The organism is Frankia nepalensis (assembly GCF_016786325.1).
In the GTDB taxonomy this organism is placed as follows: Bacteria; Actinomycetota; Actinomycetes; order Frankiales; family Frankiaceae; genus Pseudofrankia; species Pseudofrankia nepalensis.
Map to the genome: position 1 here is coordinate 1 of NZ_JADWYU010000226.1, position 47408 is coordinate 47408.

At 75.7% G+C, this 47408-nt stretch carries 20 protein-coding genes and 1 pseudogene; 10 read left to right on the forward strand and 11 right to left on the reverse strand.

The window, feature by feature from the left end; genetic code table 11:
* Positions 1–133: 133 nt before the first annotated feature.
* Positions 134–427 (reverse strand): DUF1540 domain-containing protein, encoded by a 294-nt coding sequence (locus I6A81_RS35745; RefSeq protein ID WP_203008371.1) that lies wholly within the window; start codon positions 425–427, stop codon positions 134–136.
* 449 nt (positions 428–876) lie between these two features.
* On the opposite strand from I6A81_RS35745, the gene I6A81_RS35750 reads away from it, so the two are divergent.
* The 5 genes from I6A81_RS35750 to I6A81_RS35770 all read left to right on the forward strand — a co-directional run bounded on the left by I6A81_RS35750 (position 877) and on the right by I6A81_RS35770 (position 7539).
* The gene (locus I6A81_RS35750) at positions 877–3762 is read left to right on the forward strand and encodes an ATP-binding protein (protein ID WP_203010435.1); all 2886 of its coding nucleotides are present in this window, start codon (positions 877–879) and stop codon (positions 3760–3762) included.
* Positions 3763–3996: 234 nt separating this feature from the next.
* Positions 3997–4455 (forward strand): carboxymuconolactone decarboxylase family protein, encoded by a 459-nt coding sequence (locus tag I6A81_RS35755; RefSeq protein ID WP_203006956.1) that lies wholly within the window; start codon positions 3997–3999, stop codon positions 4453–4455.
* A 59-nt stretch (positions 4456–4514) separates the two neighbouring features.
* Positions 4515–5033, forward strand: a complete 519-nt coding sequence (locus I6A81_RS35760) for a carboxymuconolactone decarboxylase family protein (protein ID WP_203006957.1) — start codon at positions 4515–4517, stop codon at positions 5031–5033.
* A 126-nt stretch (positions 5034–5159) separates the two neighbouring features.
* On the forward strand, positions 5160–6332 hold the full coding sequence (locus tag I6A81_RS35765; RefSeq protein ID WP_307875143.1) for an MGH1-like glycoside hydrolase domain-containing protein: 1173 nt from the start codon (positions 5160–5162) through the stop codon (positions 6330–6332).
* A 130-nt stretch (positions 6333–6462) separates the two neighbouring features.
* Positions 6463–7539 carry a sigma-70 family RNA polymerase sigma factor gene (locus tag I6A81_RS35770; RefSeq protein WP_203006958.1) on the forward strand — a complete coding sequence of 359 codons (1077 nt, stop codon included), beginning with the start codon at positions 6463–6465 and terminating at the stop codon, positions 7537–7539.
* Here I6A81_RS35770 and I6A81_RS35775 read toward each other — a convergent pair.
* The gene (locus I6A81_RS35775) at positions 7450–7983 is read right to left on the reverse strand and encodes an STAS domain-containing protein (RefSeq protein WP_203006959.1); all 534 of its coding nucleotides are present in this window, start codon (positions 7981–7983) and stop codon (positions 7450–7452) included. The genes I6A81_RS35770 and I6A81_RS35775 overlap by 90 nt on opposite strands.
* Before the next feature lie 219 nt (positions 7984–8202).
* Between I6A81_RS35775 and I6A81_RS35780 the strand changes: the two genes are divergently transcribed.
* Positions 8203–8520: a dsRBD fold-containing protein gene (locus tag I6A81_RS35780; RefSeq protein ID WP_203006960.1), complete on the forward strand. Its 318-nt coding sequence runs from the start codon at positions 8203–8205 to the stop codon at positions 8518–8520.
* A gap of 78 nt (positions 8521–8598) precedes the next feature.
* Here the strand turns inward: I6A81_RS35780 and I6A81_RS35785 are convergent, their stop codons facing one another.
* The 9 genes from I6A81_RS35785 to I6A81_RS35825 form a co-directional block, all read right to left on the reverse strand.
* Complete coding sequence (locus I6A81_RS35785; RefSeq protein ID WP_203006961.1) at positions 8599–9276, reverse strand: potassium channel family protein; 678 nt, start codon at positions 9274–9276, stop codon at positions 8599–8601.
* Positions 9277–9365: 89 nt separating this feature from the next.
* Complete coding sequence (locus I6A81_RS35790; RefSeq protein ID WP_407661434.1) at positions 9366–10691, reverse strand: TrkH family potassium uptake protein; 1326 nt, start codon at positions 10689–10691, stop codon at positions 9366–9368.
* Positions 10692–11129: 438 nt separating this feature from the next.
* Positions 11130–13976, reverse strand: a complete 2847-nt coding sequence (locus I6A81_RS35795; protein ID WP_203010436.1) for an acyltransferase domain-containing protein — start codon at positions 13974–13976, stop codon at positions 11130–11132.
* Entirely contained in the window at positions 13969–22287 is an 8319-nt protein-coding gene (locus I6A81_RS35800) for a type I polyketide synthase (protein WP_203004699.1), read from the reverse strand. Before I6A81_RS35800 ends, I6A81_RS35795 begins: the two co-directional genes overlap by 8 nt.
* A gap of 331 nt (positions 22288–22618) precedes the next feature.
* A complete protein-coding gene (locus tag I6A81_RS35805; protein ID WP_285222824.1) occupies positions 22619–23617 on the reverse strand; it encodes a type IV toxin-antitoxin system AbiEi family antitoxin domain-containing protein in 999 nt (332 codons plus the stop codon).
* 483 nt (positions 23618–24100) lie between these two features.
* A complete protein-coding gene (locus tag I6A81_RS45890; protein WP_203004700.1) occupies positions 24101–25210 on the reverse strand; it encodes a Shedu anti-phage system protein SduA domain-containing protein in 1110 nt (369 codons plus the stop codon).
* Positions 25211–25614: 404 nt separating this feature from the next.
* On the reverse strand, positions 25615–26460 hold the full coding sequence (locus I6A81_RS35815; protein ID WP_203004705.1) for an ABC transporter ATP-binding protein: 846 nt from the start codon (positions 26458–26460) through the stop codon (positions 25615–25617).
* 123 nt (positions 26461–26583) lie between these two features.
* Positions 26584–27708 (reverse strand): FecCD family ABC transporter permease, encoded by a 1125-nt coding sequence (locus I6A81_RS35820; RefSeq protein WP_203004701.1) that lies wholly within the window; start codon positions 27706–27708, stop codon positions 26584–26586.
* A gap of 43 nt (positions 27709–27751) precedes the next feature.
* A complete protein-coding gene (locus I6A81_RS35825; protein WP_407661435.1) occupies positions 27752–28738 on the reverse strand; it encodes a FecCD family ABC transporter permease in 987 nt (328 codons plus the stop codon).
* A gap of 407 nt (positions 28739–29145) precedes the next feature.
* On the opposite strand from I6A81_RS35825, the gene I6A81_RS35830 reads away from it, so the two are divergent.
* From I6A81_RS35830 to I6A81_RS35840, 4 genes and pseudogenes are all read left to right on the forward strand, one after another.
* Complete coding sequence (locus I6A81_RS35830) at positions 29146–30141, forward strand: iron-siderophore ABC transporter substrate-binding protein (RefSeq protein WP_203004702.1); 996 nt, start codon at positions 29146–29148, stop codon at positions 30139–30141.
* Positions 30142–30311: 170 nt separating this feature from the next.
* Positions 30312–35030 (forward strand): annotated as a pseudogene (locus I6A81_RS46535) (condensation domain-containing protein); the annotation flags it as partial.
* A 3-nt stretch (positions 35031–35033) separates the two neighbouring features.
* Positions 35034–47111: an amino acid adenylation domain-containing protein gene (locus I6A81_RS35835; protein WP_456319696.1), complete on the forward strand. Its 12078-nt coding sequence runs from the start codon at positions 35034–35036 to the stop codon at positions 47109–47111.
* 6 nt (positions 47112–47117) lie between these two features.
* Positions 47118–47336: an MbtH family protein gene (locus I6A81_RS35840; RefSeq protein ID WP_203007720.1), complete on the forward strand. Its 219-nt coding sequence runs from the start codon at positions 47118–47120 to the stop codon at positions 47334–47336.
* Positions 47337–47408 lie beyond the last annotated feature (72 nt).

Sequence of the window (47408 nt, forward strand, 5' to 3'; positions counted from 1 at the left end):
CCCGAACTCGACCCCGAACGCCGAGCCCTCCTCGACGCCCTCACAGGCAAGGCACTAACGAAATGACCGAACTCGGGCCTGACGGCGCCACCGGCGTGCCCGGTGACCGGGCGCCGGTGGCGCCGGCCGCGGGCTAACGCCGGGACTGGTAGGTGAGGCAGTCGACGCCGTTCATCTGGAATCCGACCGTGATGCCCTTTGCCTGGCAGGTCAGATTTTCGTTGTGCGTACAGTCGGAAACCTTACAGGCGCCGACTCGCCCCGTTTCCGACGGGTCGCCGCCCTTCGTCGGGGCGACGTGGAAGGTGTCACAGTGCGCCACCATGGCGCCGGTGTCGCCGACGGTGATCGCCGGGGCGTGGCACGCCTTGTCGCGGTTGTAGGCGCACGCGTCGACAACGCACTTCGTGACGAGCGGGAGCTGCATTTTCCCTCCGGTTTTCGCCGCATGTCTTCACCATCGCGGAGGCATTCCGCTAGCTCTTCCTAGAAGTAGCCGACGGCGGCGTCAAGGCGAGCGCGTAATATTCGGGAAAATGCGGGTCGACGTAAATGGCGGTGGATTTCCCGGGTATCACCGCCGGCCAATCGCCAATGAGGTGAGGCTACCTTTACCGTGCCCGGCCCGCCAAGGCGCGGCCGGCCGGCGCGCCGGCCCGACCGCCTCGCCGGGTGGACGGTGATCCGGACGGGCCTGCCTGGCCCGGAGGTGTCGTGAAGCCGTCCGGGGCGGAGGTGTCGTGAAGCCGTCAACGAAGCGGCCGGCGCGAAGCGCCACGGTCACTAGATTCATCGACGAACGCGGACCAGATCGGCCTTGGCGGGGCGGCGCCCGCCCGCCGCGGGCGGGCGGCGACCACGGGCGCTGGTGGTGACATGGCCGCGGGCGGACCGTATGGCGCATTTGTCGGCCGGGGGGAGCCGCTGGCCTCGCTGCGCGCCGCGCTGGGAAGCGCGCGGGCCGGCGTCGCGGTGCCGGCGCTGGTCGAGGGCCCCGCGGGAATCGGCAAGACGGCGCTCGTCGCCCGGTTCCTCGCCGAGGCCACGGCCGATCCGGCGGCGGGCGGGGAAACACCGACGGTGGTGCGGGCCAGCGGCGACCCGGATGAGGCCTCGCTGGCCTTCGGAGTGCTCGACCAGATCCTCGTCGCCCTGCGTGAGCTGGGACCGGCCACGGACACGGACCCGCCGGCCCCGCGGCCGGGCGACGCCGGTGAGGCCCGGGAGGCGGATCCGCTGGCGGCCGGGGCGGAGCTGGTCGACCTGCTGGGCGAGGCGCAGAACGCCGGCGCGCGGCGCGGCGCCGGGCCTCCCGCCGGGGCTGGGCCCCGGGGCACCGGCCTGCTGGTCCTCGTCGTCGAGGACGCGCACTGGGCGGACCGGCCGTCGCTGCGCGCGCTGACCTTCGCGCTGCGCCGCCTGCGCCACGACCGGGTGCTCACCGTCGTGACGGTCCGCGACGCCGAGAGCGCCCAGCTGCCCGACGGGCTGCGCCGGCTGCTGACCGGGGACGACGCCGTCCGGCTCCGACTCGGCGGGCTCGGCACCGACGAGGTGCGCGAGCTGGCCGCGCGCCTCGGCGTGGGCCGCCTTTCCCGGCGGGCGGCGGACCGGCTGCGGGCGCACACCGAGGGCAGCCCGCTGCACGTCCGCGCGCTGCTCGGCCAGGTGCCCGCGGCGGCTCTCGACGACCTCGACGCCCCGCTGCCCGCGCCCAGGACCTACGCGACGCTGATCGCCGCCCGGCTGGCCGGCTGCCCACCGCCGACCGCCGACCTGACGAGCGCCGCGGCCGTGCTGGGCGGGCACTGCTCGCTGTACCAGGCGGGCCTGCTCGCCGGCCTCGAAAACCCGCTGCCCGCGCTCGAACCCGCCGTCCACGCCGGCCTGCTCATGGAGCTGCCGGGCGGCCGGTCGATCGGTTTCCCGCACCCGCTGACGCACGCCGCCGTCTACCAGCAGCTTGGCGCGGCCCGCCGCGCCGCGCTGCACCACCGCGCCGCGGCGCTCGCCGACGACGCGAGCGGGCGGCTGCGGCACCTGGCCCGGGCGGCGAGCGGGCCGGACCCGGCGCTCGCCGCCGAGTTGGCCAGCGCCGGCCGGCGGGCGGCCGCGGCCGGCGCCTACACGGCGGCCGCTGGCCAGCTGACGGCCGCCGCGCGGCTCGCGGCGAGCGCCGCCGAGCGCGAGCGGCTGACGCTGGAGGCCATCGAGTGCCAGCACACGGTGGGCGACAGCCCCGACCCGGGCGCGCTGGCCGCGACGCTGAGCTCGTTCGGCCCGAGCGGCTGGCGCAGCTACCTGCTCGCCCGGCTGGCGCTCGTCGCCGGCCGCCCCACCGAGGCCGAGGAACTGCTGGAGGACGCCTGGGCACGGTGCCAGGCGCCGCCCGAGGCCGGTGCCAACGGCACTGAAGACGGCGCGACGGGAGACGGCGCGACGAACCTGGGCGTCCGGGTGGCGGCGCTGTTCGCCATGCTCCACTCGACGCGGCTCGACCCCGTCCCGTCCGTGCGGTGGGCGCGGCTCGCGCAGCGGCTCGCCCCGGGCTGGACCGGCCAGGACATGCTCCGTTTCTTCCCCGCCACCGCGAAGGGCACCGAGGAAAGCACGCGCGACGGCCCTGACGAGCCGGCCGCGGCGCGCGGCTCCATCGCGGAGCTGGACCTGCTGCTCGCCCGCGCGGAACGGCGAATGCGCACCGACGACCTGGCCGGCGTCCACGCCGACCTCGTCGGCCTGCTCCCGGCCGCGTCCGACCGGTCCGCGCAGTTCCGGATCTACACGACGCTGATGCGGGCCCTGGTGGACTTCAGGACCGGCCGCTGGGACGAGGCGATCGTGCACGGCGATCTCGGGATCGCGTTGGCCGTGGATGCCGACCACGCGGTTCTGACGGCCTACGGGCACGCGATCGTGGCGCGGGTGTATGCCATGCGCGGCGACTGGGACGCCGCCGAGCGGCACGTGCGCGCCGTCGCCGCGGGGGAGGCCCTCACCGTCGTGGTGCACCGCGCGTGGGCGAACATCGGGTTCGCGCACGCGCGCGCCGACCCCGCGGCGGTCGCCGACGCGCTCGCGCCGGTTCCCGCGTGGGTCGAGCGCCTGGGTGACCCGGGCGCGTTCTACTGGGCCTACCAGGCCCTCGACGGCCTGGGCGGCCTCGACGACCTCGACCGCGCGGCGGCGATCGTCGAGCCGCTCGCGGCTCTCGCGGCCAGGCACGGCCCGCGGTCCGCGGTCGCCGGCGCCATGCGTGCCCGGGCGGCCCTGGCCGCCGCCGGCAACGACCGGTCCGGCGCCGAGGCGGCGTTCCGGGAGTCGCTGACCCACCTGGACGGCCTGGGCCTGCCCTTCGACGAGGCGCTGACCCGGCTCGGCCTTGGCGCGTTCCTGCGCCGGGCCGGCCGGCGGACCGCGGCAGCCGAGCAACTGCGCGCGGCGCACCGCGTGTTCGACCGCCTCGGCGCCATGCCCTACGTCGAGCGCTGCGACCGGGAGCTGGCCGCCTGCGGCCTGGCGCCGCGCGCCAGGGAGACGCCGGCGGCGACCCGGCTGACCCCGCAGGAGATGGCGGTCGCCCGGCGCGCCGTCGAACTGACCAACCGGGACATCGCCAAGGAACTGTTCATCAGCGTCAAGACCGTCGAGTTCCATCTTCGCAACGTCTACGCCAAGCTCCAGGTGACCACCCGCGCCCAGCTCCGCGTCCACCTCGCCCAACGTCGGGAATTCGAGGAACCGACGGCCGCCCACGAATAGCGTCCTCGCGCGATCCTCGCGGGCCCGTGCGGACGCCGGACCGCGCGTTTCCGCCGTCGGAGCCGCCCCTGGCCCTGTTCCGAGCCGGCCGGGCGGCACCCGAGGTCCCGTGGTGCCCGGATTCCGGGGCGGAAGGACCTCTTGCGTTCCAGGGCCCGCATCCATAGAACGGGTTCTAGGGGCGGATGGCGGGAGGGGCGGGATGGCAGGGGGCTCGACGGCCGCGAGGGCCGCATGACCTGGCTGGCGTGGACGGCCCGCGGCCGGACGCCACTGGACTCCGTCTACGGGCTGCTTCCCGAGGCCTACGCGCGGCACCGGGAACTGGCCGAGCAACTCTGGCGGCCAGGGCTGGTCGATCCCGTCGTCCTCGAGCTGTGCCGCCTGCGGATAGCGCGGCTGCTCCGCTGTGAACCGGAGCTCGCGGCCAGGACACCGGCGGCGCGGGCCGCGGGGCTGACCGAAAGCAAGATCAGTCGGCTCGCGGACTGGCCGACGGCGCCCGGCTACAGCGCCGCCGAGCGGGCCGCGCTCGCCTACGCCGAACTGTTCGTCATCGATCCCGGCGCGGTCACCGACGAGCTCGCGGCCGACGTCACCGCGTACTTCACGCCACCGCGGGCGGCGGCGCTCACCCTCGCGATCGCCGTGTTCGACGCGATCGCCCGTTTCCAGGTCGCGCTCGAGGTCTGACCGCGCCTCGTTTGAATCCAGCTGCCCCAGTCGACGTAGAGGATTTCAAGGAGCCGGCCATGCGCCTCGCGCCGCCCGCGGGCGGGACCACGCTGTTCGACCACCAGCCCGAGCTGTTCCGGTCCTTCAACCAGCTGTACGGCACGCTGTGGAGCCACGGCGTGCTCGATCAGGGCGTCAAGGAGGCCGGTCGGCTACGCAACGCCCGGTACGTCGACTGCAAGATCTGCCGGAACCTGCGCTTCGAAGGCGCGACCGCGGCCGGCCTCACCGAGGACCTCATCGAGCTGATCGAGGATGGCTACGAGGACAGCGACCTGCCCCACCGCTACAAGCTCGCGATCCGCTACACGGACGTCCTCATCACCGATCCGGCGGCGTTGTCCGACGAGCTCAAGGCGGAGCTGGCCGCGGCCTTCACCCCGGCGGAGATCGTCGAGCTCACCGCCACGGTCACCCTCGCCGCCGCGTTCTCCAAGGTCGCCGTCGCGTGGGGGCCGCCCCCGGAGATCCCCGTCCTCGCGATCCCGACCCCCGCGCCCGACGGCGCGGTCACCGAGGTCGCCGCTCGCCGTTGAGAACCGGGCGGGCGGACCGGCTGGGCGGGCTGAGGGCGATGGACGGGAGCAAGAGCCCAGGATGACGGTCGCCGGAATTATGGGTAACTATCCGGCCAGGCCGGTGGGAGCGGTTAGCGTGGCCCCGTGGTGTTCGGTGACGCGGCGCGTGACGGGGCGGCAGAGGTACTGGCGGAATGCTGGCGGGACGGCTACTGCGTGCCGAACCCGACCGTGTACCCGCACCTGTGGCTGTGGGACTCCTGCTTCCACGCGATCTCGTGGGCGGCGCTCGGTGACCCGCGGGCACCGGTCGAGCTGGCCTCCTGCCTGGACGCCCAGCTGCCGCACGGCTTCGTCCCGCACATGCGCTACGCCGCGCCGTCGGAGGGCCGGGGCCCGCTGACCGACCGGTCGTCGTTCACCCAGCCGCCGATCTACGCCCACGCCGCGCGGGCGCTGGCCGAGCGCGGGCTGCCGGTCGCCCCCGAGACCCTCGAGCGGATCGAACGCGGCCTCGACTACCTGTGGACCCACCGGATGACGGCCGAGGGTCTGCTGTTCATCGTCCACCCGTGGGAGTCGGGTTCGGACGACTCGCCGCGGTTCGACGACTGGATCGGCCGGTCCAACTGGTCGCGGCTCGCGTTCACGATCTTCGACCACCAGTTGGTCGACGAGACAGAGTTCGACGCCGAGGGCGCGGCCATCTGGTCACGGGAGTTCGTCGTCGCCCCTGCCGCGATCAACGCGTTCGCCGCGCACGCGGCGGCGGAGCTCGCCGCGCTCACCGGCACGCTGCGCTGGCGGCGCCGCGCCGACGACCTCGCCGCCGCCATCGACGACGTCCTGTGGGATCCGGAGCAGAACCACTGGGTGGACCTGCCGATCATCGGCGGCGGCCCCAGCTCGGCCCTGCCGACGCTCGACGGGCTGATGCCCGCGCTCGTCACCCCCGACCCGGAGCGGGCCCGGCTCGCGTTGGCCCAGGCGGAGGACCCCGCCGGCTACGCGGCCGCGTACGGCCCGCGGTTCGTGCCCGCGGGGCATCCCCGCTATCAGCCGGAGCAGTACTGGCGCGGGCCGGCCTGGCCGCAGCTCAACTACATGCTGTACCAGGCCGCGCTGCGCTGGGACGCGACCGCGCTCGCCGACGCGCTCGCGGCCGCCGGCCGCCGCGCCGCCCTGGTCTCCGGCTTCGCCGAGTACTGGAACCCGGAGACCGGCGCGGGTCTCGGCGCCAGCCCGCAGGGCTGGGCCGCCCTCGCCGCCGCCTACCCCTACGACCCGGCCGTGACGGAGCCGGCGGTGGCCAGTTGAGTGGTCGACGAAGGATTGTCGGATCCGGGTCGCCGGCGGCCCGTTCGCAGGACGCAGAGTCATGGCGGGGTGTTCGGCGGGTCTGGGCGGGCGTGGGTTTTCTGTCGGACCCGTGTTGCATCATCGGGCTATGACGCAGGGCACGTCGGTCGTAACTCGGGCCGATCTCGAGGATCAGCTGGCCGGCTACCGGTCGGAGCTGACCGGTTACTGTTATCGCATGCTCGGCTCTCCGTTCGAGGCGGAGGACGCCGTGCAGGAGACGATGATCCGCGCCTGGCGCAACCTCGAGAAGTTCGAGGGCCGCGCCTCGTTGCGTACCTGGCTGTACCGGATCGCGACCAACGTCTGCTCCGACCTGGCCGCCGGCCGGGCGCGGCGGGCTCGGCCGATCGACCTCACCGGTCCGTCCGAGCCGGCGGAGACGCTGCGCCCGCCGCTCCCGGAGGCGACCTGGGTCGTCCCGTCGCCGGACGGGTCCGCGCCGCCGGGTGGCGCGGTGGGCGGTGGTGGGGCGGCGGACCCGGCGGACGTGGTGGCCGCCCGCGACTCGGTGCGCCTGGCACTGATCGTCGCGCTGCAGCGGCTCGCGCCCCGCCAGCGCGCCGTGCTGATCCTGCGCGAGGTGCTGGGCTGGTCGGCGGCGGAGACCGCGGAACTGCTCGACACGACCGTCGCCTCGGTCAACAGCGCCCTGCAACGCGCCCGGGCCACCCTCGCCGCCGCCCAGGTCGCGGAGACCGATCCGGTGCGGCCCGGCGACGACGAGCAGCGGGAGCTCCTCGCCCGGTATGTCGCCGCGTTCGAGAGCTACGACATGACCGCGCTCACGGCGCTGCTGCACGAGGACGCGACGATGACCATGCCGCCGCTGGACCTCTGGCTGCGCGGCCCGGAGGACATCGTCGCCTTCATGCTCGGCACCGGCGGCGTCTGCCGGAACTCGAAGCTGGTCCCGACCATCGCGAACGGCGGGCCGGCCTTCGGCCATTACCACGTCGTCCAGCCAGGCGAGGCCGAGCTGCACGCGGCCGTCACGGGCGGCGAGGTGCACCCGCTGCCCGAGGAGGTGGCCGAGGGCGGCTATGTCCCGTGGTCGCTGATCGTCCTGGAGACCTCAGACGGGAAGATCACCGGGGTCAACCACTTCCTGGACACCGACCGCCTGTTCCCGCTGTTCGGCCTCCCGCCCTTCCTCGAGGCCTGACGCCAGGGCGCCGGCCGGCCGGCCGGGAAGGATCTCGGTCAGGCCGGCCAGCTGGAAGATGACCAGAAGGTTGGGCCGGGCGCCGGCCAGCCGGAACCCATGGCCGAGCCGGCGGGCGGTCAGCAGCAGCCGGGCGAGCGCCTCCACCGTGACCAGGGTGGGCTCCTCGACCGCGCTGACGTCGCAGACCACCGTCGTCGCGTCCGGCGCGGTCGCGAGCGCGCCGCCCAGCCGGGCGCACAGCGCCGGGATCGCGGCCCGGTCCACCGTCGCGTCCAGCCTCCACCTGAGCTCGGCCGGGCCGCCCGGCCGGGCGTCGTCCGCCCGCGCGCCCGATCCGGCGCGCGCCCGGCCTTCGGCCGGCGGCGTCCCCGCCGGTGACCTAGCCGCCGGCGAGCTGGCCGCCGGCGGCCTGCCGCTCACCTGTTCCTCGCCATCACCCACGCGTTCGGCCTCCGGGATCACGAGAGCCGCGCCTGCCGCGTCCCCGGGGATACAGACCCCTCGACCCGCCATGACTCATCGGGCCGGCCTGAACGCTCCGGGTCGCGCGCGGGCCGGCGCCGGATCCGCGTCCGGCGGACGGGCGGATTGGGCTGGTCGGCGGGCCGCGGACGGGGAACGCTTCGGTGAGAGGCGACGAAGCGACGAGGCGGTGGTGAGATGACCACGACCAGGACGTGGACCGTGGACGTGCTGCTGACCGAGCACGAGGGCAGGACCCGGGCCGAGGCGCTGCTGCGCGGCGGCGGGACCGGCCGCCTGGGTACCGGCGCGGACGGCGGCCCTCGCGGCGGGACCAGCGAGCGGCCGCGGGCGGTCGGGCACGCCAGGTGCCACCCGGACGACACCGACATTCCGGCGATCGGCGACGAGGTGGCGGCCTCCCGAGCCCTGTCCGCCCTGGCCCACCAGCTGCTGGACATCGCGGCCCGCAACATCGAGTCCCAGACCGGCGAGAAGGCCCGCGTCCGCGGGTAGCCCCTTCCGGAACTCCGTAACCCGTCCAGGAACCCTGTGGCCTGTCCGGAAACTCCGGAAACGTCGCCGGATGGGGCGTCAGGCGGGGCGGGCGGTGGCGGCGGCGAAGCGTTCGACCTCCGGGGTCGGGCCGGTGACGATGATCAGGTCGTCCTGGTTGACCACGGTGTCGGACCCGACGGCGCCGAACTCGCCGTCCGGGCGCTTCACCCCGACGACGGTGACGCCGAACCGGCGGCGCGGCAGCGCCTCGGCCATCGTCTGGCCGCAGACCGACCGCGGGGCTCGCAGCTTGGCGATCGCGAACCCCTTGTCGAACTCGATGAAGTCGAGGAGCCGGCCGGACAGCAGGTGCGCGACCCGCTCCCCGGCGTCGCGCTCGGGGTAGACGACGTGCGACACGCCCAGGCGCTCCAGGATCCGCCCGTGCTGGCGAGTGATCGCCTTCGCCCAGACCTCCGGCACCCCGAGGTCGAGCAGCGTGCCGGCGGCGAGCAGGCTCGCCTCGATGCCGGTGCCGATCGCGACGACCGCCCGGTCGAAGCCCTCGGCGCCGAGCTGGCGCAGCGCCGCCTCGCTGGTCGCGTCCGCCTCGACCACGTGCGTCAGCGTTCCCGACCACTCCTGGACGATGACGCGGTTCGCGTCGACGGCGACGACGTCGTGGCCCATCCGCTGCAGCGTCTCGGCGAGCGTGCCGCCGAAGCGGCCCAGCCCGATGAGCAGCACCGCGTTGGGGTGTCTGTCCCTGCCCACCGCCGCCCGCCTTCCTGGTTGTCTCGCGGCTCGAGCCCCGCGTCGGGGCCGGCCGCCTGGCTGGTCTGCCGGCGCGGTTCGCTCGTGCGTCAGCCGACGATCGGGCGTTCCTCGGGCAGCCGGTACAGCCGGCGCCGTTCCCGCAGCGCGAGGGCCGACGCCAGCGTAATGGGACCTATCCGGCCGACGAGCATCAGCACGATCAGTACGTACTGGGCGAAGGCCGGCAGCTGGGCGGTGATCCCGGTGGTCAGCCCGACGGTGCCGAACGCCGACGTCACCTCGAAGAGCACCTGGTCGAGGGTGAACTCGGTGGTGGCCAGGAGGCACAGGGTGCCGGCCACGACGATCGCGACGCCGAGCAGCGCGACCGCCAGCGCCTGACGCAGCGCGGCGGGGGAGACCTGCCGGCCGAACGCGTCGACGGTGTCGTCGCCCCGGGCCTCCGCCAGGATCGCGAAGAACAGCACCATGAAAGTGGTGACCTTGATTCCACCGGTGGTGCTCGCGCTGCCGCCGCCGACGAACATCAGCACGTTGGTGACGAGCCGGGTCGCCGGGTCGGCCAGGCCGTAGTCGAACGTGTTGAAGCCCGCGGTGCGGGCGGTGACGCCGCCGAAGAAGCCACCGAGCAGCTTGTCGGCCGCGGACAGCGGGCCGAGTGTCGCCGGGTTGCGCCACTCGAACGCGGTGACCGCGGCCGCCCCGCCGACCAGCAGGATCGCGTAGCCGAGCAGCGTCACCTTGGTGTGCATCGACCAGAGCGCGGGGCTGCGCAGCTCGCGGCGCAGCTCGAACAGCACCGGGAACCCGATGCCGCCGAGGATGCTCGCGGCCGCGATCGGCAGGATGACCAGCGGGTCGTGGTCGAACGACATCAGGTTGTCGCTGTAGAGCGCGAACCCGGCGTTGTTGAACGCGGTGATCGAGTGGAACACCCCGTAGTAGGCGGCCCGGCCGGGTGACATCTCATAGTCGAGCCACAGCGCTCCGAACAGCACCACCGCCACGATGGCCTCGATGGTGAAGGTCACCGCGGCGACCCGCAGCACCACCCGCTTGGCGTCGCCGAGGCCGACCGAGGCGGTCTCGTTGGCGGCCAGCAGCCGCAGCCGCAGACCGAGACGGCGCGACATCATCATCCCGAGCAGCGACGCCGACGTCATGAAACCGAGCCCGCCGAGCTGGGCGGTGGTCATGACGACGACCTCGCCGAACGTCGTCCAGTGGGTCTCCATGTCGACGAGGAGCAGCCCGCCGGTGGCGGCGCCGGTCGCGGTGAACAGCGCCTCGCGGAAGGTGGTGCGCAGCCCCGGCGCGGTGGCGGCCGGCAGGAGCAGCAGCCCGGCCACGGCGGTGACGGTGGCCACCGAGGCCAGCGCGGTCAACTGCACCGGATGGCTGAGCCGGGCCAGAACCGCGCGGGCAAGACCACGCGCCCGCCGCCGTCGCTGCTCGTCGTCCCCCAGCAGCGACGACGTCTCGTCCTCATCGGCCTCGGCGGGTTCACCGCCCGAGCCGCGGCGCGGCGGCGCGCTTCCTACCACCAGCCAGCTCCTCACGCCCCGCGCCCGTGCCCGCCCTCCTCGCATCCTGCCAGCCCCGTCGCGCCCGGCGTCGGGCAGCCCGACGGGCGCCGCCCGTGGATGCCCCGGGCCCCCCCGCTCCGTCCCCAGGAGCCCGCCCATGCCCGCTCCGCCCCGTGCCCTGACGATAGGCCGGCGGGCCAGTGCCGCGACCGCCAACGTCCGCCCGCTCCGCATGATCGCCGATAGTGCCCCGACGGGGTTGTGATGAGGCCCTGTTCACGACCCCCGGAGGGCCGAAACGGCGATCATGTCCGAGGTGGGGCTCTAGCCGCTCGTGGACAGGGCTCGAGGCGCGGCGCGCACCAGGCCGGCGAGCATCCGGCGGTCGTGGCCGGCCTGGCCCAGGCCGGCGGCGACGATCGTCGCCGCCGCGAGGGCCGGGGTCGCGGCGTAGGCGACCGTCGGGGCCGCCAGATGGGCGAAGCGCTCCGGGAGGCGCACGACGGCCGTCCCGGACTCGCGGACCTCGGACTCGCGGACCTCGGACTCGCGGACCTCGGGCCCGCGGGGCTCGGCGTCGACGGCAGCCCGGGCCGCGTCGCCCGTGCCCGTCCAACCCGTGGTGGTCCAATCCGTGTCCGTCCCGCCCGCGTTCGTACCGCCCGCGTTCAGGCCCAGCGCGATCTCGATGCCCCAGACGTCGCCGGCGCCGTTGCGCCACAGCCAGTGCCGGACGGCGTCCTTGGCGGCCATCCTGGCGAGCAGGAACGCCTGGCCGTCGCGCGGGGTGCGGGCGGCCATGGCGGCCCGGTCGGCGGCGTCCAGATAGTGGCGGACGGCGAGCTCGCGCGACGCCGGATCCGTCCAGCGGTCGTGGACCGTCACCACGCCGCGCGGGCCGGGCGCGCCGAGCGCCTTGCGCTCCGGCTGCAGCATCAGCGCGAGCAGGTCGGCGTCGCCGCCGAAGCGGCGGTCCGCCCAGCCCTCGATCGTGATCCGTGGCGTGCCGTCCGGGTCGCGCACGGTGATGTCGGCGGTGACGGTGCGCCGGGCGACGTCGACGACCCGCACGAGGCAGGACACCCGTTCCCCTGGTGCCGGCGCCGGCCCGTGGAAGGCGATCCGGCCCACGGCGAGCGGGAGCAGCAGGCCGTCGTCGGGCAGGTACTCCATCGCCCAGTAGCCGAACAGCTGGCCGACGCTGTCGAGCAGGCCGCCGCGCGCCGGCGGGCAGACCAGCTCGCCGCGCGCCCCTCGCGGCGAGATCGCCCACAGCGCCGCCAGCCCCTGGTAGCCGGGCCCGTGGAACAGCCAGCCGCCTCCGTAGAGGTCGGCGGGCCGGACCGTGACCAGCTCCTCGTCCGGCAGCCGCTCGACGGCCGCGCCCGGGCGAGCCCTGGCGGCCGGCCCAGGCTCGTCGGCCAGACCGGCCGGGGCCGGCTCGAGATGGACCGTGCAGCGGGCGTGGCCGCGCAGCTCGACGCGCACCTCCGTGGGGCCGAGGAGCCGGCCGGTGAGCGTCACCTCGACCGGCGGCTCGACCACCAGCCAGCGGTACATCCGGACGTCGGTGACCGCGCGCACGACCTGGCCGGGCACGAGCTCGCGGGCCTGGTCGAGCATGAGCTCGAGGACGGCCGTCATCGGCACCACCGGGAACCGGTCCGACAGGTCCGGCCAGCCCGGCGGCTGCCGGTAGAAGCAGTGGTCGAGCACCTCCGGCAGCTCCCGCGCCGACAGCGTCCGCCGCGTGACGTGCTCCGCCCTCGCGGGCGCCGGGGCGGGCGGCGGCGGGTCGACTGACGACACGGTGATCGCCGGCCGTCCGGTGCCGGCCTCGGCCTCGGGCCGCGACGGCGTGGAACGCGGCCCGGGCGCGGGCGGGGCGGTGAGCGGGCTGGCGGGCTGGGGAAGCAGGTCGGTGCGCGGGGCCGCCCCCTCCGCCCAGAGGGCGGCACAGACCCGGCGGAGCTGGTCGAGCCCGGGGCGGACGGTGGCGTTCGAGACGACCACCGCGTGGTCGCGCTCCGCCAGCGTCTCGGTCACGAACCGGGCGACGCTGCCGACGCCGACCTGGACGAACACCCGCGCGCCCGCGTCGTGCAGCGCCTCGACGAGCGGGCGGAAGCGCACCGGCTCGACGAGGTGGCGCAGGACGAGCCCGCGAACGGCGTCCGCGTCGGCCGGGTAGGGCGCCACGGTCGTCGCCGACCACACGGGGACGCTCGGCGGGTGCAGCGGCAGTCCGTCGACCGCGCCGCGAAACGGGGCGAGATGCGGCGCCAGATGCGGGGAGTGGAACCCCGACCGGAACGAGAGCTCGGTGGCGGGCCGCCCGACGGCCCGCGCGCGGCGTACGGCCGTCTCGACCTGTTCGCGCGGGCCGCAGACCACCGACTGCCCCGGCGAGTTGTCGTGCGAGACGACGACGTCGCCAAGCCCCGCCAGCAGCGGGCCGACGTCGGCCGCGGCGGCGCCGAGGGCGGCGAAGACAACGCCGGGGACCTCGACGACGTCCGGGCGAAACAGCGGCAGCAGCCCGCCGAACGCCTCGGCCCGGACCATGCCGGTCGACAGCATCGCGTTCCACTCGCCGATGCTGTGCCCGGCGACCACGTCCGGGACGACGCCGAGGCGGCGCAGCGCCTCGTCGAGCAGCCAGTTCACCGCGAGACCGGCCAGCCCGAAGCCGCCGAGCGCGTCGGTGCCGCCCAGCTCGGGGCTGGGCAGCCCGAAGTGGTGAGCGACATCGTCCACCCGCGGCGTGAAGCTGTGCTCCAGCCCGCAGAACAGGAAGGCGAGCCCGCCGCGCCCACCCGGCCCGCCCGCCGGCCCCGCGCCGGCGGGGCCGAGCAGCAGCGGGCTGGGTGAGAACCAGACGTCGTCGGCGCCGCGCCACCCGACACCCGTCGCCACGACCTGGCGGGCGAGCGCGAGCCGGCGCGGCGTCGGCGCGACGATGGCCAGCCGGCACGCGCCGCCGAGCGGCGGGTCGGCCGCGTCGTCGTGGGCGAGCAGCTCCTCGTCGGGCCGGGCGAGCATCCGCCCCAGGTCGGCCGGGTCCGAGCCCGCCAGCAGCAGCAGCCGCTCCGGCCCGGTGCCGTCGGCGTCCCCGGCGGTGGGACCGCCGGGCGCGGCCCCGTCGCCGGGCGGCGTGGTGCCGTCAGGCACCGAACGCCTCCGGGTCGCCGGTCAGGTAGACGACCTGGGCGGGCGCGGCCAGGCCGGCCGCCGGGGCGGGCGGGTGGATGGCCGCCGGCGCTGGCGCGGCGAAGGCGATCTCACGCAGGCAGGCGGCGACGCCGGCGGTCGGGTCTATCAGGCCGACGCCGCGGCGGGCGTACTCCCGCTCCAGCTCGGGGGAGACCATGCCGCCGCCCGGGCCCCCTCCGGGACCGATGTCGCCGAGCGGGGCGGAACGCCAGGGGCCCCAGTCGATCGCGACCACCCGGCTGTCCGGGAAACGCGTGGCCCAGGCCGCCGCGAGCGTGTCCAGGGCGTCGTTCGCCGCCGCGTAGTCGGCCTGGCCGCGGTTGCCGAACACCCCGGCGACGCTGCCGAACAGGGCCAGGAACCGCAGGCCCGGCCGTGCCGCCGCGGCCAGCGCCCGGGCGCCGGCCACCTTGGTCTCGTAGACGCGGGCGAACGACTCGGCCGTCTTGTCGCGCAGCAGCCGGTCCTCGACCAGCCCGGCGCCGTGCACGACGCCGTCGAGGCGGCCATGGCGGGCGTAGACGCCGTCGACGACGGCCCGCACCGCCGCCGCGTCCCGCACGTCGACCTGGTGGTAGCGCACCGACGCGGCGCGCCGGGACAGCGCGTCCAACGTCACGCGGATCTCCCGGTCGGCGAGCACCCGGGCGACCCGGCCCTCGACCTCGGACGGCCGGCGCAGCCCGGACTCGACGAGCAGCCGCCGCAGCGAGCGGGCGTCGGGCGCGGACGCGGTCAGCGGGTCCGGTCGCCCGACCGGCTCGGGCGAGCGTCCCAGCAGCTCCACCGCGCAGCCGGTCGCCTCGGCCAGGGCCAGCGCGACCCGGGCGGTGATCCCCCGCGCTCCACCGGTCAGCAGCACCACCGACTCGGGCCCCAGGCCCAGCCGGGCAAGGCCGTCCGGGAGATCCGCGAGACCGGGAGCGTGGTCGGCGGGGACCAGCCGGGTCGTCAGCCGCCGGCCGTGGCGGTAGCGGACCGTGCTGGGCCCCGCGGTGTCCGCGAGCTCGGCGAGCAGCCAGGCGGCCATGGTGCCCGCCGGCTCGGCCGCCGGCTCGCCGTGGTCGTCGCCGCCGAGGTCGACGAGGCGGACGAGCGCGTCCAGCTCGTGGCCGAGGGCTCGGGTGAGCCCGGCGAGCCCGAGCGGGGCGCCGGCCGCGCCGACCAGCAACAGCCGCACGCCGCCGGCCAGCGCGATCGCGCGGACCAGCTCGAACGCGCGAGGCAGCAGGTCGCCCGACGGCGGCGCCGGCAGCAGCCAGACGACCCCGTCCGCGCCGGCGCCGGTGGCCAGCGCCGCGCCCACCGCCGCGGCCGCCGCCGGGCCCGGGTCGGGCACCGCCAGCCGGGTGACCGTCGCCCCGCGCCGGCCCAGCCCGGCGACCAGCTCGGCGAGCAGCGCGGCGGGCCCGGCGGGGCCGCCCGGCTGGCCGGCGGCGTGAGCGTCGTGCAACACCAGGACACGCGCGCCGTCGAGCAGCGCGGGACCGGTCGGGTCCGCCGGCGCGATCTCGGCCCAGGTGACGGTGAACCGCGACAGGCCCTGGCCGGTGTCCGGGGTGGCTCCGCCCGTCTCGACGATCCTGACGGGCCCGGCGACCGGAGGGCTCGGTACCGGCTCGGCGAGCGCGATCCGCGGGTTCGCCGTGGGGCTCGGCCCGCCCGCCGGCGCCAGCGGGACCGGCGCCGGGGGGACCGGCACCGCGGCGGCCGGCCCGGTGGCCGCCAGGCGTTCCACGAGCTGGGTCACGATGCCGCGGACGGTGCGGAGCTCGGCCAGTTCCTCCACCACCGACTCGTCGACCCCGCCGGCACCATCGCCCCCGCCGTCGGCGCCGTCGGACGCGAGCCCGAGCCGGTCGCCCAGGGCGGCGAGGATCTCCACCCGCTTGATCGAGTCGATGCTCAGGTCGGCCTCGAGGTCCAGGTCCGGGTCCAGCATGTGCGCCGGGTAGCCGGTCCGCTCCGCGATCAGCTCCAGGACCGACGCCATCACCTGGTCCGCCTCCAGCGTCGCGCCCGCCGGCCCGGGACCATCGGCCGGCTCCGGTCCCGGCGCCACGGGCCCGGCCGGCGCGGGCTGGGTCCGCCCGACCGGCTCCGCCCGCCCAGCGGCGGGCACCCCGCCGGCGACGGTCGCCTCGGGCGCGTCCGGGCCGGTCGGCGGCGCGGTGGGCGTCGGCTGGAGCGCCGCCGCCGGAGGCGCCCAGAGGCCGGCCTCCGGACCGGCCGGCCGCTCGCCACCAGCCGTGGCGTGGTACGCGGCGGGGACGGGGGCCGCCCAGCCAGCCGCGTCGCGCGCGGCGGGAGCCCAGTCGTTCGGGGCGGGCGTGACCGGCGTGTGGTGGGCACGCGGCGCGGCGGCGTCCAGGTAGCGCATCACCAGCTCGTGCTGGGAGGCCAGCAACTGGCGCGCGAACTCCTGGTAGCCCAGCACCACCTCGTCGAGCGGAGTCCGCGTGGGGGAGCCGGGCTGCCCGCCGGCCACCGGGAGCCCCACCGACGGGAGCCCCACCGACGAAACGGCCTGCCCGTGGCCGTTCGGCGACGCCTCATACCCGTACCCGGCGGCGCGGTGTCCGTCCGGCCCGTATCCGACGCCGGCTGCCATGCCGTTCTCCGTCCCCATCGTCCTTGTCGTGTCGGTCCTTGTCGTGCCGGTCTCGGCGCCCCGCGGCGCGGTCGAGGCGCCACTCGCCGCCGTCAGGCCCTCGCCCGGCACCGCGGGCACCGGGGCGTCGGTGCCGGCCGGGGTGACCCGGAACGCCGGCGGGGCGAGCGGGGGCTGGTCGCCGGCGCGCAGGCCGCCAGGAAGCGGGCGGCCGTCGGCGCCCCGGACGAACGCGCCGTCGACGAACCAGCCGGGCGCGGTGGGGGTCGCGGCCGGGTCGACCGGCCGGATCCGCCGGCCCGCGAACAGCGGCGCCACGTCCATCTCGACGCCGGCCGCGGCGAGCTCGGCGAGCGCGAGCAGCAGCCGGCGCACGCCGTTCTCCCCGGCGACGTCGCAGGCCACCGCCCAGTGCGGGCGATCGGCAAGGATCTTGCCGACCAGGCCGGACAGGACCCGTCCCGGGCCGGCCTCCACGAAGACCCGAGCGCCGGCGGCGTACATCGCCTCGATCATCGCGACGAAGCGCACCGGTTCGGCGACCTGTCGCGCCAGCAGCGCGCGCACCTCGTCGGGGCCGTCCGGGTAGGGCGCGGCGGTCGTGTTCGACCAGACCCGCCCACCCGGCGCGCGCACCTCGGCGGTGGCGAGCGCCTCGGCGAGCTCCCCGGCGGCGCCCGCGACCACCGGGCTGTGGAACGCGCAGGCCACCGGCAGCCGCATGGCGCGCAGGCCCGCGTCGGCGAGCAGGCGCTCCGCCCGCTCGACCGCCGCCGTCGGGCCGGAGACGACCGTCTGCTCCGGCGCGTTGTCGTTGGCGAGCACGACCGTGCCCCAGTCCGGCGCATCCCCGCGGGTGCCGTCGTGGGCGTCGTCGCCGGCGCCAGCGCGACGGGCGTCGCGACCGGTGCCGGCGTTGCCGGCCGCGAGCAGGCCGCCCAGCACCGCGGCGACCCGGGCCGCCGACGCGGCCACGGCCGCCATCGCGCCAGGGTCACGCGCGGGCACCGCGTCGTCGGGCGTCGCGTCAGCGGGCGTCGCGTCGTCGGGCGTCGCGCCCGCCCTGTCGTGTGGCGTAGCGCCCGCCGCGTGCCCGGCCGCGCGGACGACGGCCGCGCCGCGCCGGACCGACAGGTCGAGCAGCGTCGCCTCGTCGAACGCGCCGGCGACCGCGAGCGCTACCAGCTCGCCGTAGCTGTGGCCGGCGGTGTGCCCGGCGCGCACCCCGAGCCCGGCGAGGATCTGGGCGACGGCGAGCCCGGCGACGCCGAGCGCCGGCTGGGCGACGCGGGTGTCGGTGACGGCGGCCCGCTGGCGCGACCGGCTCGACGGGTCGAGCGCGGCCGGGCCGAACAGTGTGGCCGGGTCGACGGCGCCATGGTCCAGGAGCCGGCGCAGCCGGGGAAACGCCACGAACAGGTCGGCGAGCATCCCTGGCCGCTGGCTGCCCTGTCCGGGGAACAGGAACGCCACCGACTCGGGACCGCCGCCGGCGACGGGCGGTACCCCTGAGCTGTCCGGTACCCCTGAGCTGTCCGGTACCCCTGAGCCGTCCGGTGCCCCTGAGCCGTCCGCTGCACCGTCGGGGCCGGACGCGGCCGCGTCGGCGACGAACAGGCCGGCGCGCGGGTCGGTGCGCAGCGAGCGGGCACGCGTGAGCGCCGCGGGCAACGCGTCGAGGTCATCGACGACGAACGCGAGTGCCACCGGGCCGCCGCCGCGCTGCCCGGCGGCGGTGGTGGTGGCCGCGGCGAGGTCGCGCAGCCGCCACGGCCGGGCGGCCGCGTCGTTCGCCGCGGCGAGCCGGCCGAGCGTGTCGAGGGCGGCGAGCGCGCCGGCCCGGTCGGCGGCGCGGATGACGAACAGCTCGGCCGGCCACTCGTCCAGCCCGTGCGCCGGCTCGGGGACCCCGTCATAGGCGGCGAGGACCGCGTGGAAGTTGGTGCCGCCGAACCCGAACGCGGACACGCCGGCGAACCGGTCGGCGGGCGCCGCCGCCCACGGCCGGACCTCGGTGTCGAAGTAGAACGGACTGGTCTCGGCGTCCCAGTAGGAGTTCGGCGCGGTCAGGTGAGCGGTCGGCGGGCGCACGCCGGTCCGCAGCGCCTGGACCACCTTGATCATGCCGGCGAGGCCGGCGGCGCACTTGGTGTGCCCGATCTGCGACTTGACCGACCCGACCGAGCAGCTGCCCGGCGCCGCGCCGGCGGCGGTGAACACCTCGGTGAGCGCGGTGAGCTCGGTCCGGTCGCCGACGACCGTGCCGGTGGCGTGCGCCTCCAGCACGCCGACGCGGGTAGGGGAGATCCCGGCTCGCTCGTACGCGCGCCGCAGCGCCAGGACCTGGCCCTCGCGGCGCGGCGCGGTCATGCCGAGCGCCCGGCCGTCGCTGGACGCGGCAACCGATTTGATCACCGCGAGGATCCGGTCGCCGTCGCGTTCCGCGTCCGCGAGCCGCTTGAGGATGACGACCGCGACGCCCTCGCCGAGGGCGATGCCGTCGGCGGCGGCGTCGAAGCCGCGCGAGCGCCCGGACGGCGAGAGCGCGTGCACGGACGAGAACAGCAGGAAGTCGTGGATGCTGTTGTGGGTGTCGACGCCGCCGCAGACGACCAGGTCGGCGGCGCCGGTGAGCAGCTCCTTGCAGGCGGCGTCGACGGCGGCGAGCGACGAGCCGCAGGCCGCGTCGACGGTCTGGTTCAGCCCGCCCAGGTCGAGGCGGTTGGCGACCCGGCCGGCGATGACGTTGGCGAGCATCCCCGGGAACGAGTCCTCGGTCAGCGTCGGCAGCTGGGCGTCGAGCCCGGCGGGCGTGGCGCCGAACAGCGACGCGTAGGCCGACCGGAAGCTGTAGGCCGTCGTCAGGTCGGCGCCCGACTCGGCTCCGAAGATCACCGAGGCGCGGGCCCGGTCGAACGGCCGGCGCCGCCGCGGCTCGGGCATGCCCACGGCGGCGCCGGCGGGCCGGGCGGGCGGTCCGCCGCCGTCGCCCGGGTCGTAGCCGGCGTCCTCGAGCGCGCGGGCGGCGACCTCCAGGGCGAGCAGCTGCGCGGTGTCGATGCTGGCCAGTGAGCGTGGCGGGATCCCGTAGCGCAGCGCGTCGAACGGGATCGGCTCCAGGAAGCCGCCCCACTTCGACGGCACCTCGATCCGCCCGGCCATGGCGGCCGCGGCCGCGCGGGTGGCTCGCTCGCGCGGGTCGGCGGCCGGCTCGGCGTAGAACTGGTCGGCGTCCCAACGGTCGCGCGGCACCTCGGTCACCGAGTCCCGACCGGCGCACACGTTGGCCCAGTACCGGTCGACGTCGGGCGCGCCGGGAAACACGCAGGCCATGCCCACGATCGCCACGTCCAGCGGACGGGCCGCCGGGCCGCCCGGCACGCCGTCCGCGCCGATGGTTCCGGGGACGGTCCGGCCGGCCTCGGCGTCGCCGCCCGCCGCGCGGCCGGTCGGCGCGTCATCCACCGGTCCGTCGGCTCCGGCCCCGGCCATGCCGCCAACCCCAGCCGTGCCACCAGCCCCGGCGGTGCCACCAGCCCCGCTGGGGCCACCAGCCCCGGCGGTTCCGGTGAGCGCGGCCGCGCGCCCGGCGAGCAGGGCGGTGGCGCCCTCGGTGACCTCGGTGTGCAGCGCGCCGACCGTGGTGGTCTCGGACCGCAGGGCCGCGACCTGGCCGAGCATGAACATCCCCTCCCGGCGCTGGACGTCCTCGTCGACGGTGACCAGCGCGTCGCCGTCGCGGCGCAGCCCACGGCTGGCGAGCCGGAGCCGGCCGAGGTTGAGCGCCTCCAGCTCGGCCCACGCCTCCCGCCGCGGCCGGCCCTCGGCCGCGAGCCGCTCCTTCGCCGCCCGGAACGTGGAGACGAACGGCGTGTCGGCGCAGCGGATGGCATGGCCGGGCGCGGTCTCCAGCAGCACGGTCCCCGAGCACTCGAGGGCCCGACGCTGGAACTCGGCGCCGATCGCGCCCGCCGTCACCGCCTCGTCGGTGAACAGGTAGGCCGAGCCCATGAGCACCCCCACCCGCGCGCCGCGTGCCGCCACACCCGCGGCGGCCGCCGCGACCATCGCCGCCGAGGTGGCGTCGTGCACGCCGCCGGCGAACAGCAGGTGCACCTTGGAAAGATCGAGGCCCCGGTCGCCGGCGGCGAGCAGGACGGCGATCTGCGCCTCCCAGAGCGGGAAGCTCGCCCGGGGCCCGACGTGGCCGCCGCACTCACGGCCCTCGAAGACGAACTTGCGGGCGCCCTCGGCGAGGAAACGCTCGAGCAGGCCGGGGGAGGGCACATGCAGGAACGTGTCGATCCCGGCGGCCTCCAGCGCGGCCGCCTGCGCCGGCCGCCCGCCCGCGATCAGCGCGGACGGTGGCCGGGCAGCGCGCACGGCGGCGAGCTGGGCCGCCCGCAGGTCCGGCGGCGCGAAGCCGAGCAGCCCGACGCCCCACGGCGCGTCGCCGAGCAGCCTGGCCGTCTCGGCCAGCAGCCGCTCGACCTCGGGGCCGCTCATCAGCGCGAGCGCGAGGAACGGCAGCGCTCCGCCGTCGGCGACCGCGCGCGCGAACGCCGGCTGGTCGCTGACTCGCGTCATCGGCCCCTGCGCGACCGGGAAACGCAGCCCCCGGTCGGCGGCGAACGCGGCGCCGGGCGCGAGCGGGCGCAGGTCGGCGGCCGTCGCGACGCCGTCGCGGATCGCCGCCCGGACGGCCCGGATGACCCCGGCGGCGTTGTGGTGGGCCGCCGCGAGCGGCCGGGCGAACGCCCCGTCCTGCCCGACCGGCAGGAGCTCCTCCCGCAGGTCCCGCGCCCCCAGCCGTCCCGCGACCTCGACGGCGGTGGCGGTGCCGACGAGGCTGGCCACGGGCAGGTCGGGGCGGGTGAAGACCCGGTGGCCGGCGAGCAGCGCCGTCTCACCGCCGTCCATCGCCCGCAGCACGCCCGCGACCGCGGGGGCGAGCTCCACCTCGTCGACGAGGGCGAGCTGGGCGTCCAGCACGACGCCGGCGGCGCCACCGGCCATGGCGGCCGCGGCCGTGGCCGGCCCGATCCCGCCGGCGGCCCAGATCGGCCGCCGGCGCGCGGTGGCGTCGGCGAGCAGGTGCTGCAGGAGGCTGAACGTGGTGAGGTCGCCGACCCGGCCTCCTCCCTCGTTGCCGCGGGCGACCAGCCCGTCCGCGCCCGCCACCACGGCTACGCGCGCCTCGGCGACGCCGGTGACCTCGACCAGTACGCGTCGCCGCCCGCCTCCGGAGGCGGCCTCGACGGTCCAACGGGCGTCCACCAGCTCGACGGCGTCTACGTTGACCGTGTCGGCCTCAACCATGGCGGCCTCAACCGTGTCGCCGGCGCCCGTCGTGGCGGCGGCCGGCGGGAGACCAATGAGCAGGACCGTGTCGACGCCGTCGGGAAGCGACTCGGGGCCGAGCGGGCAGCCGTACCCGACACGCACGCCGTACCCGCCGACGCTGGGCCCGCCCCGGCCGCGCGGGGCGCACCATCGTTCGGCGTCCGCGAGGGCGGCCAGCGCCTCGCGGCGGTCGCGGCCCAGGTCGAGGACGCCGAGCGCTCCCGCCCGGCGCGCCGCCGCCACCAGATGGGGGAGAGGCAGCCCGAAAGGTGTCACGACCACGACGGCGTCCCGCCCGAGCTCGTTGGTGATCATCTCCACCCCTCGGTGCCCGGCGGCGACCGGCCCCGGTGGGTCAGGACCGCCGGCGTCCGGAACGCGCCCACATGTCGGGACGCGGCTGGTCGACCGGCCGGCTCCGGAAATTTTGGTTTTCCTAACCTTAACGCCCAGCTCGGACGCGTCCCGACCTCTCGTCCCACGTGACCGGCGCCTCACCGGGGCCTCGGGCACCCCGCGTCAGCGAGGAGAAACTCCCGGTCGTGATCTGGCGGGCTGGCGCGGCTCATGATCGCTGAATGCTTGTGGAACCGACCCGGAATTCCCAACTCGCGAGGACCATTTCCGCAAGCACCAAGCTTGATGATCAGAGCGAGTTAGGCAAGTCAGCCAAGGTGGCCCGGATGGTCTCGATGATCCAGGACGGGCGGCGCTCGAGATCTGACCAGGTGACCCGAACGACGCGCCAGCCGCGCCGGGCGAGCTCGTTCTGGCGGTACCGGTCGGCCAGCACGGCGTCGGGCCGCCCATGGAACCGCGCGCCATCGGCCTCGAGGTAGACCTTCTTGTCGGGCCAGCCAAAGTCGACGTGAGCGACGAGGGTGCCGTTGTCGATGACCGCATACTGGGGTTCGCCGGGCGTGACACCGTGGTCCAGAAGCAGTAGCCGTACTCGGGTCTCCAGCACGGACTGGGCCCGGCCGTCGGCAAGGTTCCACCAGGCGGCGACCCGACGAGACCCCTGGCGGCCGAAGGTCAGTGCCTTGGCCTCAGTGAGATCGCTGAGCCGCCTGGAGCCCAGGGCGGCGTCCATCAAGGCAACCGCTTCGGCTCTGCCGGGCGCCGTGAGTACCAGATCCGCGACCGTCCGGGCCGGCGAGGTGACAGGCAGGCCAGCAAGGTTCACGACCTGCCCAGCCGGGCTGCTTCCCCAGTGCAACCTGACACCGCGAACCGGTTGTGCCCTGGCGGCATCCCGGGGCATCAACAGGTGGATCGGCTCGTCGTCGGCCGGAGCGTCGAGCCCAGCAAACCGGTGGAGTCGCGCGGCGGTGATCCCGTAGACGACGGCCCACGGCCGGCCTACGAGCGCGGCGCGCGCACGCGCCCGCAGCCGCGCCGCGCCGGGTACCAGGTAGCAACCGCGCGCGACCGGAGTGAACCAGCCGCGCCTGACCAGCGTGCGCAGATTACTCTGTGTCAGACCGACGGACTTGGTCTGCGCGACGGTGATCATCCCGTCCTGGGTTCGAGCGATTCGCACCGCGTCGCGGTACCCATCGGGCACACTCAACACCCGCCCGGGAGCGTCGCGAGCCGCTGGAGCTTTCCCTGAGTGCCCAGATGGGCCACGGGATGTCGACATGGGGGACGCGTCCGGCCCATGCGTCGCCTCCGAGACCGCCGCGTGTCGCGACGGGGCCGTGCCTTCCCGGGCTCCTGGGCCAGGTGCCGAGCGGCCGGATCTGGTCGATCTTGAGTGGGCGCCATCCACACCCTGACTGTGGCGTCCGCGCCGACCACGCGCCAACGCGATTGATGTAGCCGTGGACAACCGTCGCCCGTCCACAGATCTGTATCCGTAGCTGCCAGGAACCCGGTCACGGGATAAGATGAAGCCTTTGAAGATTTTGGATCGTGCTGAGAAGCGTGCCACGACCGGCGGGCCAGGACGCCGGAGTGCCTACCCGCGAAACTTCCCCTCCGTCGGCCAGTCGGTCCGTCGGCCACCGGTGCTGGTATCTGGTCTCGCCCGCGAGGTCACCTTCGGCGGGAAGCGAGATGTTCGGATTTTTCTGGGCGCGGGGGTCGGCGCGGTTCTGTCGACGAGTGATCATTTCCGGGCGGATCAAAGCTGTGGAGGATCGCCCCCCGCTTCGTCGGAGATTGCCTGCATCTCCAGGTCAAGGGAGCGCTCCGCGGAGTCCAGGAGCTGGTGGTAGGTGACAACCTGAACGCGACTTAGGTGGCTGTTGAACGTGCGCAGCACCTCTAGTGTGAGCTCTCTGTCGTCACGCGGGGCGGGATCTCCGATGACCACTGTGCCACCGCATCGGCGAGTGTCAATTCCCACTCTCCTCAGTATGTCGTCGCGGTTCTCGTCCAGCATCCGTAGGTATCCGATCACCTGGTTGACCGCGTCATTCACAGGTGCGGTGACGGTGGTGACGTGGGGACGGTAGCGTTTGGTCGTGGGGGTTGCCGGACCCTTGAGTTCAATGATATGGAGAACGCCTCCTGGGAGAAGTAGTGGCAGGTCGATCTCTATCTGCGGGAGCAGACGGCGACGCCTCTCCTCGCCCACGAACGTTCCACCGAAGATCCACCAGTTCCCACGTAACGCCTTCTGCAGGTCGGTCTCGGTGGCAGTCGACGAGTCGGCCAGATCGCGGATCTCCCTGATCTTGTTCCGTCGCAGGGAGACTATGGCGCCCTGGAGCAGCAGCTCTGGGGAACAGAAGCCAGGTGGCTGGTCTGTGACCATCTCGTCCAGTTGGCCGGTCGTACTTAGGCCGTCAGTCTTCTTGAACATGTCGTAAACGGCGTGCATGGCCCAGTCCACGCTGAGCGGCGCGACGCGGTAACGGCCAGATTCTCTGTCCTCGAGAACCCTGAGGGAGCGCGTTGACAGAATCTCGAAGTATCGGCGTAGGTCCGCTGTGGTCGCGGACGGGTTCTCATCGAGGAAGTCGTCTATCCAGGTGAGAGTGAGTTGCTGTGCTCCGGAAAGTATTAGCGCCATGAGTTCCGTGCGGCGGTGATGCCTCGTGAGAGTTCCGTGCTTCGCCTCGAAGTCGTCAACAAAGATCTTCCCGGTGGCGTAGTCGAGCGCGTCGACGAGACTCTCCGATGTTGAGCGGTCGCCGCATTCGTCTGCCTGCCCGATCGCGAATCTGAGAAGTTCAAGAAGTTGGCGTCCGCCACGGTACGGACTCCGCTCGCCGACATGGTCGAGCACGTCTGAAATTGCTGGAACTGCTTCCCGGTGAGCCGATATCGCAACTTTCTCGAGGAAACGTCTTAGAGTGGAGTCCGATCGAACGGCCATTTCTCTCCGAGTGTTGGGGTGATCGCGGCCGGACCTCGTCAGCTTCGCGTCAAACGGGGAGTTTAGGCCACTGCGGTCGGCATCAGCCGACGCCCCCTACGCCATCCCCGGAAGGGCGCGGAGACCTGACATAAGACTGGTCGGTGCGCGATACCGGCCATCACGGAGCCGGGTCCCAGCGTGCCGGTCCGGCCTTCAGCCCCGGAGGAGTCGGCAGTGGAACGGAGGACGCCGCCGGGGGTGATCGCGATGTGCCTGCGAAAACAGTGCGGTACGACGCTGGGCGCCTGACGGGTTCCGCAAGTATCTGGTGATCATGAATTTTGTTGGTTCGGCTCGGTGGCGTGGTGGCGGCCGATGGGGATGACCATGGGGGTGGCGGTGACGGGGTCCGGGTGGACCTGGCAGCGCAGGTCGAAGACCTGCTCGACCAACTCGGCGGTGAGGACCGCGGTGGGCGGGCCCTGGGCGACGATGCGGCCGTCCTTCATCGCGATCAGGTGGTCGGCGTAGCGGCAGGCCTGGTTGACGTCGTGCAGGACCATGACGACGGTCAGCGCCTCGCGGCGGTTCAGGTCGACGATGAGGTCGAGGACGTCGATCTGGTGGGCCAGGTCGAGGAACGTCGTCGGCTCGTCGAGCAGCAGCAGCGGGGTGCGCTGCGCGACCGCCATCGAGATCCAGGCCCGCTGGCGCTGCCCGCCGGACAGCTCGTCGACCGCGCGGTCGGCGTGCTCCAGCATGTTGGTGGCCCGCAGCGCGTCGGTGACCGCCTCCTCGTCGGCCCGCGACCACTGCCGCCACCAGGTCTGGTGCGGTGAGCGGCCCCGGCCGACCAGGTCGATGACGGTGAGCCCCTCGGGGGCGACGGGCGACTGCGGCAGGATGCCGAGCCGGCGGGCCACCTGCCGCGTCGGCATCGACCGGATGGCCTTCCCGTCGAGGGTGACCGTGCCCGCCCGGGGGTTCAGCAGCCGGCCGAGCGCGCGCAGCAGGGTCGACTTGCCGCAGGCGTTCGCGCCGACGATGACGCTGATCCGGCCCGGCGGGACCACCAGGTCGAGCCCGTCGACCACGACCCGGTCGTCGTATCCGAGCCGCAGCCCGCTGGCCGCGAGCTCTGGCAGGCCGTCGGTGCCCGCGGCGGCCCGACCGGTCATGTCGGTCACCGCCGGGGCGGAGGCGACCGCGTCGGAGGTGGCCGCGTCGGAGGTGGCCGTCCTGGGGGCGGTCGCGGCGGCGGCGGTCGTCTCGGCGGTCGTTTCGGTCGCCATGGTCGGTCGTCAGCCTCCGGTGCCGATGCGGTTGGCGCGGGTGAGCAGCCAGAAGAGGAAGGGCGCGCCCAGCACGCCGGTGACGACGCCGACCGGCAGCTCCGTGTCCGGCACGATCGTGCGCGCGACGACGTCGCTGGCCAGCACCATCAGCGCGCCGGTGAGCGCCGAGGCCACCAGCGGAGGCCAGGCGAGTCCGGCCAGGCGCTGCGCGATCTGCGGGGCGGCGAGCGAGACGAACGCGACCGGGCCGGCCGCCGCCGCGGCGAACGCGACCAGGCAGACGCCGGCCAGCAGCAGCACGAGGCGCGCCGCGTGCACCGGGACGCCGATCCCGCGGGCGAGGTCGTCGCCGAGCTGCAGTGCCTGGGCCCACCGGTGCAGGGCCAGGACCGGCGGCACCAGCACCGCCATCGCCACGGCGAGCGGGACGACGTTCTCCCAGCCCCGCCCGTTGATGTTGCCGACCAGCCAGCCGACCGCCTCCTGCGCCTGGTAGACGTTCGCCCTGGCCAGCAGGAACTGGGTGAGGCTCGCGCAGATCCATGACACGGCGACGCCGACGAGCACGATCCGGTACCCGGTGGTGCCGCCCTTCCAGGCCAGCAGGTAGATCGCGAGCGCGGTGGCGACCGCGCCGGCGAGCGAGAGCCCGAGCGCCCCGGCCGGCGACTCGAGGCCCAGCACGATGCCGGCGACGACGGCGGTCGTCCCGCCGGCGGTGATGCCGATCGTGTCGGGGCTGGCCAGCGGGTTGCGGGTGATGGTCTGCAGCAGCGCGCCCCCGATTCCGAACGCGATCCCGACGAGCAGGCCGACGAGCACCCGGGGCAGCCGCAGGTCCTGGACGATGAACACCGCGTCCGGGCTCCCGGTGCCGAAGATCCCGCCGAGGACCTCGCCGACCCCGAGGCCGAAGTCGCCGATCATCACGTCCCCGCACAGCGCCGCGAACGTCAGCGCGGCGAGCGCGGCGCACACCGCGACGAGGCGGCCGCGCAGGACCCCGGAGACCGGTGGGCGGCGTAGCCGGAACGTCGTCCGGCCGCCGAGCCGGCCGACCGGGTGGGCCGGCGTGGCCGTCGTCGTCGTGGCGGCCGCCGACGCCGGCGGGATGGTCTGGGCCGCCGTCATCGTCGAGCCTCGGGTTCGTTCCGGCGCGTGCTCGCTCCCACGCTCACGACAGCTCCGCGAGCCGGCGGCGCCGGATGAGGACGATGAAGAACGGCGCGCCGAGCGCTGCGGCGATCACCCCGACCTGCACCTCCTGGGGACGGGCGACCACCCGGCCGAGCACGTCGGCGCCGAGCAGCAGGCAGGGCGCCAGCGTCATCGAGAACGGCAGCAGCCAGCGGTTGTCCGGCCCGACCAGCAGGCGCGCCACATGCGGGACGAGCAGGCCGATGAACACGATCGGGCCGGCGACCGCGACGGCCGCGCCGGTCAGCAGGGTGACGGCCACCGCGCCGGTCACCCGCGTCAGCCGGGGGCGGCGTCCCAGCGCCGCGGCGACGTCGTCGCCGAGCATCAGGCTGTTCATCGCCGGCGCGAGCCCGAGCGCGAGCCCCACGCCGACGAGGAAGAACGGCAGCACCTGCCACAGGACGTCGGCGTCCTGGCCGGCGAGCGAGCCGACGGCCCAGAACCGGTAGCGGTCGAGGGCCTCGGCGTCGACGAGCACGATGCCACTGGACAGCGAGTTCAGCAGGGCGGTGAGCGCCACACCCGCCAGCGCGAGCTTCGCCGGCGTCGACCCGCCGCCGCCGGTCCCGCCGAGCAGGTAGACGACGACGCTCGCGACGAGCGCGCCGGCGAAGGTGAACCAGATGTAGCCGTAGAGCGAGCTGACGCCGAGGAACGCGACGGCGACGACGGTGGCGAACCCGGCGCCGGCGGAGACGCCGAGCAGGCCCGGGTCGGCGAGCGGGTTGCGCGTCAGGCCCTGCATCACGGCGCCCGCGAGGCCCAGCGCCGCGCCGGCGAGCAGGCCGAGCGCGGTACGCGGGATCCGCACGTCCCACACGATCGCGTCGACCTCGCCGTCGCCCCGGTCGACGAGCGCCCGCGCGACGTCGCCGAGCGGGATGGAGCGCGTCCCGTAGGCGATCGACAGCAGGCACAGGAACGCCAGCGCCAGGACCGTGGCCACCAGCAGCCCCGTCAGCCGCGCGGTCCGCGACCGTCCGGGGCCGGCGACGCCCGCGCGGGCGCGTGTGGCCGGCGCGTCCCGCTCACGGCCCGCCGCTGATGCCGCCGCGAACGCCGTCGCGGACGCCGTCGAAACGGCGCGCGTTGCGTCGGCCGCCGCCTGCCCACTCAACTGATCTCCACAATCCGCCCTGGCCAGGACCGATCCGTCATCGGTCGCTTAACTTAGGCTAACCAGCATTGATTCGCACGAACCGTGCTTCCCGCGGTCCGGGATCGCCGAAGCCCATGATTGCCGAAGAGGAGCCGATGCCTACGATGACCGAGGCCGTCTCATCCGCCGGGCCGCGTCGTCGGCGTCGGGGAGCTGGACGGCGGGCAGGCGCCCGGCCCGCCGGCCGTGTGGCGCGGCTGGTGGCGCCGGTGGCACTTGTGGGCGCGCTGCTGCTGGCCGCCTGCGGGGGCGGCGGCGGGGGAGGCGCGACGGCCGGCGGCGGCACGGGCGTGGCGGGCGCGACGGCCACGGCCGAGCCCGGCGCGTTCCCGGTCACGATCGAGCACAAGTACGGCGGCACGGAGCTCGACGAGGCACCCCAGCGGGTCGTCACCCTCGGCCTGTCCGATCACGAGCCGGTGCTCGCGTTCGGCGTCCGGCCGGTGGGCGCGATCGACTGGTACGGCGAGCGGCCCTACGGCATCTGGCCGTGGACCGACAAGCTGTGGGGCGACGCCCGCCCGGAGATCGTCGGTCAGCGCGAGGACTTCAACGTCGAGAAGATCGCCAGGCTGCGGCCCGACCTGATCATCGCGCTGTACACGGGGATGAGCGAGCAGCAGTACAAGACGCTGTCGCGGATCGCGCCGGTCGTCGCCCAGCCGAAGGACTACGACGACTACGGCGCTCCCTGGACCGTGATGACCACGATGGTGGGCGAGGCGCTCGGTCAGCCCGCGAAGGCCAAGGAGCTGATCGCCGGGGTGGAGAAGCACCTCGCCGACGCGCGGGCCGCGCACCCCGAGTTCGCCGGCCAGACGGTGGCCGTCGCGGACAGCACCGCGCCGGGCACCTACTCGGTCTTCTCGCCGACCGACCCCAAGTCGATCATCCTGGCCGGCCTCGGCTTCCAGGTGCCCGACGAGATCGGCGCGCTCGCCGACGGCAAGTTCTCCGTCCCCATCAGCGCGGAGCGCCTCGACCTGGTCGACGCCGACCGGCTCGTCTGGCTGGTCGGCGACGACACCGTCGAGGGACGGATCAAGGCCGACCCGGTCTACCAGCGGCTCGCCGTCGCCCGGGAGGACCGCGCCGTGTTCCTGCCCTACGGACGGCCGGTCCCGATCGGCGGCGCGCTCTCGTTCGGCACCGTGCTGAGCATCCCGTGGGCCGTCGACCAGATCGTCCCGCGCCTGGTCGCCTGAGCGCCCCGGGCACGGCGCCCGGGCGTACGCGCCCGGGCGGCCAGGACCGCCTTCCTCCAGGGCCCACCGCCCGCTGTCCGCCGACCGAACCGCCGGCTCGCCTCCCAGGCCAGCCCGCAGAACCCGGACCGTCGTCGCCGCCGGCCCGGTCAACGGGAGCAGATGCAGACATGACCGCTGAGGCCGCGGGCACCAGGCTGCCGCTGACGGCTGCGCAGGCCGGGATCTGGCGCGCGCAGCAGTTCGAGCCGGACAGCCTCGCCTTCACGATCGCCGGCTACATGGACATCCAGGGCCAGGTCGACCTCGACCGGCTGGCCGCCGCGATCGAACAAGCCGTCGCCGACGCCCGCGTGCTGCACGTCCGGTTCGAGGAGGTCGACGGCCAGCCGGTCCAGGTGACCGAGCCGCTGGAGCGGTGGACCGTGCCGGTGACGGACCTGCGCGGCGAGCCCGACCCGACCGCGGCCGCGCTCGCGTGGATCCGGGCCGACATGACGGCCCGGATGGACCTGGCGCGCCCGGGCCTGTTCGCCCAGCGGCTCCTGCGGGTCAGCGACGACCACACCCTCTGGTATCACCGCTACCACCACATCCTGCTCGACGGCTACGGCTTCGGCGTGATGGGCGTGCACGTCGCGAACCTCTACAACGCGAGCCTGCCAGGCGCGACCGCCCCGGCCGACGAGCCGGGCGGCATGTGGAGCCTGTCGACGTTCACCGCGATCGACGCCGAGTACCGCGCCTCCGAGGCACATGCCGCCGACCGCGCGTGGTGGCTCGCCAGGTTCGCCGACCGCCCGGAACCCACCCGCCTCGTCGAGCCGACCGGGCTGCCGCCCACCCGGATCGACCGGCGCAGCGCCGTCCTCACCTCCGAGCACACGATCGCGCTGCGCGCGGCGGCCGGCCGGATGGGGGTGCGGCTGTCGCGGCTCGCCGTCGCCGCCGTGGCCGCCTACGTCCACCGGGTCACCGGCGCCACCGAGATCGTGCTCGCGCTGCCGGTGACGGCGCGCGTCGACGAGCGGCTGCTGGTCATGCCGGGGATGGCGTCGAACGTCCTGCCGCTGCGGGTGACCGTGCGCCCCGAGACCACCGCGGCCGAGCTGGTCAGGGCGGTCGCCGGGGAGCTGCGCCAGGTGCTGCCCCGTTCCCGCTACCGCGGCGAGGACCTGGCCCGCGAGCTCAGACTTGGTGACGGGGTGACCGGGCTGGCCGGGCTGGCCGGGCCGACGGTCAACATCCTGCCGCACGACCCGGGCCGCACCTTCGGCGACTGCCCCTCGGTCGGCGTGGTGCTCTCGTTCGGGCCGGTGCACGACCTGTCGATCGCCATCTACGATCAGCCCGACGACGTCGGGCTGCGCTTCGACCTGGACGTCGACGCAGCCGCCTGCGCCCCCGAGGAGCTCGAGGGCCACCGGCGCCGGCTGGCCGCCACGCTCGACGCGCTCGCCGCCGACCCTGACCGGCGGATCTGCGACCTCGACCTGCTCACCGCCGAGGAGCGGCACCAACTGCTCGTCGACTTCTCGGACGCGACCCTGGACCCGGAGCGGGAGGCCGCCCTGGGCGCGGGGGACGTGACCTGGCCGGGCGCGTTCGAGCACCAGGCCGCCCGCCGCCCGGACGCCGTCGCCGTCGTGTGCGAGGACGAGCGGCTCACCTACGCCGAGCTCGACGCCGCGGCGAACCGGCTGGCCCGGGCGCTGCTCGCCCGCGGGATCGGCGCCGGCGACGTCGTCGCGCTCGGGCTGCCCCGCCGGGCGGGGCTGGTCACCGCGGTGCTCGGCGTCCTGAAGGCCGGCGCCGCCTACCTGCCGCTCGACCTGGACCACCCGGCCGAGCGGCTCCTCTACATGATCGAGGACGCCGGCGCCCGCGCCGTCCTCACCGTCGCCGACCTGGCGGCCGACCTCCCCGACCTCTCCGACCTCCCCGGTCTCGCCGGGAGGCCCGTGGAGGTGGTCGTGCTCGACGCGCCGGCCGTCATCGCCGAGCTGGCCGGACAGGACGGCGGGCCGCTCGCCGCCGGCGAGGGCCACCGGGCGCTGCCGGGACTCGACCACGCCGCCTACGTGATCTACACGTCCGGCTCGACGGGGCGGCCGAAGGGCGTCGTCGTCACCCATGACGGCATCGGCAGCCTGATCGCCACCGCCGTCGACCGGCTCGGGGTCGACGAGCACAGCCGGATCCTGCAGTTCGCCTCGATCGGGTTCGACGTGGCGGTCTGGGACCTGGTCATGGCCCTGTGCGTCGGCGGGCGGGTCGTGGTGGTGCCGAGCGAGCGCCGCGAGGCCGGAGCCGCGCTCACCGACTACGCCCACGCGCACGGCGCCACCCACATGATCCTTCCACCGTCGCTGGTCGCCGCGTTGCCTGCCGGGGCCGAGCTGCCCGCCGGCGCGGTCCTCGTCGTCGGCACCGAGGCGGTCCCCGCCGAGCTGGTCGCCCGCTGGTCGGGCCGGCTGCGGGTGGTCGTCGCCTACGGCCTCACGGAGGCGACGGTCAACTCGACGCTGTGGCTGGCCGGCTGGGAGGCCGGCGGCCGGACCGGTGCCGGCCAGACCGCCGAGGGCCGGGCCGCCAGCGGCCAGATGGCCGAGGGCCGGGCCGCCGACGGCGCGACGGAGGCCGCCGGCCCGCCGCCGATCGGCCGGCCTGACCCGAACACCCGCGCCTACGTCCTCGACCCGGCGCTGCGGCCGGTCCCCGTCGGCGCCGCCGGCGACCTCTACGTCGCCGGCCGCGGGCTCGCCCGCGGTTACCACGGCCGGGCGGCGCTGAGTGCCGAGCGGTTCGTCGCCGACCCGTACGGCCCGCCGGGCTCCCGGATGTACCGCACGGGTGACCGGGCCCGCTGGCGCCTTGACGGCAACCTGGACTTCCTCGGCCGCTCCGACCGGCAGGTGAAGATCCGCGGCCTGCGGATCGAGCCGGGCGAGGTCGAGGGCGCGCTGATGCGCCAGCCGGGTGTCGGGGCGGCGGCCGTCGTCGCCCGGCGCAACCGGCGCGGCGTGCTCGCGCTCGTCGGCTACGCCGTCCCCGCCACGGCGCAGGGCACGCCGACGGGGGAGGGGCTGCGCGCGGCGCTCGCCGCGTCGCTGCCGGAGCACCTGGTGCCGAGCGCCGTCGTCGTGCTCGACGGGCCGCTGCCGCTCACCCCGAACGGCAAGCTCGACGTCGACGCGCTGCCGGCCCCCGAGCTGTCCGGACCGGTCCCGGCCGAGGCCCTCCCGGTGACGGCGACGCAGCGGCTGCTCGCCGACCTGTTCGCCGAGCTGCTCGGCGTGGACCAGGTCGGCCCGCGCGACAGCTTCCTGGACCTCGGCGGAGACAGCATCGTCGCGATGCAGCTCGTCAACCGGGCCCGCCGCGCCAACCTGCGGATCACCCCGCGCGACGTCTTCCGTCACCGCACGGTCGAGGCGCTGGCCGAGGCCGCCGACGAGCGCGGCCCCGCCGAGAGCCCGGCCGCCGCGCCCGCCGCCGCCCCCGCCCCCGGCCGGGAGGCCGCCGGTCTGCCCGCGGACGCTGGGCTCGTCGACTTCCCGGTCACCGACGTGGTGGCGGCGACGCCACTGCAGCGCGGCCTGTACTTCCACGCGATGTTCGACCCGGACGCGGCCGACGCCTACACCGTCCAGCAGGTCGTCGAGCTGGTCGGCCCAATGGACGCCGCCGCGCTGCGCGGCGCCGTGACCGCGCTGACGGCCCGCCACGAGCCGCTGCGCATGGCCTTCCGCCAGCGCGCGGGCGGCGAGCTGCTCGCCCTCGTCGCCGCCGACGCCCCGGTCGGGTGGCGCGAGGCCGACCTGTCCGCCGATCCCGACCCGGCCGGCGCCGCCGAAGCGGCGGCCGCCGAGGACCGGGCCGCCCGGTTCGACCTGGCCCGCCCGCCGCTGCTGCGCGCGAGCCTGCTGCGCCTCGCGGGTGAGCGCCACCAGCTGGTGCTCACCCTGCACCACCTGGTCGCCGACGGCTGGTCGGTGCCCCTGCTGATCCGGGACCTGCTAGCCCTCTACGCGCCGCACGGCGCCGCCGCCCTGCTGCCGCCGCTGCCGCGCTACCGGGCCTATGCGGAGTGGCTGGCCGCGCAGGACGTCGAGGGCTCCGTCGCCGCCTGGCGGGCCGCGCTCGACGGCGCGGAGCCGACCCTGCTCGCCGCCGCCGGACTCGCCGGCCCCGACGGCGCCGCGCTGGCCGCCCCCGCCGAGCCGGTGGAGATCGACGCCCCGGTCGACGGGGTGACGACGACGGCGCTGACCGCCGTGCTGCGCGCCCGCGGCCTGACGCTGGCGACCGCGGCGCAGGCCGCGTGGGGCCTGGTGCTCGGCCGGCTCACCGGCCGCGGCGACGTCCTGTTCGGGACGACGGTCGCCGGCCGGACGGCCGACGTCGACGGCATCGAGTCGATGGTCGGCCTGTTCGTCAACACGATCCCGGTCCGGCTGCGCTGGTCGCCGGGGCAGGGCCTCGCCGACGTCGTCGACGGCCTGCAGCAGGAGGCGCTGAGCCTCGTCGAGCACCAGCACGTCGGCCTCGCCGACGTCCAGCGCGCCGCCGGGCATGGCGACCTGTTCGACACCCTCGTCGTCTTCGAGAACTACCCGGTGAACCGGGACCGCGGCGGCGTCGCCCCGCTGCTCGACGTCGGAGACGTCCGGTTCTTCGGCGGCAGCCACTACCCGCTCGAACTCACGGTCCTGCCCGGCGGCCAGACCGGCCAGGCCGGCCAGGGCGGCTCCGGCGGGCTGACGCTGCGGCTGCGGTTCGACCCGGCGCGGCTGCCCGAGGCCACGGCTCGCGGCCTGCTCGACGCGGTCGCCGCCGTGCTGCGCACGCTCGCGGCCCAGCCGGACCGGCCCGCGGGGCTGGTCGACCTGGTGCCCGCCGACTCCGTCGCCCTCGCCGGGGCCGTCGAGCCGCTGCCCGTCGAGCCGCTGCCCGACGAGACCCTGCTCGACGCGTTCGACCGCCAGGCCGCGGCGACCCCGGACGCGCCGGCCGTCGTCGCCGTCGGCGACGGCGCGCCCGCGCGGCTGACCTACCGGGAACTGTCCGAACGGGCCGACGCGCTCGCCGCCGCGCTGCGTGGCCGCGGCGCCGGGCCGGACCGTGTGGTCGCGGTCGCCGTGCCCCGCTCGGCCGAGCTGATGGTCGCGCTCTACGGCGTCCTGCGTTCCGGCGCGGCCTACCTGCCGGTCGACCTCGACCACCCGGCCGACCGGGTCACCCACCTGCTCGCCGACTCGGGCGCCCGCCTGGTGGTCACCACCCCGGCCGCCGCGGCGCTGCTGCCGGCCGTGCCCGGCGGTCCGGAGCCGGTGCTCGTCGACGCCGCCGCGCGGGCAGCGGACGCGCCGGCCGCGAGCCTGCCCGCCGCGCGGCCGGCGCCGGGCGACGCCGCCTACGTGATCTACACCTCCGGGTCGACGGGCCGGCCGAAGGGCGTCGTCGTCAGCCACCGGGCGATCGTCAACCGGCTGCGCTGGATGCAGGCGGCCTTCCCGCTCGGCCCCGCCGACCGGGTGCTGCAGAAGACCCCGGCGAGCTTCGACGTCTCCGTCTGGGAGTTCTTCTGGGCGCCCCGCGAGGGCGCCGCGGTGGTGCTCGCCCGGCCCGACGGGCACGGCGACCCGGCTCATCTGGCCGAGGTCGTGCGCGCCGAGGGGGTCACGGTCGCGCACTTCGTCCCGTCGATGCTGTCCGCGTACCTGCGCGCCGCGGCCGTCGACCCGGGCGTGGTCCGGCTGCCGTCGCTGCGCCGGGTGTTCGCCAGCGGCGAGGCGCTGCCCGCCGACCTGGCCCGCGGCTGGCACCGGGCGACCGGGACCGAGCTGGTCAACCTGTACGGGCCGACGGAGGCCGCCGTCGACGTCACCTGGTGGCCCGCCGCGCCCGACGGCGAACAGGAGGTCGACGGCCCGTCGGTGCCGATCGGGCTGCCGGTGGCCAACACCGGGCTGCGGGTACTCGACCCGTTCCTGCGGCCGGTGCCCGTCGGCGTCGCCGGCGAGCTGTACCTGACCGGCGTCCAGCTCGCCCGCGGCTACCACGGCCGGGCGGCGCTCACCGCCGAGCGGTTCGTCGCCGACCCGTCCGGCGCGCCCGGCGCCCGGATGTACCGCACCGGCGACCTCGTCCGCCGCCGCGCCGATGACGCCCTCGTCTACCTGGGCCGCGCCGACGACCAGGTGAAGATCCGCGGCAACCGCGTCGAGCTCGGCGAGATTGAGGCCGCCCTCGCCGCCGTGCCCGTGGTCGCCGCCGCGGCCGCCGCCGTCCGCCCGTCCCCGGCCGGGGAGCCGGCCCTCGTCGGCTACGTCGTCCCCGCCTCTGGCGCCGCCCCCGACCAGGCCGCCATCCTCGCCGCCGTCGCCACCCGCCTGCCGGCGCCGATGGTCCCGTCGGCGGTGGTGCCGCTCGACGCCCTCCCGCTCATGCCGAACGGCAAGCTGGACCGCGCCGCCCTCCCGCCGTTCCCGGCGGCGCCCGCCCAGGAGCAGGCGGGATCCGCGCCGGCGGGGACGGGCAGCCAGGTCGCGGACGCCGCCCGGCTGCTCGCCGACGTGTACCGCTCGGTGCTGCGGCTCGACGCGGTGGCGCCGGGCGACGACTTCTTCGTCCTCGGCGGGGACAGCATCAGCTCGATCAGCGTCGCCACCCTGGCCCGCTCGCGGGGCCTGCCGGTCAGCCCGCGCGACGTCTTCACCCACCGCACGCCGGCGGCGCTGGCCTCGGCGCTGCCCGCCGAGGCGCTCGCCGGCGCCACGGGGCCGGCACCCGCGCCCGTGCCCGCTCGGCCGGCGGGCGACGGCGTCGGTGACGTGCCGCCGCTGCCGATCGTGCACGAGCTGCGCGAGCGCCGCGGGGACACCGACCGGTTCGCGCTGCCGATGCTGGTCAGGACCCCCGCCGGCGCCACCGAGGCGTCCCTTGCCGCCGTCCTGTCGGCCGTCCTGGACCGGCACGACGGGCTGCGGCTGCGCCGCTCCCGGATCGCCGGCGTGCTCTGGTCGTTCGCGACGACCCCGGCCGGCTCGGTGGACGCCGCCGAGCTGCTGCGCCGGGTGCCGATGCCCGCCGGCGCGGACGGGGACGCGGTGGCCGCGCTCGTCCGGGCCGAGTACGCGGCCGCGCTGGCGGAGCTGTCCCCGGACGACGGCCGGATGCTGCGCGCCGTCTGGTTCGACGCCGGCCGGGAGCACCCCGGCCGCCTGCTGCTCGTCGCCCATCACCTGGTGGTCGACGGGGTGTCCTGGCGGATCCTGCTGGAGGACCTGGGCGTAGCCGCGCGCCAGGTGGCCGCGGGGCAGGCGCCGGCGCTCGAGGACGTGTGGACGTCGCTGCGCGCCTTCGCGACGGCCGCCTCTCTGGAGGCGCAGGCGCCGCGGCGGCTTGGCGAGCTGACGCACTGGACGCGGACGCTGCTCCCGGACGCCGAGCTCGTTCCCGGCGCCCGCGTCACGGGGACGGTCGGGTCCGCCGGTCGTCGCCGGCTGCGCCTGTCCGTGCCCGAGACCGCCCCGCTGCTCGCCGAGCTTCCGATCGCCGCGCGGGCCAACGTCGCCGCGGTGCTGCTCGCCGCGCTGCGCCTCGCTGTCACCCGATGGCGGGCCGGGGTCGTCGTGACCGCGGGCGAGGCCGGCGCCGCCGGTGGCGCGCGGCCGGAGCTCGGTGATCCGGAGGCTGACCTGCTCGTCGATCTCGAGGGGCACGGCCGGGACGGGATCGACGACGAGGCGATCGAGCTGGCTCGTACCGTCGGCTGGTTCACCACGATCCACCCGGTGCGCCTGCCGGCTGGCGCGGACGAGCCGGTGGCCGCCGTCCGCAGCACGTACGCGGCGATGGACGCGGCGCCGGACAAGGGGTTCGGCTACGGCCTGCTGCGCCACCTCAACGCGCAGGTCGCGCCGCTGCTCGCGGCGGCGGCCCGCCCCCAGGTGCTGTTCAACTACCTGGGACGGATGCTCGCCGGCTACGACGTCGACTGGGCGCCGGCCGTCGAGGTCGACGCGCTCGCCGCGCTCGCGGGCGACGACCTGCCCGGGGCGGACCTGGGCCTCACCCACGTGCTGCAGATCGACGTGATCTGCGAGGAGTGGCCGGACGGGCCCCGGCTCGTCGCGTCCTGGACCTGGGACCCGGCCGCGCTGAGCGACGACGAGGCCAGCCGGCTCGGCGACGAGTGGCTGGCGGCGCTGCGCGCGTTCGCCCGGTCGTCGCCCCCCGCCGCCGGCGACAGCGACGGCATCGGCGACGGCATCGGCACCGGCCTGGCCGGGCCGAGCGCGGGCGGGCTCACCCCGGCGAGCCTGGCCCACCTGGCGCTCACCCAGGAGGAGATGGACCGGGTCGTCGCCGCGAGCCCGGTGGGCGTCGAGGACATCTGGCCGCTCGCCCCGCTGCAGGAGGGCCTGTTCTTCCACTCGACGTACGACCGCGGTGAGGTCGACGTCTACACCGAGCAGGCCGTGTTCGACCTGTCCTACCGGGTCGACCTGGCCCGGCTGCGGGCGGCGGTCGCGGCGCTGCTCGCCCGCAACGCGCCGCTGCGCGCCGGGTTCACCAGCGACGGGCTGCCCGAGCCGGTCCAGTTCATCGGCGCCGAGGTGCCCCCGCCGGTCGAGGAGATCGACCTCGCCGGCCTCGGCCCGGCGGCGCGGGAGCGCGCGCTGGCCGAGCTGATGGCCGCCGACCGGACCCGCCGGTTCGACCTCGCACGCCCGCCGCTGCTGCGGGTCCTGCTCGTCCGGCTCGGCGAGGACCGGGACCGGATCGTGCTGTCCCACCACTTCCTGCTCTGGGACGGCTGGTCGGAGGGCCTCGTCCTCGGCCAGCTGTTCGCCCTCTACGAGTCCGGCGGCGACGACACGGACCTGGCGCCCGCCGGCTCCTACCGCGACTACCTCGGCTGGCTGCGTGGCCGCGACGCCGGCGAGGCCGCGCGGGCCTGGCGGGCGGCGTTCGCCGGGTTCGACGCGCCGGCGCTGGTCGGCTCGGCCGAGCGGCGCGCGCCCCGGCTGCCGGTCCGCCGCCGCGTCGAGCTGTCCGCCGAGCGCAGCGACCGGCTGCGCGCCGGGGCCCGCCGCGCGGGGGTCACGCTCAACACGGTCCTCAACGCGGCCTGGTCGCTGGTGCTGTCGGCCGTCACCGGCTCGCCCGACGTCGTGTTCGGCACCACGGTGGCCGGCCGGCCCGACGAGATCCCGAACATCGAGCGCGCCGTCGGCATGTTCCTCAACACCGTGCCGGTGCGGGTCGCGCTGGATCCGCGCGAGCAGGTCGGGGCGTTGCTGCGCCGCGTCCAGGCCGAGCGGACCCGGCTGATGGACCACGAGTACCTGGGACTGGGCGCGATCCAGCAGGCCGTCGGCCGGGGCCAGCTGTTCGACACGCTCTACGTTCTGCAGAACTTCGCCGACGAGGAGGCGTTCGCGTTCTTCCGCGACCGCTACGGCATCCTCGACGACTCCAGCATCGACGCGACCCACTATCCCCTGACGCTGATCGTCACCCCGACTCCGGCGATCCGGGTCGCCCTCGACGTGCGCGACGACATCGTCGCCGTCCAGACGGGTGACGAGCTGCTGTCCCGGTTCGTCGCGCTGCTCGACCGGCTGCTCGCCGACCTCACCACGCCGGTCGCCCAGGTCGGCCAGGCGGGCCAGCTCGACCGCGCGGGGGAGCCGGGCGGCGGAGCCGACCCGCTCGGCGGGAGCGGCCGAGACGAGGCGCCCGGCGGGGCCGAGGCGGCACGTCCCGACCCGTTCGGCGGGCTCGGTGAGCTCGAGCGCCGGCGGCTGGCCGCCGACGCGGCGGCGACCCGCCACCCGCTGCCCGACGACACGGTGGCCGACCTGCTCGCCGAGCGGGCCGAGGCCACCCCGGGCCTGGTGGCGCTGGTACTCGGCGACGAGCGCGTCACCTACGCCGAGCTCGACGCCCGGATCAACCGGCTGGCGCGGCTGCTGCTCGCCAGGGGCGCTGGCCCCGAGAGCGTCGTCGCGCTCGCGCTGGGGCGTTCCGTCGACATGGTGGTCGCGCTGTTCGCCGTGCTGCGCACCGGCGCCGGCTACCTGCCCCTGGAACTCGACCATCCGGCCGACCGGCTGCGGTACATGGTCGACGACGCCGCCGCCCGCTGGGTCGTCACCACGGCCGCCGTCGCCACCCGCCTCGGCCTGCCCGAGGACACCCGGATCACCCTCGACGGCCCGGCCGTCGTCGCCGAGCTGGCCGCGCTGCCCGCCGGGCGCCTCGGCGACGCCGAGCGGCCGGCCTTCGCCCGCGGGCTCGCGCACCGGCTCGACCACCCGGCCTATGTGATCTACACGTCCGGGTCGACCGGCCGGCCCAAGGGCGTCGTCACCCCGTACCGGGGCCTGACGAACATGCAGCTCAACCACCGCGAGGCGATCTTCGGCCCGGTGGTGCGGACCTCCCAGATCGACTCCGCAAGCTCCCAGACCTCCCAGATCGACTCCGCAAGCTCCGTCGATCCGGCAGGGACCCCGGATCCGGCAGGGACCCCGGATCCGGCAGGGACCCCGGCGGCGGGCGGGCGCCGGCTGCGGATCGCGCACACGGTGTCGTTCGCGTTCGACATGTCCTGGGAGGAGCTGCTCTGGCTCGTCGAGGGCCACGAGGTGCACATCTGCGACGAGGAGCTGCGCCGCGACGCGACCGCCCTGGTCGCCTACTGCGACACGCACCGGATCGACGTCGTCAACGTGACCCCGTCGTACGCGCAGGTGCTCTTCGACGAGGGGCTGCTCCTGGCCTCCGGAGCCGGCGAGGCCGACCCGGGAGGGACCGCGGACGGGCCGTCGGGCGGCGGGCGGCGGCACCGGCCGCCGCTGGTGCTGCTGGGCGGCGAGGCCGTGTCCGACGCCGTCTGGGAGCGGCTGCGCGACACCGACGGCACCGTTGGCTACAACCTCTACGGCCCGACCGAGTACACGATCAACACCCTCGGCGGCGGCACGCTCGACAGCGACACCCCGACCGTCGGCCGGCCGATCTGGAACACCGACGCCCACGTCCTCGACGGCTGGCTGCGCCCGGTTCCCGTCGGCGTCCCCGGCGAGCTGTACATCAGCGGCGCGGGCCTCGCCCGCGGCTACCTCGGCCAGGCGGGGCTGACCGCGTCCCGCTTCGTCGCCAACCCGTTCGTCGCCAGCCCGTTCGGCGCGCCGGCAGCCGGGGCCGCCGAAGGCGCGCCCGAGGAGCCCGGTGGCGTTCCCCCCGGCCGGGGCGCCCGGATGTACCGCACCGGCGACCTCGTGCGCCGCCGTCCCGACGGCAACCTCGACTTCCTGGGCCGCACCGACGACCAGGTCAAGATCCGGGGCTACCGGGTCGAGCTCGGCGAGATCACCGCGGTGCTGGCGGCCCACCCGGCCGTCGCGCACGCGGCGGTGATCGTCAGCCCGGCCGGCGGCGGTACCAGCACCGGCGCCTCCTTTGGCTCTGACCCCGCCGGCCATGCCCCCGCTGCCGGTGCTGGTACCGCCGCCTCGGCGCGCCTCGTCGCCTACGTCGTCGCCACGGCCGCCACGGCCGTCGAGGCCGTCGATGACGGCGCCGCGGACGACCCGGAGGCCTTCGCCGACGCGCTGCGCCGCTACCTGGCCGACCGGCTGCCGCCGTACATGGTGCCGAGCGGCTTCGTCGTGCTCGACGCGCTGCCGCTGACGACCAACGGCAAGCTGGACGTCCGGGCGCTGCCCGACGCCGCGCGCCCGGCGGGCCGGCGCGGGCCGTCACGGCCGGCGGCGAGCGAGCAGGAGAAGGTGCTGCTCGGGCTGTTCGGCGAACTGCTCGGGGTGCCCGACCTCGGCGTCGACGACAGCTTCTTCGACGCCGGCGGCCACTCGCTGCTCGCGATCCGGCTGGTCAGCCGCGCCCGGCGCGCCCTCGGCGTCGACCTGTCGCTGCGGGACCTGTTCGAGGCGCCGACCGCCGCCGCGCTCGCCGTGCGCGCTGGTGGCGAGCCGCCGGCGCACCGCCCCGAGCTGGTGGCCCTCGCGCCGGGCGACCGGCCGGCGCGGCCGCCGCTGTCGTACGCGCAGCGCCGGCTGTGGCTCGCGCAGGCGATGACACCCGAGTCGGGCGCGTACAACTACCCCCTGCTCCTGAACGTCTTCGGTGGCCTGGACCCGGCCGCGCTGCGCCAGGCGCTGACGGACGTGATCACGAAGCACGAGGTCCTGCGGACCGTCATCGAGGTCGTCGACGGGCGTCCGTACCAGCGGATCCTGCCCTCCGCCGCGCCGCCCGCGATCGAGTGGCTCGACATGACCGACCTCGCGCAGCAGGACGGGGCGAGCGGGCCGGGCATGACGTCGGCGATCCGCCGGGTGGCCGAGCGCCCCTTCGACCTGGCCACCGAGCCGCCGCTGCGGGCCGCCGTCTTCCGGCTCGACCACGAGCACGAGCTGCTCGCCCTCGTCGCGCACCACATCGCCATCGACGAGTGGTCCGACCTGCCGCTGCTCGCCGACCTCACGACCTCGTACGGCCGGCACACCGCGGGCGGCGCCGCCGGCCGGGCCGACGAGGCCGCTCCGGAGCTCGCGCCGCTGCCCGTCCAGTACGCCGACTACGCCCTCTGGCAGCGCCGGCTGCTCGGCGACCGGTCCGACCCGGCGAGCCTCGCCCGCCGCCAGCTGGACTTCTGGCGCGAGGCGCTGCGCGGGCTGCCCGAGGAGATCACCCTGCCGGCCGACCGGCCGCGCCCCGCCCGGCCGAGCCTGCGCGGTGACACGGCACAGGTGACGCTGCCCGCCGCCACGGGGCGCGGGCTGCGCGAGCTCGCCAGGGCGACCGGGACCAGCCTGTTCATGGTCACCCAGGCACTGGTCGGGGCCCTGCTGCACCGCGTCGGCGCGGGTGACGACATCCCGCTGGGCGCCCCGGTCGCCGGCCGGTCCGACCCGGCGCTCGACAACCTGGTCGGCTTCTTCGTCAACACGCTGGTGCTGCGGACCGACCTGTCCGGCGACCCGACGTTCACCGAGCTGCTCGCCCGGGTGCGCGAGACGGACCTGGCCGCGTTCGCCCACCAGGACGTGCCGTTCGACCTGGTCGTGGACGAGCTCAACCCCGTCCGCTCCGCGGCGCGCAACCCGCTGTTCCAGGTGATGGTCGTCCACCGGGCCGCGCCGGCCGGGCTGCCCGGCGTGAACCGCCGCGGCGGCTTCGAGTTCGGCGGCCTGGCCGCGAGCCTGGAGGAGCCCCCGCCGGGCGAGTCCAAGTTCGACCTCGTCTTCGGCCTCGTCGAGGGCCCGACCGGCGAGATGACCCTGCGGCTGAAGTACCGCGTGGACCTGTTCGAGTACGCGAGCGCCCGGCTGCTGCTCGACCGGCTGGTCCGGCTCGCCGACGCGGCCGCCGCGACCCCGGCGGCGCGGGTCGGCGAGGTCGAGCTGATGAGCGACGCCGAGCGCCACCGGGCGCTGTCCGGCTACGCGAACGCGGTGCCCGTCGACGAGGCGACGCTGCCGGAGCTGTTCGCCCGCCGCGTCGCCGAGTGGCCGGACGCCGTCGCCGTCGTCGACGGGGGTGACGGCGACCGGGAGGTCACCTACGCCGAGCTCGACGAGCGGGCGGGCAGGATCGCCGCGCTGCTGGCCCGGCGTGGCGTCGGGCGCGAGGACGTCGTCGGCGTCGCCCTGTCCCGCTCGGCGGACCTGGTCGCGACGGTCCTCGCGGTGCTGCGCCGCGGCGCCGCGTTCCTGCCGCTCGACCTCGCCCACCCGGCCGACCGGGTCGCCTACATGGTCCGCGACTCGGGCGCCGCGCTCGTCGTGGCGACCACGGCCGCCACGCTGCCGCCGCTCGGCGGCGCTGGCCGCCTCGACCTCGACGACCCGGCCGTCGTGGCGGAGCTCGCCGGACCAACCGGACCGGCGGAGACCGCGCCGGTCCCGGTCGGGCTCGCGAACGCCGCCTACGTGATCTACACGTCCGGCTCGACGGGGCGGCCGAAGGGCGTCGTCGTCCCGCACGACGGCGTCGGCAGCCTCGTCGCGACGGCCACCGACCGCGACCGGCTCGGCGTCACCCGGCACAGCCGCGTCCTGCAGTTCGCGTCGATCGGCTTCGACGTCGCCGTGTGGGACCTGGTGATGTCGCTGTGCGTCGGCGGGGCGCTCGTGCTCGTCCCCGACGAGGCGCGGGTGCCCGGGGGCGAGCTCACCGACTTCGTGCGCCGGACCCGGGTCACCCACCTGATCCTGCCGCCGTCGCTGGTCGCCGCCCTGCCCGCGGACGCCGAGCTGCCCCGGGGGGCGACCCTGCTGGTCGGCACCGAGACCGTGCCACCCGAGGTGATCGTCCGCTGGAACGGTCACCTGCGGGTCTTCGCCGCCTATGGGCTCACCGAGGCGTCGGTGAACTCGACGCTGTGGCGGCCCCGGTACGACTGGTCCGCGGGGCCCGTCCCGATCGGCCAGCCGGACCCGAACACCGTCACCTACGTGCTCGACGACCGGCTGCGGCCGGTGCCCCCGGGGGTCGTCGGTGAGCTCTACGTCGGGGGGCGGGGGCTCGCCCGCGGTTACCTCGGCCAGCCGGGGCTGACCGCGTCCCGGTTCGTCCCCGACCCGTTCGGCCCGCCCGGCTCCCGGATGTACCGGACCGGCGACCGGGCCCGCGTCCGCCCCGGCGACCTGGGCCCCGGCGGCCCGGTCGTGCTGGACTTCCTCGGCCGCCTCGACGACCAGGTCAAGATCCGCGGCTACCGGATCGAGCTGGGCGAGGTCGCGGCGGCGCTGACGAGGCACCCACGGGTCGGCCAGGCCGCCGCGGTCGTCCGGACCTCCCAGATCGACTCCGCAAGCTCCGGCGATCCGGCGGGGACCCCGGATCCGGCAGGAACCCCGCGTCCCGGTGACCTGGCCCGCCTCGTCGGCTACCTGACGGTCGCGGACGGCGCGGACGGCCCGCCTGACCACGGCGAGGTACGGGCGCTGGCCGCCGAGGTGCTGCCCGACTACATGGTCCCGTCCGCGCTGGTCACGCTGCCCGGGCCGCTGCCGCTCACCCCGAACGGCAAGCTGGACCACCGGGCGCTTCCCGCGCCAGACCTGGCCGGCGCGGTTGGCCGCGACGCGGCGACCACGCCCGCGCAGCGGACTCTGGCCACCCTGTTCGCCGAGGTGCTCGGCCTCGCCCACACGGCCCCGGCCGGGGGAGCGGCCCAGGTCGGGATTCACGACGACTTCTTCGAGCTGGGCGGGCACTCGATACTCTCGATGCGCCTGCTCGGCCGGATCCGGGCCGTCCTCGGCGTCGACCTGGCGATCCGCGACGTCTTCGAGGCGCCGACGGTCGCCGAGCTCGCCGAGCGGCTCACGGGCGCCGGCGCGGCCCGCCCGGCGTTGCTGGAGTTCACCGAGCGCCGCCGCGCCGCCGCGCGGGCGCTCTCGGCGCGGGGCGCCGTCGGCCAGGGCGGCACGCCTGAGAGCGGGGCCTGGCCGCTGGCGCCCGTCCAGCGCCACCAGTGGTCGCGCTACCGGGCGGCCGGCGACACCGCGCGCTACGACGTCGCGCTCGTGCTGCGCCCGGCCGGCGGAGACGCGCTGGATGAGCGGGCGCTCGCCGCCGCGCTGCGCGACGTCGCGGCGCGCCACGAGCCGCTGCGCACCGTCGTCGAGGAGCGCGGCGGCGTCGCCTACCGACGCCTGCTCGACGCCCCGGCGCCGAGCACGCTGCCCGAGCGGGTCGAGGTGCCCCCCGGCGGCGTCGACGCGCGTGTCGGCGAGCTCGTCCGTACCCGGCCGGAGCTCGCGGTGGCCCCGCCTCTGCGGGCCTGGCTGCTCGAGGACGGTGCCGGCGACCAGGCGCTGCTGCTCGCCGTCCACTACCTCGCCGTCGACGAGTGGTCGGTCGTCCCGCTCGCCCGGGACCTGGGCGTCGCGTACGCGGCCCAGCTGGCCGGCGCCGAGCCCGGCTTCGAGCCGCTGCCCGTCGGCTACGGCGACTACGCCGCCTGGGCCGGCGAGGTGCTCGGCGACCCGGCGGATCCGGCCAGCGCCGCCGGCCGTCAACTGGCCTACTGGCGGGACGCGCTCGCGGGCCTGCCCGCGGAGGTCCCCCTGCCGTTCGACCGGCCACGCCGGGGAGCCGCGACGGGCGAGGGCGACTTCGTCGAGATCGTGCTGGATCCGGAGCTGCACCGGGCCGTCGACCGGCTGGCTCGCCGCAACGGCGCCAGCATGTTCATGGTGCTGCAGGCCGCGTTCGCCGCGCTGCTGACCGCGCGCGGCGCGGGCACCGACCTGCCGATCGCGACGATGGTCGCCGGTCGGACCGAGGACGCGCTCGGCGACGTCGTCGGCTGCCTGTTCAACACGGTCCTGCTGCGCACCGACACCAGCGGTGACCCGACGTTCGGCGAGCTGCTCGCCCGGGTCCGCGAGACCGACCTGGACGCCTTCGACCGCCAGGACGTCCCGTTCGACCTGGTCCTCGCGGATCTCGCCGCCCACGGCGTCGCGACGGGCCCGTCCATGACCCGGCCGCAGATTGTGATCATTCACCACGAGGAGGCCCCGCTCGCGGCGCTCGGCGAGGCCGCCCCGGCCTCGCCGGCGGGGCGGGAGACCGCCGCGACGCCGGCCCGCGCCGGCGCGGGCTCGGGCGCGCCTCGCGGGGATGGAGGCTCACCAGGGACGACCGTGCCGGCGGTGGCGCGGGAGTTCGGGTTCCAGCCGTTCCCGGTGCCGGTCTCCCGCGCCGACCTGGTGTTCGGCTTCTACGAGCCGCGCGCCGACCGGCCGGTCCACTGCCACCTGGCCTACGACCCGGACCTGTTCGACCGGCGGACCGTCGAGGGCCTGGCCGCCGACCTGCTGGCCCTGCTCGCCGCGGCCCTCGCCGAGCCGGCCCGCCCGCTGTCCGCGCTGGACGCGCCCGCGACCAGCGACCACCCCCACGAGAAGGGCGCCTGATCAGCGATGTCCACCAACCCGTTCGACGACCCGGACGGCACCTTCCTGGTGCTGGTCAACGACGAGGGCCAGCACTCCCTGTGGCCGTCGTTCGCCCAGGTCCCCGCCGGCTGGTCCACCGTGTTCGGCCCCGGCCCGCGCCAGGAGGCCCTCGACTACGTCGAGGCCAACTGGACCGACCTGCGTCCCCGCTCCCTCGTCACCGCGACCGACCAGCGGCCCTGAGGCCCGCGCGGTCCCCGGCCCGGGGGGGCGGGCCGGGGCGCCCCGCGCGGCGCCCCCCCCCGCCCCGCCCCC

What these genes read in the sequence shown, in the direction of transcription:
- I6A81_RS35755 (WP_203006956.1), top strand. Translation starts at nt 3,997, where the DNA reads ATGACCTGGCTGGCGTGGACGGCCCGCGGCCGGACGCCACTGGACTCC.
- I6A81_RS35750 (WP_203010435.1), top strand. Translation starts at nt 877, where the DNA reads ATGGCCGCGGGCGGACCGTATGGCGCATTTGTCGGCCGGGGGGAGCCG.
- I6A81_RS35840 (WP_203007720.1), top strand. Translation starts at nt 47,118, where the DNA reads ATGTCCACCAACCCGTTCGACGACCCGGACGGCACCTTCCTGGTGCTG.
- I6A81_RS35820 (WP_203004701.1), bottom strand. Translation starts at nt 27,708, where the DNA reads ATGACGGCGGCCCAGACCATCCCGCCGGCGTCGGCGGCCGCCACGACG.
- I6A81_RS35780 (WP_203006960.1), top strand. Translation starts at nt 8,203, where the DNA reads ATGACCACGACCAGGACGTGGACCGTGGACGTGCTGCTGACCGAGCAC.
- I6A81_RS35815 (WP_203004705.1), bottom strand. Translation starts at nt 26,460, where the DNA reads ATGACCGGTCGGGCCGCCGCGGGCACCGACGGCCTGCCAGAGCTCGCG.
- I6A81_RS35800 (WP_203004699.1), bottom strand. Translation starts at nt 22,287, where the DNA reads ATGATCACCAACGAGCTCGGGCGGGACGCCGTCGTGGTCGTGACACCT.
- I6A81_RS35770 (WP_203006958.1), top strand. Translation starts at nt 6,463, where the DNA reads ATGACGCAGGGCACGTCGGTCGTAACTCGGGCCGATCTCGAGGATCAG.
- I6A81_RS35805 (WP_285222824.1), bottom strand. Translation starts at nt 23,617, where the DNA reads ATGTCGACATCCCGTGGCCCATCTGGGCACTCAGGGAAAGCTCCAGCG.
- I6A81_RS35745 (WP_203008371.1), bottom strand. Translation starts at nt 427, where the DNA reads ATGCAGCTCCCGCTCGTCACGAAGTGCGTTGTCGACGCGTGCGCCTAC.
- I6A81_RS35760 (WP_203006957.1), top strand. Translation starts at nt 4,515, where the DNA reads ATGCGCCTCGCGCCGCCCGCGGGCGGGACCACGCTGTTCGACCACCAG.